Annotated in this window: 43 protein-coding genes (1 of these 43 cut by a window edge); 13 read left to right on the top strand and 30 right to left on the bottom strand. The window is 60.0% G+C overall.

What is annotated here, in order from left to right; all coding sequences use genetic code 11:
- Positions 1–202 precede the first annotated feature (202 nt).
- From ACI3K0_RS17725 to ACI3K0_RS17670, 12 genes are all read right to left on the bottom strand, one after another.
- Positions 203–1,726 (bottom strand): ABC transporter substrate-binding protein, encoded by a 1,524-nt coding sequence (locus ACI3K0_RS17725; protein WP_404945833.1) that lies wholly within the window; start codon positions 1,724–1,726, stop codon positions 203–205.
- Positions 1,727–1,850: 124 nt separating this feature from the next.
- Positions 1,851–2,603 (bottom strand): ABC transporter ATP-binding protein, encoded by a 753-nt coding sequence (locus ACI3K0_RS17720; protein WP_148143159.1) that lies wholly within the window; start codon positions 2,601–2,603, stop codon positions 1,851–1,853.
- Complete coding sequence (locus tag ACI3K0_RS17715) at positions 2,600–3,436, bottom strand: ABC transporter ATP-binding protein (RefSeq protein WP_404945832.1); 837 nt, start codon at positions 3,434–3,436, stop codon at positions 2,600–2,602. Before ACI3K0_RS17715 ends, ACI3K0_RS17720 begins: the two co-directional genes overlap by 4 nt.
- Positions 3,433–4,365 (bottom strand): ABC transporter permease, encoded by a 933-nt coding sequence (locus ACI3K0_RS17710; protein WP_404945831.1) that lies wholly within the window; start codon positions 4,363–4,365, stop codon positions 3,433–3,435. The genes ACI3K0_RS17715 and ACI3K0_RS17710 overlap by 4 nt, the downstream gene beginning before the upstream one ends.
- Positions 4,362–5,366 (bottom strand): ABC transporter permease, encoded by a 1,005-nt coding sequence (locus ACI3K0_RS17705; protein WP_394353635.1) that lies wholly within the window; start codon positions 5,364–5,366, stop codon positions 4,362–4,364. The genes ACI3K0_RS17710 and ACI3K0_RS17705 overlap by 4 nt, the downstream gene beginning before the upstream one ends.
- Positions 5,367–5,651: 285 nt before the next feature.
- A complete protein-coding gene (locus tag ACI3K0_RS17700; protein WP_404945846.1) occupies positions 5,652–7,292 on the bottom strand; it encodes an ABC transporter substrate-binding protein in 1,641 nt (546 codons plus the stop codon).
- A 49-nt stretch (positions 7,293–7,341) separates the two neighbouring features.
- Complete coding sequence (locus tag ACI3K0_RS17695) at positions 7,342–8,391, bottom strand: dipeptidase (RefSeq protein WP_404945830.1); 1,050 nt, start codon at positions 8,389–8,391, stop codon at positions 7,342–7,344.
- A gap of 86 nt (positions 8,392–8,477) precedes the next feature.
- A complete protein-coding gene (locus tag ACI3K0_RS17690; protein WP_404945829.1) occupies positions 8,478–9,155 on the bottom strand; it encodes a phosphoribosyltransferase in 678 nt (225 codons plus the stop codon).
- A gap of 19 nt (positions 9,156–9,174) precedes the next feature.
- Entirely contained in the window at positions 9,175–10,962 is a 1,788-nt protein-coding gene (locus ACI3K0_RS17685) for an adenine deaminase (RefSeq protein WP_404945828.1), read from the bottom strand.
- The gene (locus ACI3K0_RS17680) at positions 10,959–11,882 is read right to left on the bottom strand and encodes a nucleoside hydrolase (RefSeq protein ID WP_404945827.1); all 924 of its coding nucleotides are present in this window, start codon (positions 11,880–11,882) and stop codon (positions 10,959–10,961) included. Before ACI3K0_RS17680 ends, ACI3K0_RS17685 begins: the two co-directional genes overlap by 4 nt.
- Positions 11,883–11,966: 84 nt before the next feature.
- Positions 11,967–13,028: a LacI family DNA-binding transcriptional regulator gene (locus ACI3K0_RS17675; protein WP_404945826.1), complete on the bottom strand. Its 1,062-nt coding sequence runs from the start codon at positions 13,026–13,028 to the stop codon at positions 11,967–11,969.
- Between the two features lie 108 nt (positions 13,029–13,136).
- Complete coding sequence (locus ACI3K0_RS17670; RefSeq protein WP_404945825.1) at positions 13,137–14,054, bottom strand: LysR family transcriptional regulator; 918 nt, start codon at positions 14,052–14,054, stop codon at positions 13,137–13,139.
- Between the two features lie 131 nt (positions 14,055–14,185).
- Between ACI3K0_RS17670 and ACI3K0_RS17665 the strand changes: the two genes are divergently transcribed.
- Entirely contained in the window at positions 14,186–15,361 is a 1,176-nt protein-coding gene (locus ACI3K0_RS17665; protein WP_148143144.1) for an acyl-CoA dehydrogenase, read from the top strand.
- Between the two features lie 60 nt (positions 15,362–15,421).
- Here ACI3K0_RS17665 and ACI3K0_RS17660 read toward each other — a convergent pair whose 3' ends face one another.
- Positions 15,422–16,336, bottom strand: coding sequence for a GNAT family N-acetyltransferase (locus ACI3K0_RS17660; RefSeq protein WP_404945824.1), 915 nt, complete (start codon positions 16,334–16,336; stop codon positions 15,422–15,424).
- Positions 16,337–16,933: 597 nt separating this feature from the next.
- Between ACI3K0_RS17660 and ACI3K0_RS17655 the strand changes: the two genes are divergently transcribed.
- The 3 genes from ACI3K0_RS17655 to ACI3K0_RS17645 all read left to right on the top strand — a co-directional run bounded on the left by ACI3K0_RS17655 (position 16,934) and on the right by ACI3K0_RS17645 (position 20,366).
- Positions 16,934–17,530 carry a cupin domain-containing protein gene (locus tag ACI3K0_RS17655; protein ID WP_404945823.1) on the top strand — a complete coding sequence of 199 codons (597 nt, stop codon included), beginning with the start codon at positions 16,934–16,936 and terminating at the stop codon, positions 17,528–17,530.
- A 166-nt stretch (positions 17,531–17,696) separates the two neighbouring features.
- Positions 17,697–19,133 (top strand): NAD-dependent succinate-semialdehyde dehydrogenase, encoded by a 1,437-nt coding sequence (locus tag ACI3K0_RS17650; protein WP_404945822.1) that lies wholly within the window; start codon positions 17,697–17,699, stop codon positions 19,131–19,133.
- Between the two features lie 126 nt (positions 19,134–19,259).
- On the top strand, positions 19,260–20,366 hold the full coding sequence (locus ACI3K0_RS17645) for a DNA alkylation repair protein (RefSeq protein WP_404945821.1): 1,107 nt from the start codon (positions 19,260–19,262) through the stop codon (positions 20,364–20,366).
- Positions 20,367–20,594: 228 nt separating this feature from the next.
- Here ACI3K0_RS17645 and ACI3K0_RS17640 read toward each other — a convergent pair whose 3' ends face one another.
- From ACI3K0_RS17640 to cysP, 7 genes are all read right to left on the bottom strand, one after another.
- Positions 20,595–22,685, bottom strand: a complete 2,091-nt coding sequence (locus ACI3K0_RS17640) for a DEAD/DEAH box helicase (RefSeq protein WP_404945820.1) — start codon at positions 22,683–22,685, stop codon at positions 20,595–20,597.
- A 166-nt stretch (positions 22,686–22,851) separates the two neighbouring features.
- Positions 22,852–23,265 carry a DUF2442 domain-containing protein gene (locus ACI3K0_RS17635; RefSeq protein ID WP_404945819.1) on the bottom strand — a complete coding sequence of 138 codons (414 nt, stop codon included), beginning with the start codon at positions 23,263–23,265 and terminating at the stop codon, positions 22,852–22,854.
- Positions 23,258–23,458, bottom strand: coding sequence for a DUF4160 domain-containing protein (locus tag ACI3K0_RS17630; protein ID WP_404945818.1), 201 nt, complete (start codon positions 23,456–23,458; stop codon positions 23,258–23,260). The genes ACI3K0_RS17635 and ACI3K0_RS17630 overlap by 8 nt, the downstream gene beginning before the upstream one ends.
- A gap of 94 nt (positions 23,459–23,552) precedes the next feature.
- A complete protein-coding gene (locus tag ACI3K0_RS17625) occupies positions 23,553–24,575 on the bottom strand; it encodes a sulfate/molybdate ABC transporter ATP-binding protein (RefSeq protein ID WP_404945817.1) in 1,023 nt (340 codons plus the stop codon).
- Positions 24,572–25,450 carry a sulfate ABC transporter permease subunit CysW gene (gene cysW / locus ACI3K0_RS17620; protein WP_404945816.1) on the bottom strand — a complete coding sequence of 293 codons (879 nt, stop codon included), beginning with the start codon at positions 25,448–25,450 and terminating at the stop codon, positions 24,572–24,574. Before cysW ends, ACI3K0_RS17625 begins: the two co-directional genes overlap by 4 nt.
- A gap of 4 nt (positions 25,451–25,454) precedes the next feature.
- Complete coding sequence (gene cysT, locus ACI3K0_RS17615) at positions 25,455–26,279, bottom strand: sulfate ABC transporter permease subunit CysT (RefSeq protein ID WP_112458887.1); 825 nt, start codon at positions 26,277–26,279, stop codon at positions 25,455–25,457.
- Positions 26,280–26,478: 199 nt separating this feature from the next.
- Positions 26,479–27,462 (bottom strand): thiosulfate ABC transporter substrate-binding protein CysP, encoded by a 984-nt coding sequence (gene cysP / locus ACI3K0_RS17610; protein ID WP_404945815.1) that lies wholly within the window; start codon positions 27,460–27,462, stop codon positions 26,479–26,481.
- Between the two features lie 277 nt (positions 27,463–27,739).
- Between cysP and ACI3K0_RS17605 the strand changes: the two genes are divergently transcribed.
- The 3 genes from ACI3K0_RS17605 (at position 27,740) to ACI3K0_RS17595 (ending at position 31,389) form a co-directional block, all read left to right on the top strand.
- Positions 27,740–28,639 (top strand): DMT family transporter, encoded by a 900-nt coding sequence (locus tag ACI3K0_RS17605; protein ID WP_404945814.1) that lies wholly within the window; start codon positions 27,740–27,742, stop codon positions 28,637–28,639.
- A 77-nt stretch (positions 28,640–28,716) separates the two neighbouring features.
- Positions 28,717–29,733, top strand: a complete 1,017-nt coding sequence (locus ACI3K0_RS17600) for a glycosyltransferase family 2 protein (RefSeq protein ID WP_404945813.1) — start codon at positions 28,717–28,719, stop codon at positions 29,731–29,733.
- Between the two features lie 9 nt (positions 29,734–29,742).
- Positions 29,743–31,389 carry a hypothetical protein gene (locus tag ACI3K0_RS17595; RefSeq protein WP_404945812.1) on the top strand — a complete coding sequence of 549 codons (1,647 nt, stop codon included), beginning with the start codon at positions 29,743–29,745 and terminating at the stop codon, positions 31,387–31,389.
- 17 nt (positions 31,390–31,406) lie between these two features.
- Here the strand turns inward: ACI3K0_RS17595 and ACI3K0_RS17590 are convergent, their stop codons facing one another.
- The gene (locus ACI3K0_RS17590) at positions 31,407–33,470 is read right to left on the bottom strand and encodes an ATP-binding protein (RefSeq protein WP_404945845.1); all 2,064 of its coding nucleotides are present in this window, start codon (positions 33,468–33,470) and stop codon (positions 31,407–31,409) included.
- A 98-nt stretch (positions 33,471–33,568) separates the two neighbouring features.
- Positions 33,569–34,168, bottom strand: a complete 600-nt coding sequence (locus tag ACI3K0_RS17585; RefSeq protein ID WP_404945811.1) for a TetR/AcrR family transcriptional regulator — start codon at positions 34,166–34,168, stop codon at positions 33,569–33,571.
- A 159-nt stretch (positions 34,169–34,327) separates the two neighbouring features.
- On the opposite strand from ACI3K0_RS17585, the gene ACI3K0_RS17580 reads away from it, so the two are divergent.
- Positions 34,328–34,726: a RidA family protein gene (locus tag ACI3K0_RS17580; RefSeq protein WP_404945810.1), complete on the top strand. Its 399-nt coding sequence runs from the start codon at positions 34,328–34,330 to the stop codon at positions 34,724–34,726.
- Between the two features lie 417 nt (positions 34,727–35,143).
- Here ACI3K0_RS17580 and ACI3K0_RS17575 read toward each other — a convergent pair whose 3' ends face one another.
- The 6 genes from ACI3K0_RS17575 to ACI3K0_RS17550 all read right to left on the bottom strand — a co-directional run bounded on the left by ACI3K0_RS17575 (position 35,144) and on the right by ACI3K0_RS17550 (position 42,419).
- Entirely contained in the window at positions 35,144–36,223 is a 1,080-nt protein-coding gene (locus tag ACI3K0_RS17575) for an enoyl-CoA hydratase/isomerase family protein (protein ID WP_404945809.1), read from the bottom strand.
- Positions 36,224–36,366: 143 nt separating this feature from the next.
- Positions 36,367–39,534, bottom strand: coding sequence for an efflux RND transporter permease subunit (locus ACI3K0_RS17570; protein WP_404945808.1), 3,168 nt, complete (start codon positions 39,532–39,534; stop codon positions 36,367–36,369).
- A 28-nt stretch (positions 39,535–39,562) separates the two neighbouring features.
- Complete coding sequence (locus tag ACI3K0_RS17565) at positions 39,563–40,726, bottom strand: efflux RND transporter periplasmic adaptor subunit (RefSeq protein WP_404945807.1); 1,164 nt, start codon at positions 40,724–40,726, stop codon at positions 39,563–39,565.
- A gap of 59 nt (positions 40,727–40,785) precedes the next feature.
- Positions 40,786–41,388, bottom strand: coding sequence for a TetR family transcriptional regulator (locus ACI3K0_RS17560; protein WP_183685270.1), 603 nt, complete (start codon positions 41,386–41,388; stop codon positions 40,786–40,788).
- 162 nt (positions 41,389–41,550) lie between these two features.
- Positions 41,551–41,823 (bottom strand): DUF4242 domain-containing protein, encoded by a 273-nt coding sequence (locus tag ACI3K0_RS17555; protein WP_148143109.1) that lies wholly within the window; start codon positions 41,821–41,823, stop codon positions 41,551–41,553.
- 44 nt (positions 41,824–41,867) lie between these two features.
- Entirely contained in the window at positions 41,868–42,419 is a 552-nt protein-coding gene (locus ACI3K0_RS17550; protein WP_404945806.1) for a hypothetical protein, read from the bottom strand.
- Between the two features lie 181 nt (positions 42,420–42,600).
- Here ACI3K0_RS17550 and ACI3K0_RS17545 point away from each other — a divergent pair, with 181 nt between their 5' ends.
- The 5 genes from ACI3K0_RS17545 (at position 42,601) to ACI3K0_RS17525 (ending at position 48,096) form a co-directional block, all read left to right on the top strand.
- Positions 42,601–43,737 carry a helix-turn-helix transcriptional regulator gene (locus tag ACI3K0_RS17545; protein ID WP_404945805.1) on the top strand — a complete coding sequence of 379 codons (1,137 nt, stop codon included), beginning with the start codon at positions 42,601–42,603 and terminating at the stop codon, positions 43,735–43,737.
- Positions 43,738–43,905: 168 nt separating this feature from the next.
- Complete coding sequence (locus ACI3K0_RS17540) at positions 43,906–45,843, top strand: PAS domain S-box protein (protein ID WP_394353624.1); 1,938 nt, start codon at positions 43,906–43,908, stop codon at positions 45,841–45,843.
- A 66-nt stretch (positions 45,844–45,909) separates the two neighbouring features.
- Positions 45,910–46,203 (top strand): BON domain-containing protein, encoded by a 294-nt coding sequence (locus ACI3K0_RS17535; protein ID WP_404945804.1) that lies wholly within the window; start codon positions 45,910–45,912, stop codon positions 46,201–46,203.
- Between the two features lie 160 nt (positions 46,204–46,363).
- Positions 46,364–47,242 carry a sulfurtransferase gene (locus ACI3K0_RS17530; protein ID WP_404945803.1) on the top strand — a complete coding sequence of 293 codons (879 nt, stop codon included), beginning with the start codon at positions 46,364–46,366 and terminating at the stop codon, positions 47,240–47,242.
- Positions 47,243–47,274: 32 nt separating this feature from the next.
- Positions 47,275–48,096 (top strand): MetQ/NlpA family ABC transporter substrate-binding protein, encoded by an 822-nt coding sequence (locus tag ACI3K0_RS17525; RefSeq protein WP_404945802.1) that lies wholly within the window; start codon positions 47,275–47,277, stop codon positions 48,094–48,096.
- A 97-nt stretch (positions 48,097–48,193) separates the two neighbouring features.
- On the opposite strand, the gene ACI3K0_RS17520 is transcribed toward ACI3K0_RS17525, so the two are convergent.
- Positions 48,194–49,534, bottom strand: a complete 1,341-nt coding sequence (locus ACI3K0_RS17520) for an enoyl-acyl carrier protein reductase FabMG (RefSeq protein ID WP_183820936.1) — start codon at positions 49,532–49,534, stop codon at positions 48,194–48,196.
- Positions 49,535–49,725: 191 nt separating this feature from the next.
- Positions 49,726–51,136 carry the 3' portion of a glucose/quinate/shikimate family membrane-bound PQQ-dependent dehydrogenase gene (locus tag ACI3K0_RS17515; protein ID WP_404945801.1) on the bottom strand. It continues 932 nt past the right edge of the window, so the window shows 1,411 of its 2,343 coding nt (coding positions 933–2,343); the start codon falls outside the window, past its right edge — the gene reads right to left on this strand; its stop codon occupies positions 49,726–49,728.

The following is a 51,136-nucleotide window of genomic DNA, read 5'->3' as shown; positions in this document are numbered from 1 at the left end:
CCTCCCAACCCTCCCCACAAGGGAGAGGGCTTAACCCAGCCGCTTCGCCGAAATTTAGACGAGGCAAGCGTTTGCCGTGAGTCTTCTCCCCCCTTGTGGGGGAGATGGCCGGCAGGCCAGAGGGGGACTTGCTTCATATGAGATTGCCCTACCCACAAGGGGGGAGATCGGAATGCCGCCCCGTTATGCCACACCAAACCCCTCACTCTTCCCAATGCACCTCGGTCAGCACATTCGACGGGATCGGTTCATTCTCCCAAAGCCCCTTCAGCTTCTTGTCCCAGATCCCGAGCTTCGGCATCACGAACAGAAACAGTGCGGGCACATCATTGGCGAGAATGGTCTGCGCTTCGCCATAAAGCTTGTCCTGCTCCGAGGCATCAGTGCTTGCCTCGACCTTGGCGAGGATGGCGTTGAATTCCGGGTTCTTGTAATTGAAGTAATACGGGTCGCGCGCGTAGATATCGATATCCATCGGTTCCGCATGGGCAACGATGGTCATGTCGTAATCGGCGGCCTTCAGCACATCAGCCACCCATTTCGCCGGAAACTCGGTGGTTTCGATATTCATCGTCACGCCGATTTCGGCAAACAGCGCCTGAAGGATCTGCGACGAGCGCTGCGCGTAGGCCATCTGCGGTGCCTTCATGGTGAAGGAGAAACCGTTCGGGTAACCCGCTTCCGCCAGAAGCGCCTTGGCCTTTTCGACATCATAAGGATAGACGCCGGTAAGATCCTTGTAGCCACGGTCGTTCGGCGTGTAATGGCTGCCGATCGGCGTGCCGAGGCCCGACCATGCACCCTCCACCACCATCGCCCGGTCGACCGCCATCATCAGCGCCTGACGGACCTTTTTGTCGGAAAACGGCTTGCGGGAATTGTTCATGCCCGCCACGACCTTGAGCTCGGTATTACCGATCACCGTCGCCAGCTTGTCGCTGCCCTCGAAGGAGGAAACCAGTTCCGGCGCACCGAATTCAGGAAAAGCATCGACATCGCCTGCCGTCAACGCGGCCGACTGCGCCTGCGGGTCGTTTATGAAACGGAAGGAAGCCGTCTCCAGCTTCACCGAAACATCCTTGTTCCAGTAACCGGCATTCTTCTTCAGATCGACTTTCGTGCCCTTGGCCCAGCTGCTGAAAACAAAAGGCCCGGTTCCGACCGGATTGGTCTTGTTATCAGCAGCAGTCGATGGCTCCACCATCACGGCCGCCGGCCATCCGAACCAGTAGAGCAGGCTGCCGGTCGGCTGCTTGAGTTTCAGGACCAGCGTCGCGGCATCAGGCGTCTCGATCGTGTCGATCGAGGTGAAATAACGCTTCTGCGGATTGACGCTGTCGCCCCCGCGAGCGCGGTCCAGCGTGAACTTGGCGACAGAACTGTCAAAGGACACGCCATTGTGGAATTTCACGCCTTGCCTGAGCTTGAACGTATAGGTCTTGCCATCTGGCGAAACGTCCCAGCTCTCGGCAAGCTGCGGCTGCACCTTGCCCGCCTTGTCGATCGTCGTCAGGCCTTCGAAGATGTTCTGCCAGGTCACCTGGCCGATCATCACCTGCGCGCCGATCGTCGGATCGAGACCGCCCGGCTCCACCGTCATGCCGATCGTTGCGGCAGTCTTGGGTGCGGCCTGCGCATAGGGTGCCGCCAAGACGATGCCCGCGCCAAGCGCCAGCCCCATCACGCCACGCCGAGAGACCTGAGACCAGGAGAAAATCGTCTGCATCGTATAAGCTCCCCGTTATTCGCTGCCTGCAGCTTTGTTAAATGCAGTCTAAGGGCATTTCGCAACTGCACACAATGCTCATTCGCGACCTTCCAAGCACTTCCGACTTTGCTGAAACACGGGGTCAGACGCGGCGAAATCCTTCGCTGGCGGTCATGAGCTGCCGTGTATAGTCAGCAGAGAACGCACGGCTTTCCAGCGCATCGGCAGTAACCGTTTCAACAACCTTGCCCGACTTCATTACCGCCAGCCGCTCGCACATATGACTGATGACCCCAAGATCGTGGCTGACCATCACGAAGGTCAGTCCGCGATCTTTTCGCGCCTGCTCCAACAGGTTGAGGATTTCCGCCTGGATCGATGCGTCGAGCGCAGAGGTCGGCTCATCAAGCAGCAGAACCTTCGGCTCCAGGATCAGCGCGCGGGCGATTGCCACGCGTTGCCGCTGCCCGCCGGAAAGCTGGTGCGAATAGCGGAAGCGGAAACCCGACCCCAGACCCACCTCGTCCAGTGCCCGCATGATCCGCTGGTCGACATTGTCGAAACCATGGATCGCCAGTGGCTCCAACAACAGCCGGTCGACCGTCTGGCGAGGATGCAGCGAACCGTAGGGATCCTGAAATACCATCTGCACCGTGCGATAAAAATCCTTCGACCGGCTCCGGCCCGAATAGGACTGCCCGTTGATCGTAAGCGTCCCGGCGCTGAACGTGTTCAGCCCCGCCACCGCACGCAGCAGCGTCGATTTTCCAGACCCGCTTTCACCAACGATGCCGAAACTCTCGCCCTGAGCCACATCCACCGACACATGGTCGAGCGCGATAAACTCGTCGAACGTGACGACCATGTCTTTGACGGAAAGAACATTCGTCGTCATAGCGCCCACTCCTTCTTGCGGTCGAGCACCGGTAGCGGATGCCGGTCGGAGCCGATTGTCGGCAGGCAATTGAGCAGGCCTTGCGTATAGGGATGCTGAGCCTTGGAAAGATCCGCCGACGGCAGTTCCTCCACCACACGCCCCGCATACATGACAAGCACCCGGTCGCAGAAGGACGAGACGAGCCGCAAGTCGTGCGACACGAAGATCAGCCCCATGCCGCGCTCGGCCACCAGCTTGTCGAGAATGCCGAGCACTTCGAGCTGTACCGTCACGTCAAGCGCCGAGGTCGGCTCATCGGCGATCAGCAGTTCAGGCCCGCAAATCAGCATCATCGCGATCATCACACGTTGCCCCATGCCACCGGAAACCTCGTGCGGATAGAGCGAAAACACCCGCTCCGGATCACGGATTTGCACCGCTTCCAGCATCGCAAGCGTGCGCGCCTTCGCCTCCGCAGTCGAGATCTTTTCATGCGTCTTCAGCGTCTCGATGATCTGCCTTCCGATGGTCGAGACGGGGTTCAGCGAATATTTCGGATCTTGCAGCACCATGCCGATCCGTTTCCCCCGGATCTCCCGCCGCTCGCGGTCGGAAATCGTCAGCAGATCGCGCCCGGCAAAGTTCAGCGTCTTCGCGGTAATCTTGGCATGTTTCGGCGTCAGTCCCATGATCGCCCGGCCCGTCTGCGACTTGCCGGAACCGCTTTCGCCGACAATGCCCAGCCGTTCGCGCCCGAGCGTAAACGACACCCCACGCACGGCCTCGATCACGCCGGTGCGCGTCGGAAAACTTACCCGCAGGTCTTCGACCGTCAAAAGCGTGTCCGTCATTGGCCCGCCTCCTTCGGATCGAGCGCGTCGCGCAATCCATCGCCGAGCAGGTTGAAACCGAGCGAGACGATCAGGATCGCCGCACCCGGCATTGCCGCGACCCACCACTGGTCGAGAATGAAGCGACGCCCCGAAGCAATCATCGCCCCCCATTCGGGAAGCGGCGGCTGTGCGCCGAGACCGAGGAAGCCGAGACCGGCAGCGGTCAGGATGATGCCCGCCATATCGAGCGTCACACGCACGATCAGCGAGGAGAGGCAGAGCGGCATCACGTGCCGCAGGATGATGCGGAACGGCGAGGCTCCCATCAGCTTCACCGCCGAAATGAATTCCGAATTGCGAAACGTCATCGTCTCGGCGCGGGCGATACGCGCATAAGGCGGCCAAGAGGTGACAGCGATTGCCAGCACCGCATTTTCGATCCCCGGCCCGAGAGCAGCCACCAGCGCCAATGCCAGAACCAGCTTCGGAAAGGCGAGAAAGATGTCGGTAATCCGCATCAGCACCGCATCCACCCAGCCGCCGGCATAACCGGACACCGTGCCGATGATCAGGCCGACAGGAGCAGCGATAATCGCCACCAGCACGACAACAAACAGCGTCAGTCGCGAACCATGGATCAGCCGCGAGAGAATATCGCGCCCCTGGTCATCGGTGCCGAGCAGGTAACCCGCCGAACCCGGCGGCAAAAGCCGCGAATTGCGCAGGTCACCCTGCACCGGATTATGCGGCGCCAGCACGTCGGCAAAGATCGCAACCAGGATCAGGAGAAGAATGATGCCGAGACCGGCCAGCGCCAGCCGGTTGGCGGAAAACCGCCGCCAGATCACATAGGCGCGGCCAAGCCGTGCCTGATGCCGCGATGTCGGCTGTTCGGACAGGAGCCATTCGCGGCTATAGGGCTTTTCACTTACTTGGAGAACACTCATCGGCTTCTCGTCCTCGGATCGAGCGTCCGGTAGAGAAGGTCGGACAATATGTTGATGGCAATGAACACCGCACCGATGACGATCGTGCCGCCAAGCACGGCATTCATATCGGCATTCTGCAGCGAGTTGGTGATGTAGAGGCCAAGCCCCGGCCAGGAAAAGATCGTCTCGGTCAGAACCGAACCTTCCAGCAGACCCGCATAGGAAAGCGCGATCACCGTCACCAGCGGCACCGCGGCGTTTCTCAGCGCATGGAACCAGATGATCCGCGTCTCCGACAGCCCCTTGGCCCGTGCGGCGACTATATATTCCTGTTGCAGCTCGTTGAGCATGAATGAGCGCGTCATACGGCTGATATAGGCGAGCGAAAAATACCCGAGCAGCCCTCCGGGCAGGATGATATGGCGGAACAGATCCCAGGCCACATCCCACTGCCCCTGCCAGATCGCGTCGAACAGGAAAAAGCCCGTCTGCGGCGTGAACGTATATTCGTAGACGATGTCGATACGCCCCGGATAGGCGACCCATCCAAGCTTGGCGTAGAACAGGACCAGCGCCAAAAGCCCGAGCCAGAAGATCGGCACGGAATACCCGATCAACCCGATCACCCGCACGATCTGGTCGGCGATCGATCCGCGCTTGACGGCGGCCAGCACACCGAGCGGCACGCCGATCAGCGCCCCGATGATCGTCCCGATCGTCGCCAGCTCGATCGTTGCCGGAAACACCCGCGCGATGTCCGCCATCACGGGATTGGTGGTCAGCACCGAGGTGCCGAAATCGCCCGTCAGCGCCTGCTTTATATAGATCCAGAACTGCTGGTAGAGCGGCAGGTTGAGACCAAGCTCCTCCCGCACGCGCTCGACGACATGCGCCGGCGCGCGATCGCCGACGATCGCCAGCGCCGGATCGATCGGCACCACCCGGCCAATGAAGAAGGTGACAGCCAGAAGGCCGAGAAATGTCGTAACGACAGTGACCACGAAACGGACCACCGCCATGCCAAAGGAGGAAGCACGGCGCCGGTTGCGCCGCGTCACTGCCGTCGTATCGGTAAGCGTCAAGGAGTTCTCCTTTGAGCAACGCGAAGGATTTGGGGCGTTGCGGCACGCGACCTTCTCCCCGTGAAACGGGGAGAAGGTGCCGGCAGGCGGATGAGGGGCAAATGCCGCGAACTCAGCCCCGCGACTGCCCCTCATCCCCTCGCTAGCGCTCCGGACCTTCTCCCCGCAGGCGGGGAGAAGGAGGCAAGCCGCACCGTCCGAATTTCAAACCCGCCAAGCCTGCTACTTCGAAACCGGATAGACGAAGTTCGTATCGAAGCTCGGGCCGAGCTTGAAGTCTTTCAGCTTGGAAGAGTAACCGGCCACTTCCGTCTGCTGGAAGATGATCACGAACGGGCTCTGCGCCAGCGCCTTCTTCTGAAGGTCCTCGTAGACTGCCGCACGCTTGGCCGCATCCTTTTCAAGAAGCGCGCCTTGGGCGGCTTCTTCGATGTCCTTAGGCACATCCCAGGCATTACGCCATGCGAGCGTCTTGTTCTTGCCCTCGTCGGAATTGTCGTAGTTGATGACGAAGGTTTCGGCATTCGAGTTCGGGTCGAAATAGTCCGAACCCCACTGGCCGATATAGATGTCATGGGTGCGGGCGCGGAATTTCGTCAGCGTCTGCTTGCCATCGCCCGGAATGATTTCGAGCTTGATGCCGGCCTGCGCCAGCGTCTGCTGCACGCTTTCGGCAATGCCCGTAACCGGCTGCGTGTTGCGCACATCCATGGTCACGGTAAAGCCGTCCTTCAGGCCCGCCTTGGCAAGCAGTTCCTTGGCCTTGGCGACATCCAGCTTGTAAGGGTTGTCGTTCAGCGCACCGAGCTGGCCCTTCGGCAGGAAGGTCTGGTGGATTTCGCCGATGCCCTTGATCAGCGTCGCGCCGATCGCGTCATAGTCGACCAGATACTTGAACGCTTCCGCCACTTCGGGCTTTGCCAGCTTCTCGTTTTTCTGGTTGAGGCTGAAATAGTAGATCGTGCCCTTCGGCGCAGACGTGATCGACAGGCCTTCCTTCTTGGAAACGGCCTCCACATCGTTCGGCTCGAGGTTACGCGCGATATCGATATCGCCGTTTTGCAGCGCCAGACGCTGGCCGGAGCTTTCCTTCATGTGGCGATAGATGACGCGCTTCAGCTTCGGCTTCTCGCCGTAGTAATTCGGGTTGGCTTCCATGATGACGGCCTCATTGGCGCGCCATGCCAGCACCTTGTACGGGCCGGAACCGGCAAAACCGGTCTTCATCCATTCATTGCCGAAATCACTGTCGTATTTGTAATCGGCCGAAGGCGTCATCGCCTTGGCATGTTCCATCACCACCTTCTTGTCGACAACGGAAGCGACGGTGGCGGTCAAGACGTTAAGCACGAAGCTCGGCGCATAGGCCTTGTCGACCGTGAAGGTGAATGTGTCGGGCGCGGTCGCCTTGGCCTTCTCGGCAACATTGTCGCCGGTCAGCCCGAACTGGGTCAGAAGGAAGGCAGGAGACTTGTCGAGCTTGACGGCGCGTTCGAACGAGAAGGCAACGTCTTCTGCGGTCAGCGGGTTGCCTGAAGCAAATTTCAGGTCCGGCTTCAGCTTAAACGTATAGGTCATGCCGTCGTCGGAAACCGTCCAGCTGGCCGCCAGATCACCTATGACCTTGGAAGTGTCGGCCGGATCCAGCATGACCAGCTTGCTATAGGTATTGGCGGTCACTTCGGCAGTGGAAAGCTCGAAGGCTTCGCCCGGATCAATGGTGATAATGTCGTCGATCGCAAAGCCTTCGACCAGCGTATCGGCCGGCGTCGCGGCGAATGCCTGCGGTGCTGCGACCAACAGCAGCGACAACGCTGCGCTCGTGGAAAGCATTCGGACGGAAGTGCGGAAAGAGTGGAGCATGATCAGTTCCCCTGTTGTCATTTGCTCATGTCCGGCCCGCTTCGGGCCGTTATTCGTGCCAGGCTTTGCCGAGAACCCTCAACCAGTTCTCGCGGGCCAGCTTGGCCAAATCCTCGCCAGCGTATCCCGCTGTTTTTAAAGCTGCAACCAGATTTTGATTGCCCGCAGCATCACGAATTTCGACCGGTACGGTGCAGCCGTCGAAGTCCGATCCGATCGCTACATGGTCGATCCCCATCCGCTCAACCATGTAGTCCACATGGCGTATCATCTCGGAGATCGGCGTGGCCGCAATGTCCAGCCCGTCGTCGCGCAGCATGGTGACCGCATAGTTCAGGCCCACGAGCCCGCCGCTCTCCTTGATCGCGTCCATCTGCCTGTCGGTCAGGTTGCGCGCGACTGGCGTCAGAGCATGTGCATTTGAATGGCTTGCGATCAGCGGCTGGTCGGAAGTTTTTGCCACATCCCAGAACCCCTTCTCGGTAATATGCGACAAGTCGATCAGGATGCCGAGCCGGTTGCAGGCCTTGACCAGTTCGAAGCCGAGATCGGTCAGGCCCGGCCCGGTATCCGTCGTCATCGGAAAGGCGAATGGCACGCCATGGCCAAAAATGTTGTGGCGGCTCCAGACCGGCCCGAGCGAGCGAAGACCGGCCGCATGGAAGACTTCTAGATTGGCGAAGTCGGCATCGATCGGTTCGCAACCTTCCATGTGCAGCACGGCGGCAAATACGCCGTCCTTCATCGCCTGTCGGATATCGGCGGTGGACCGGCAGAGTTTCCAAGCCCCTGCCCGGTCCAGCCGCAGCGCGATCGCCGCCTTTTCCAGCCCTATATCCAGCGAAGGTGCGTATTCGAGCGGTGCGGCAAGCGGCGTCACATAACTCCCGTCCGGTTCGGGATCCTTGAGCACCAGATCGCCGGAGGGAATGTAGATCGCGCAAAGACCACCCGCGAGACCACCCGCTCGCGCCCGCGGCGCATCGATATGGCCTTCGGGGGTACCTTTGGAGAATTCCACAACGGGATCAGCTCCCGCCTTCATGTTCCGCCAGAGCCGCAACAACACATCGTTATGGCCATCGAACACCAGTTCCATCAAAGTCTTCCTGAAAATTTCGCTTGGGTCTTGAGGTAGGGTGTCGCGATCCTAGCCAGCAATCTCATGTCCGCAAGCCGAAAAAATCAGTGCGACCAAAGCTCTTCGCCGGCTTTGCTCAGTATCGGCGTGCGAAAACAGGAAACCACGCGCTCCTTCCACTGTGGCCCAAAATCGTCGAGCTTCTTTTCCCATCGATCCGATTGCAGCATGGCAGCGCCGATCACCACCGGCTCGATCCCGAGCGAAGCCATCAGCGTCAGGCCGGAAATGATCGAGGTGCCGGAGGAAATCACGTCATCGATGAGCGCCACGCGCTTGCCTTCGATGAGCGGCATCATCCGCGGGTCGACATAAAGCCGTTTCTGTTGTTCCGGCGTGGTGATCGAGGAAAGCGGCACCGAAAGCTCCTCGTCATACCAGAACTTCTTCGATGTCCCGAGCGGTACATAACGGGCAAAACCCAGCATCCGCGCCACCGCAGCGGCAAGCGTCAGGCCCAGTGTCGGCAGGCCGACAATCACTTCCGGCCGAAGTGCCGCGATCTTCGGCGCCAGATCGGCGGCGAGCGCATCCTGCACATCGAAACTCGCCTGATTGATGATCAGCGATACCAGAGCATGTTGTCCATCGGCAAGCGGCCGGATCGGCAGCCTGATCTGTTCGCCACTGTCGAGCCGTGCCGGAAAGAAACCGGAAAAAGGCCCGGCCTCATCAAAAGAACCGGGAGCATGCAGCTCCTGCCAGAATTCATGCGGCTGCATCGCTTTTCCCAACCCTATTCTATGCCAGAATTTCCAGTATCGGGCTCTCCATTAGCGTGCCGGTGGTCACGTCGGCAATGCCCCGGTCGGTCTGATGTGGCCCTGCATTGCAGGCCAGCGTCGCGCCGAAACAGGCCTTGAACACCAGATAGGGCGGCTCCCAATCGACGACCTTGTCCATCGCCGCACGGATAGCCCGGAACTGATCGGCAACCACCTCGACCGGCTCTTCGGACACGAGGCCCGCCAGCGGCAGCGGAAGCAAGCTCACCACCTTGCCGCCGATCGCAACCGCCATGCCGCCGCCCGACGCGATCACCGCATTGGCAGCAGCCGCCATATCGCGCGGATCGGAGCCGAAAACGGTGAGGTTATGGCTGTCATGCGCCACGGTCGTCGCGAAAGCGCCCTTCCACTTGCCCCATCCAGTGAGGAAACCCAACCTGGTGCGGCTGTCGACACGGCCATGGCGATGAGTCACGGCGATCAACACCGATTCCTGCGGGGGTACCACGAACCCGTTTTCGACAACCGCATCCGCCTGCCCCCAGCGTGTGAACCGCGGCCGATCAATGGTCGCGACCCTCACCCGGGTACCTTCAGAGCGAAGTTTGAAATCATCTTCCGAGAGAGCCTGCAGCTTTACCGAACGGCGCAGCGGATTGGGGTTCATCCGGCACACGTCGCCCGTCATCTTTCCATCGCGCGAGACGATGTGGCCGCTCGCCACGACCGCACGCGTACGAAAATCCTTGAGGTCCTCGAAGAGCACGATATCTGCCCGGCGGCCCGCCGCGATCAACCCGAGATCGGCGCGGCCGATCCTGACCGATCCGTTCAGCGTCGCCGCCTGCAGCGCCCATTCCGGCTTCATCCCGTAGCGCACCAGCCGGCGCACCACGTCGTCGAGACCGCCGCCATCGACGAGATCGTCGGGGAACACGTCGTCGGTGCAGATTGTCAGCGTCTGCGGCAGGTGCCCAAGCTTATTCAGCGCCTCGACGAATTCCGGCAGAAGGTGGTCATGTGAACCGCGCATCTCGATCGTCAGGCCGGCGCGCAGCTTCTGCATCAGGTCTTCGGCGGAGGTCAGCTCGTGGTCGGACGTGACGCCCGCCGTCATGAAAGCGGCAAGATCACCGCCAGCGAGGCCTCGGGCATGGCCGCTGACAAGCTTTTCCGAAACGAGCGCATTCTGCACGATATTGCTGATGCGCGGTTCGCGGTCGATCACGCCGCGCATGTTCATCACCTCAGCAAGGCCGGCAATCTTCGGCCACAGCAGCATTTCATCGATCACATCGGCATCGAAATCCGCGCCGGCAACCTCGTAGCCGGGGGCGGAAGGAACGCAGGACGGTGCCATGACGACGGCCCTTAACGGCAAAGAGCGGACAGCTTCCACCGACCATGCCACGCCATCGACACCGCAGACATTACCGAACTCATGCGGATCCCAGACCACCGTCGTCACGCCGCGCGGCACCACGGTCTCCGCATAGGTCGCCGGCGTCACCATCGAGCTTTCGATATGCATATGCGTGTCGATCAGACCCGGCGAAACGAACGCGCCGGTCGCATCGATCACCTGCGCCGCATCCGAGCGTGCACCACGCTCATGAACGCTGACGATCAGCGGCCCGACAATACCGATATCGGCGGGACGAAGCTCGCCGGTCACCACATCCACCAGCGTGCCGCCGGAAATCAAAATGTCGAAGGGCGCATCTCCGCGTGCGACCTTCACGGCATTGTCGCGAAAGCACGGTTCGGTAAATTCGCCAACGGTTGCGATAATGTCCTTCACCAGCTTGCCTCCGCCTTCAATGCGTCGAGAATGGATTGCTTGGCCTTTGCGGCATCGATATCCGCCGCGAACTGTGCGTTGAATTCGGCCCTGCCCGCTCGTGTCTCGACCACGGTGCGACCGCGCGTATGGCTGCCCGTCAATTCCATGTCGATCCGTGCATCCTGCCATGCCGCAAAATCCGGCTGCACGAAGGCCACCGCCGCAACAGCGTCATAAAGCGACATTGCCTTGCGCCCGCGGCTGGTGGCGATCGAAACGAAACCGGCCAGCAGATCGGCCAGCAGCGTCGCATTTCGGCCACCGGCAGAGCGCACCGGCTCGACATCTTCCGGCGCGCAAAGCACCTTGCGGCATAGATCGAGATCGACCATGCGGAACGGAATGCCGTGCGCAAGAACGATCGCCACCGCTTCCGGATCGGCAAAGGCGTTGAACTCGGCGGATGCCGTGTGATTGCCGGCAGTCAGTCCGCCGCCCATCCATGTCAGGTCGGTGATCTTGGCGGCGAGGTCCGGTCGCGCCAGCGCCACGGCGGCAATATTGGTGAGAGGCCCAAGCGCCAGAATGCGTCGCTCGCCTTCGCTGCGCTCCAACCATGAACAAAGCGCCTCGAACGCATCCTCGACGAATGTATCCGGACCGGCCGGCAGGGCTTCACCCGCAGTCGGCATGCCCGCGTCGCTCAGGATCGAAACCGCTGTCTCCAGCTTGCCGAGAACTGGCTTTGCCCGCCCGGCGTGAATGGGAAACGGCCAGACGAAGGCAGCGGCGGCACCGGCCGCATTGCGGCGCACCTGATCCAGCGGTGCATTGCCCAGGACAAGCGAAATCCCGTCGATGGCAAGCCCGCCATGGGCGACAACCATGATGGCGGCCAGATCATCGAATCCCATATCGGTATCGATCCAAACACCCATTTCAAGCACACTCCAAAAATACAACCGGACGATCCATTGGGACGTCCATATACACGAGAGATTGAGGAGAAAGGATAAGGGTTTTCACCTACCATCCTTCCGAGCATGCGCGGCAGCAGCCACAACCGAATGCATCGTCGGACCGGTCGATTGCCGGATCACCAGCTTCATCGGCACACCATCACAATCCGGCCTCGCGGCGATCATGCTGCCGGCTGCGGCCTCACCGTTTCCAATCGCGTGACCAAGAGCCTCGACCGCACATTCCGCAATCGTCGCAAGGTCCTGCCGCAAGGTCGTGATCGGCGGCATAACGACAGATGACCAGACAAGATCGTCGAAACCGCTGACACTGGCCTGAAGCGGAACGTCGATACCGTCACGCTGCAATTCGGTGAGGGCACGCAGGGCCAGAAGATCATAAACGGCGGCAAAGCCGGTAAACCCGTCGGCCACCCGGGCAGAGAGACCGAGCGCGCAACCCACTCCCTGCGAAGCCTCAAGATCTCCCACCCACAGGGTCTCGCAGCAAACATCCTTGCCGAGACCGGCCTTCAGGCCGCCGATCCGGTCATTCTGCACATTCGATTCCCGGCTATGGGCGATCAGCAGCACCTTCCGGTGCCCGAGAGACGCAAGATGACGCCCCATCTGCACGCCGCCGTCCCAATGGTCGGACGACACGGTGTTGCCGGGCGTCGAGGGGCTATCGATGATCGCCACGGGCGTGCCTATGTCCGCGATCCGCGATCCACGACGGGGAACGACGATCATCCCGTCGACACCGCGTTCGATCAGGCGGCCGATTGCCGCCGTCTGCTGGGCAATCTCTCCGCGACTGTCGGCAATCAACACGCCGAACCCGGCAGAAGCCGCCGCCTGCTCGATTGCCTGCGCGATCTGCGGAAACAGTGGATTGGAGATATCCGGCAGCACCAGCCCGATAACGCCTGTCCGCCCCGTTCTGAGCGCCCGCGCTGCATGGCTCGGCACATAACCAAGCTCCTCCGCCGCCTGCCGGATTTTCGCTGAAAGCTCGGCGGAGACCCGCCCCTTGCCGGAAAGCGCATTGGACACGGTTGCCGAGGACACACCAAGGGCGGCGGCAATTTCCGTCATCGTCGCTGGCGTCCGACTGACACTCATCGTCCTGCTGCGTTCCAAGATGATTAATCGTTTAACCAACTATACCCGCACACATGCCAAATGTCGAGCGCAACACAACCTTTCATATAGAGTAATGCACAGCCGTTGCTACCAGGCCACGATTTCCTGCCGATAGCGCGCCACTTCTTCCATCAGCCATGCCCGAAAGGCGACAACCGGCGGAAAACCGGCCTTTGCCTGCGGCGCGACCACGTAATAGGCGCTGGGACTGACCACCTGATGCGGAAATGCTTCCACCAGCTGCCCGCTCGCCAGTTCCGTATCGATCAGGAAAAGCGGCATCAGCCCGACACCCAGGCCGGCAATACAAGCCTGCGTCACGCTGCCGAATTGTTCGAAGCGCATGCCCTCGCTCATGCTGCCGGCAATCCGAAGGCTCTCGAACCAGTGCTTCCACCCGCCCGGTCGTGACGCCATATGCAGAAGCGGCAGCCGCAACAGATCTTGCGACTGCACAACCGGATGAGAGCTGAGAAAGGCGGGCGAGCAGACCGGCGCCACCATCTCGTCCATCAGGAAGATACATTCGGCACCCGGCCACTCGGGCTGACCGACATGGATCGCCATATCGATACCGTCCAGGTCGAAATCGAACACCCCGATACGGGTGGCGAAATTCAGCGTTATCTCCGGATGCCGCGCAACGAAACCCGGAATTCGTGGCATCAGCCAGCGCGTACCGAATGTCGGCAGGATCGCCAGGTTGAGCTGGTCGCTATGTCGTTTGGTCATGGCATGGAGCGATGCCGAGCGGATCTGCGAGAGGGCGCCTGCAATCGCTTTCGCAAATTCCGCACCCGCCGATGTCAACACGACGCCACGGCTGGTTCGGTCGAAAAGCAGCACGCCCAACTGCTCTTCCAGCCCGGAAACCTGCCGGCTTATCGCCCCTTGCGTCAGCGAAAGCTCGTCTGCCGCAAGCGAGAAACTGCCCAGCCGAGCAACGGAATCGAAGGCGGCAAGCGCCGAGGTGGAAGGCAGGAGTTTTCGCGAAAGTTCTTTCATGGCCTATTACTAACCCTCATGACACTGTGAGTAAACGGGCCTTGCGACAAACGACCACAGGACGATAATCTGCACGGGAAATTGCTTGGCGATTGAGACACCCGTCCCGTCCAAAAACATCGGAGACCCCCTTGGCCTTTATCTGGAACGACCCCTTCCTCATCGAAGATCAGCTGACCGAAGAGGAGCGTATGATCCGCGACGCGGCTGCCGCCTTTGCCAAGTCCGAACTCCTGCCACGGGTCGAGGAAGCCTATCTTGAGGAAAAGACCGATGTCGGCCTGTTCAAGCTGATGGGTCAGACCGGCCTCCTCGGCGTCACGCTTCCGGAAGAATATGGCGCAGCCAATGCCTCCTACGTCGCCTATGGCCTCGTCGCTCGCGAGATCGAACGGATCGATAGTGGCTACCGCTCGATGATGAGCGTCCAGTCCTCGCTGGTCATCTATCCGATCTTCGCCTACGGCTCCGACGAGCAGAAGAAGAAATACCTGCCCGGCCTCGTCTCGGGCGAACTGATCGGCTGTTTCGGCCTGACAGAGCCGGATGCCGGCTCCGATCCCGGCGGCATGAAGACCCGCGCCGAAAAGATCGAGGGCGGCTATCGCCTGCGCGGCTCGAAAATGTGGATTTCCAACGCACCGATCGCCGATGTCTTCGTCGTCTGGGCAAAATCGGAAGCTCACAACAACGAGATCCGCGGCTTCGTTCTGGAAAAGGGCATGAAGGGCCTCTCTGCCCCCAAGATCGGCGGAAAACTGTCGCTGCGCGCCTCGATCACCGGCGAAATCGTCATGGATAGCGTCGAAGTCGGCGAAGACGCGCTTCTTCCAAACGTATCAGGCCTCAAAGGTCCGTTCGGCTGCCTCAACCGCGCCCGCTACGGCATCTCCTGGGGCGTCATGGGCGCAGCCGAAGATTGCTGGTTCCGCGCCCGCCAGTATGGCCTTGATCGCAAGCAGTTCGGCAAGCCGCTCGCCGGCATGCAGCTCTACCAGAAGAAGCTTGCCGACATGCAGACCGAAATCACACTTGGCCTTCAGGCCAGCTTACGCGTCGGCCAGCTGATGGACCAGCATCGGATGGCGCCGGAAATGATCTCCATCGTCAAGCGCAACAATTGCGGCAAGGCGCTGGATATCGCTCGCCAAGCCCGCGACATGCATGGCGGCAACGGCATCCAGGTCGAATATCACGTCATGCGCCATTCGCAGAATCTGGAAACGGTCAACACCTACGAAGGCACCCACGACGTCCACGCCCTCATCCTGGGCCGCGCTCAAACGGGCATTCAGGCGTTTTTCTGATCGACGCCAACGACGCAAGTAATTTCACACTGAAGCCCGGCCGCCTTGCGAGCCGGGCTTTTACGCGTTCGGCTCGATCTGGCCCGTTGGCGGCCGGTTCCGGCCATTCAGCACGGGCCGCCATTTCATCATCCGCCGGATTGCCGCCCTCTGCTCCGCATTAGAAATTGCGTGAACCGTCCGGTAGAAGGAATAGACGAGATAGGCAGGCAGCAGAACCGCTGCACCCTTCAATGTCAGCGGCACCCGATATTGAATCCGGGTCGTCCACGCGTTCGACCACCGTTCCTTGTAGTCCATGCGCAGTATCCGCATGTCGAAATCCAGGCCATGCTCGAAACACCAGCGCACCGTATCCTCGATGATCAGCATGCCTGGTGAATAACGTGAATAATCGGGGTCAAAACTGGTGGTCAAAAGCTCGACGCGCGTGCGGTCGATCATGGTCAGGAACGCTGCTATCGGCTTGCCGTCCAGCGTAAGGCGAAAGAGTCCCACACGCCCCAGCTCGCCGCGCTTCATCGAAGCCGCCAGAAAAAACGCACGCGCCTCGCCCTTTCCAAGCCATGGGCATGACTTGTCCATGCGACGGAGCCAGCGTCGCTTCTCCTCGATCACCCAATCGATCGTCTCGACGGAACTGGCATAATCTTCCGGAAGTTCGAACCGCAGCTCACCAAGTTTTTGAAGTCTCTTGCGCCCCTGCTTCAGGTTGGTGCGGAATTTGGAAGAATAGGACGGGAGCAGATCATCGAGGTTTTCCACGCCGCGCCGTTCGATCATGTAACTATCCAACGGATTGGGAATTTGAAAGGCGCCCGTTCTTTCCAGCAGCTGCCGCACGGCGCCATCCTGTTCAACAAACGGCACCTCGATGATATCAGCCATCGGACGCAGGAGCGCCATCAACTCCCTGCAGATTTCGGCCGCATTCATATCGGGCGCTATCAGCGGATCACCATATTCCTCATGCATGCCGCACCCCAGCGGCTCGAGACGGGTCGCAGGGCCTAGCCTGTTTCGCTGGAACGGCCAGACCGCAACAAGCCGACTATCAGACCAGATAGTCGCGCATATCAACCGGTCACCTGCAGAAGCGTCCCTCGTCTCCCACCCGAGCTTTGCCCACTCAAAGGTCTGCGTGTAGTGGCACGTCACGACTGATCGCGCGAGGGCGTTCCACTCATCTTCAAGTTGAACGAAAGCCTCCACGCCGTCGACTAAAACAGAGCGCAACATCCGACCTCCCCTTCGGATTCACCGTGGGCCTAAATAAAAACCCATCTTGATTTAATCGATAACAAACAAACACCAAATAAACAAAGCATATTTAGGCGCATCACAAATACACTTTCGTGATTTACATTCATCAAACTGAAATAAAAGACAACTTACGAGCTGAGAGCGAGATTTCCTCAAATAATTGGAGAAGAAGACGACAACCGGTCTCAAGGCATGGAAACTCACAGTTCGCGCCGCTATTCGTCATTGGCCAAGGCGATGCGCCGGGTGTATCAACGCGATGCAGCTCAAAGAAAGCGATAAACACGCACAGGAAAGACCTCGCAAAGCATGCACGCAACGGATGAAGCGGGAAAAACCGTCTCTCAGAACGATACCGAGAACCAATTCGATGTCGGCGATCGCCTGCGCCTCGTGCGGCAGAGCTACGGTCTGTCGCAGCGGGCATTGGCGGTAAAGGCCGGCGTTACCCATTCGCTCGTATCACTGATCGAAAAGAACAAGGTCAGCCCTTCCGTCGCGTCGTTGAAGAAGATTCTTGAGGCGATCAACTATCCGCTGACGGATTTCTTTGCGCTTGCCCTGCCGCCCGTCGACCAGATTTTCTTTCGCGCCGACGAACTGACACCCTTGTCGAAAGGCCCGCTGACGCTGCTTCAGGTCGGCGATGCGAAATCCCATAGCGTCCAGATCTTTCACGAATTCTACGAGCCAGGCGCCGATACCGGCGAAACCATGCTAGCCCACGAGGCTGAGGAAGGCGGGGTTGTCGTCGCCGGCGAACTGGAAGTGACTGTCGGCAACCAGATCCGCATCCTGAAACGCGGTGATGCCTATTTGTTCAACAGCCGCCTGCCGCATCGTTACCGAAATATCGGCACGGAACGCTGCGAAGTCGTCAGCGCCGTTACGCCGCCCTATCTCTAATCGGCAGACCGCCAATCGTTAATCCAATTAGTATGACTTTTTTGACCGCACCGCCGGTTGATTGTCGGCAGTGATTGTCTTAACTCAGGCACCGGAACCCATCCGCCCCTTCTGCCCGCGGCACCCCGCCGCGCGACCTGACGTTTCAAAACGAAAGTGGACCCCCATGCAGACCTATCCCGACGTAAAGCTTTTCATCAACGGCGAATGGCGCGATGCCATCGGCGGCGAAACGATCGAAGTGACCGATCCGGCCACCGACGAAGTGATCGGCAAGATCGCCCATGCCCGCAAGGCGGACCTTGATCTCGCGCTTCAAGCCGCTGACAAGGGTTTCAAGATCTGGCGTGACACGGCTCCCTTCGACCGCTCGAAGCTGATGCGCAAGGCAGCCGACATCCTGCGCGAACGCGCTGATGCGATCGCCTGGCTGATGACCCGCGAACAGGGCAAGCCGCTGGCACAGTCCAAGATGGAAATCATGGGTGCAGCCGATACGATCGACTGGTTCGCCGAAGAGGCACGCCGCACCTATGGCCAGATCATCCCGGCCCGCTTCTCCGGCGTCGCCCAGATGACCATCAAGCAGCCGGTCGGCCCGGTCGCAGCCTTCACCCCGTGGAACTTCCCGATCAACCAGATCGTCCGCAAGCTTTCCGCAGCCGTTGCCACCGGCTGCTCGATCATCGTCAAGGCCCCGGAAGAAACTCCGGCATCGCCTGCCGAACTGATCCGCGCCTTTGCCGATGCCGGCATCCCGGCCGGCGTCATCGGCCTCGTCTACGGCATCCCGGCTGAAGTATCTGAATACCTGATCCCGCATCCGGTCATCCGCAAGATCTCGTTTACCGGCTCTACCCCGGTCGGAAAGCATCTGGCAGCGCTTGCCGGCAAGCACATGAAGCGCGCCACGATGGAACTCGGTGGTCACGCTCCGGTCATGGTCTTCAACGACGCCGACCTCGACAAGGCGATCGAAATCAGCGCCATGTCTAAGTTCCGCAATGCCGGTCAGGTCTGCGTATCCCCGACCCGCTTCCTGGTTCAGGATGGTATCGCCGACAAGTTCCTTGACGGTTTCGTCAAGGCTGCCGAAGCCATCAAGGTCGGCAACGGCCTGGAAGCGGATACCATCATGGGCCCGCTTGCCAATGAGCGCCGCATCCCGGCCATGGAAGCGCTGATCCAGGACGCAGTCTCGAACGGCGGCGAACTGAAGACCGGCGGAAAGCGCATCGGCAACAAGGGCAACTTCTTCGAACCGACGGTTCTTGCCAATGTCCCGACCACGGCCAAGATCATGAACGACGAGCCCTTTGGCCCGATCGCCATCATCAACCGCTTCTCCTCCTATGAGGACGCGATCACCGAGGCCAACCGCCTGCCCTTCGGCCTTGCATCCTACGCCTTCACCGGCTCGGTCAAGACCGCCCATGCACTCGGCCGCGAAGTCGAAGCAGGCATGCTGACGATCAACCACAACGGCCTCGCCCTGCCGGAAGTCCCCTTCGGCGGCATGAAGGATTCCGGCTACGGCACCGAAGGCGGCTCGGAAGCCGTCGCCGCCTATCTTGAAACCAAATACGTCACCCAGATGAACTGATCGATCCATCTGCGATCGCATCTAAAGAACCGGCTGGAGCCACCGCTCCGGCCGGTTTTCTTTTGGGCCTTGCCTGCATCAACGGAGTGGAATACGAAAACAAATAGTGAACATATGGATATAATGATGGCCGAGCCGGAAATGGAAACCGCCCCTCTCCTGAAGGAAATCTTCAACCGTGACCGGCTGAGCCATTTCGCCCGCGAGATCTCCACGATCCATCCGGCTTTCGATGGCGAGCGCTTTCTCCAATTTGCCTCCGAAGGACTGGACGATCTGAGTATCATGCAGCGTCTGCGGCAGGTCGCTGTATCCTTCCACGCGACATTACCCGGCCCCTACGAAAAGAACATCGAGATCCTCTGGGACCTCGCGCCACGCATCAACCACGGCTTCGCCTCGATCACCCTGCCGGAATATGTGGCGCTTTACGGTCAGGACCACTTTGACCTGTCGATGAAGGCGCTCGCCTTTTTCACCCGCTTCGGCTCATCCGAATTCGCCATCCGGCATTTCCTCTTGAAAGACATGCCGCGCACGCTCGCGATGATGCAGAACTGGTCGATGGACGAAAACGAGCATGTCCGCCGCCTCTCCTCGGAAGGCTGCCGCCCGCGCCTGCCCTGGTCTTTCCAGCTGAAACATCTGATCGCCGATCCCTCGCCGGTCACCCCGATCCTGGAAAATCTGAAAAGCGACCCGAGCCTTTATGTCCGCAAGTCCGTAGCCAACCACCTGAACGACATCACCAAGAATCATCCAGGCTGGGTTCTGACAAAGCTGTCGCACTGGGATCAGTCGGATGCTCGTACCGCATGGATCACCAAACAGGCGCTCCGCACCCTGATCAAGAAGGGCGACACGCGCGCGCTTCATGTCTTCGGCGCAGGCCACAAGGCGGAGATAAAGGTCGATACGTTCACGGTCACCCCGTCATCGCTCAGCCTCGGCGGCGCAGTTCATATCACGGCGAAACTCACTTCGACCGGCACCGCCCCACAGAAACTGGTGATCGACTACGCCGTCCATTACGTCAAGAAAACCGGCGGCACATCGAAAAAGGTGTTCAAGTGGAAGGAACTGACACTCGCACCCCATGCGGGCGCTGACCTCACCATCACCCGCCCCATCCGCAACTTCACCACCCGCATTCATTATCCGGGACGGCATGTGGTGGAACTTGTCGTGAATGGTGAGGTGCTGGGTGAGACCGCGTTTGAGCTAACGACTTAGGGATTTAGCGAATCCCGCTCACAGATGTGCGGAGCTTTACATATCAATGGCCCCCTCTGGCCTGCCGGCCATCTCCCCCACAAGGGGGGAGAACACCCGCCGCACGCGCCTGCCTCAAGCGAATATTGAGCGGCTGGGTTAAGCCCTCCCCCTTGTGGGGAGGGTTTGGGAGGGGCCTTTGCGGAGAAATGCCGCGCCATCGTTAAACTGACAGCCGGAAGCCGCCAGTTACTTCCGCTTCTCGAACCCGCCCTTACCGGCCGGCTTCTTCTTGAAAGGCTTGTCGCCATCGGCCTTGGCAAACGGCTTGTCACCAAAGGCCTTCTTCTTGAACGGCTTATCGCCAACCGGCTTGTCGCCGCTTTTCTTGGCAAAATCGCCCTTCGGCTTTTCGCCCCAGACGTCGTCGTCCATGCGGCGTTCGGCGCTGGCCTTTTCGCCCTTGGGCTTCCAGTCCTTACGCGGCGCATCGCCGAACGACTTGTCACCGTCCTTGAAAGGCTTCTTTTCGCGGAACGGCTTGTCACCAAAGGCTTTGTCGCCGCGCGGACCGTCCTTGGCGAACGGCTTGTCCTTGCGGAAACCATCCTTCTTCGGACCATCCTTCCAAGGCTTGTCCATCCGCGGACCTTCGCGCTTTGTAAAGCCCTCGTCGTCCGTGCCACGGGAGAACTTCGAAAAGTCGGGAGCGGCGTCCAGACGCGTCACGCGAATGCCGCGATCCATCATCTTGTCCTTGCCGAGCTTGGCCATGAACTTGTCGGCATGTGCCTCGGCAATCTCGACGAAGGTCTCGTCGGCCTGCATCTTGATCGCGCCGATCTCGTTCTTGCTCAAGTCACCACTCTTGCAGATCGTCGGGATCAGCCAGCGCGGTTCGGCGCGCTGCTTGCGGCCGACAGACAGCGAAAACCATACGGCCGGGCCGAAGTCGCCGCGCGGGGTGAGCGGCCGCGAGGCCGGATCGCCTTGGGCGCCGTCACGCGGCTTGCGCGCTTCGAGCGAAACCACGCTGACATCCTCCGGCGCGGAATTCTTGCCGCGATAAAGCGAGACGAAAGCGGTCGCGAGCTTTTCGGCGTCGAAACGCTCGATGAGCTTGGCGATCAGAGCCTGCTCGTCTTCATTGGTCGTCACTTCGGTGAAGATCGGATCAGCAAACAGACGCTCCTCGTCACGAACGGTCACTTCGTCGGCCGAAGGCGGGTTCGCCCATGTCGGCTCGACCTTTGCGCCGAACAGCAGGCGTTCTGCCTTGCGGCGCTGGGTGACCGGCACGATCAGCGCACTGACGCCCTTGCGGCCCGCGCGGCCGGTACGGCCAGAGCGGTGCAGCAGTGTTTCGGAATTGGTCGGAAGATCCGCATGGATGACGAGTTCGAGACCCGGCAGGTCGATGCCGCGGGCAGCAACGTCGGTCGCAATGCAGACGCGGGCGCGGCCATCGCGCATAGCCTGCAGCGCATGGGTGCGCTCGTTCTGGGTCAGTTCACCCGAAAGCGCGACGACGGAGAAATTGCGGTTGGAAAGCCGCGCATGCAGATGATTGACGGCCGCACGCGTGGAGCAGAACACGATCGCATTCGGCGCTTCGTAATAACGCAGCACGTTGACGATGGCGTTTTCACGGTCGGACGGCGTGACCAGCAGGGCACGATACTCGATATCGACATGCTGCTTCTGTTCGGCAGCCGTCGCGATGCGAACGGCATCGCGCTGGTAGCTCTTGGCAAGCTTGGCGATCGCGGCGGGAACCGTGGCCGAAAACATCAGCGTGCGACGTTCGTCAGGAGCGGATTCAAGGATGAATTCCAGATCTTCGCGGAAGCCGAGATCGAGCATCTCGTCGGCTTCGTCGAGTACGGCAACCCGAACCTCGGACATGTCGAGCGCGTTGCGGCGGATATGGTCGCAGATACGGCCCGGCGTGCCGACGACGATATGCGCGCCGCGTTCCAGCGCCCGGCGCTCGTTGCGGATATCCATGCCGCCGACGCATGAGGTGATCACGGCACCGGCTTCGGCGTAAAGCCAATCCAGTTCGCGCTTCACCTGCATGGCAAGCTCGCGGGTCGGTGCAATGACGAGTGCGAGCGGGGCGGCAGCGCGGCCGAAGCTGTCACGATCTTCGAGCAGGGTCGGCGCCATGGCAATTCCGAAGGCGACCGTCTTGCCGGACCCCGTCTGGGCGGAAACAAGCGCGTCGGACGTGGCAAGCGCCGGGTCCAGCATTGCCAGCTGCACGGGGGTCAGCGTCTCGTAACCACGCTTCTGCAAAGCCTTCGCGATCGCCGGAACGGCGCCGTTGATATCGGTCATCAATCTTGTCTTTCGGAATGTACCGCGCCTGCTGGCGCCTTGGCTGCAACGATCGCAGCCGAACGTTTGCGCCGTCCCTATAGGGTAAGCTGCAAAAAGTCAAAGCATGGGTGGTTTGCGCGGGAGAGGATGCAAGCCGCCGATCAGACGATACCGATCACAACCGTTACATTCCGGTGCTCGATTTCCTCGGCCGCCCACCTTTCGCGCCATTCGCCCGGCTTGCAGCAACCTTCACCTCAGAACGGGACTGGCCGCCGCGACTGCGCGCATCCATGAAGGACTTGCTGCCGAATATTCCGCTCATCAGACCTGCGATCGAATAGTCAAGATCGAGTGCCTCCCAATGCAAGCCGGTCTCGCCGAGCAAGACGACATCGGACAATTCCTCCGCGGTCGCCTTTTCCAGCCCCTCGATCGAGCGAGCCGGAAAGATGAAGGAAGCGCCATTGAGAAAATCGACGACAATCCGCTCGGAAGCTACATCGAAACGAACGGATGACGGCGACGGGCGTGCCTGACGCTCCGCCTGCCAGTTCAGTTTTGCCTGCGCGAGTTCTTCGTCACTAATCTCAGCCATGATACTTTCTCCATGTGTCGAGAAACAGTTGCCGGTTAGCCTCGATGACATCCACCGCCCGCCTGACATCCCTGTCGGACATTCCTCCCTGGGTGATTACAGACAGATTGACGATATCGATCCGTGCTTCGCCATCGCCGAAGACATGCGCATGCGCCGGCTCGTGGTCAGCCGTGTAGATGACAAATCGCATTCCGTACTGTTTCAGGACGGTGACCATCGCCGAGAATAACCCAACTACTTGGGAAACACAAAGGGGGCTCGCTGGAGCAGAGTTGTAACGCCTGTCAGCCCGCAGCAAACGCCTTCGCCCGCCGCAGCGTCACAAACCCCGCATCCCCAGCCTTCACCATCCGCTCCGGCTCCACATCGAATTCCAACGCCTCGCCAGCGGCAGTTATCGCCAGCACGCGCCTGCCATCCGCGCGGTCGAGCACGCGGGTGATCTCCGCCGCAATCCCCGGCCCTTGCTCGGACCAGTCGATATCACTCGGACGCGCGTAAAGCTCGCCCCTGCCATCCGCCACATCCGCAGCCTCGACGGAAAGCCCGCAAACATAAGCCCGGCCATCCTTCACCTCGGCAGCAATCACATTCGCATCGCCCAGAAATTTCATCACAAATGCGGATTTCGGATCGCGGCACACCTCCTGCGGCGTGCCCTGCTGCACGATCTGCCCATCCTTCAGGATCACGACCCGATCGGCCAGATCGAGCGCCTCTTCCTGATCGTGGGTGACGAACAGCGTGGTGATCCCGAGTTCCGAATGGATCTCGCGCAGCCAGCGGCGGAGATCCCGCCGCACATTGGCATCAAGCGCCCCGAACGGCTCGTCGAGCAGCAGCACCTTGGGATCGACCGAAAGCGCGCGGGCAAGCGCCACGCGCTGCCGCTGGCCGCCGGAAATCTGTGCCGGGAACCGGTCGCCAAGCCCCTCCAGCCGCACCAGACGAAGAAGATCAGCCACACGGCTGTCGATCGCCGCCCGGTCGCGCTTCACCTTCGACACCTTCATGCCGAAAGCGATATTGTCGGCCACCGTCATATGCGGAAACAGCGCATAATGCTGGAAGACGAAACCGACGCCTCGATCGCGCACCGGAATGTCGGTCGCATCCTGATCACCGAAATGGATCGCGCCGCCATCGGCATATTCCAACCCCGCCACCATGCGCAGGATCGTGGTCTTGCCCGAACCGGATGGCCCCAAGAGCGCAACCAGCTCGCCGCTTTCGATATCGAGCGACACGCCCTTGACGGCCTGAAAGCCCTCGAAGGTTTTGACGACGTTTTCGAGGTGGATCTTCATGATGTTTTCTCTGCCGGATTTGTCTGTTTGCGGACACGGCCCGCACCCTGGCGCTCAAGCGCCACCTTGGCGATGATGGTGAAGACGGCGATCAACGCCAGGATCGAAGCGGCGGCAAAGGCGCCGGTCGCGTTATAATCGTGATAGAGCAGTTCGATATGCAACGGCAGCGTATTGGTCTGGCCGCGGATATTGCCGGACACGACCGAAACCGCACCGAACTCACCCATCACACGGGCATTGCAGAGAATGACGCCGTAAAGCAGCGCCCACTTCACGTTCGGCAGCGTCACAGAAAAGAAAGTGCGCCAACCCGAAGCGCCAAGCGAGGTCGACGCCTCTTCCAGATCGCGTCCCTGCGCCTGCATCAGCGGGATCAGCTCGCGCGCCACGAAGGGAGCGGTGACGAACATCGAGGCGATGATGATACCAGGCACGGCAAACAGGATTTTTATGTCATGCGCATCCAGCCACGGCCCGAACAGGCCCTGCAGGCCGTAGACGAACAGATAGGCGACACCGGCGACGATGGGCGATACGGAGAACGGGATCTCGATCACCACGAGCAGGAACCGCTTGCCCCAGAAATCGAATTTGGTGATCGCCCAAGCGGCGGAAATGCCGAAGACGGTGTTGACCGGCACGGCGATCAGCGCCGCAAGCACGGTTAGCATCACCGCATGCAGCGTATCGGGATGGATGACCGTATCGCGGTAAAGCTGCCAGCCCTTCGAAAACGCCTCGACGCCGATAATGACCAGCGGCGCAATGATGACGAAGGCGACGAGCACGAAAACGATGCCGATCAGCGAGCGGCGAAACAGCGGGGCATCACCGACGCGCGGCGGCTTGCGGCGGGTGGAAACTGTGCTCATGGCCTCACCCCTTCACCGTATAACGCAACGCCCGCGCCTGTAGCCAGTTGGTGACGGCAAGCATGAAGAAGGCGGCAAGCAGAAGCACCGAGGCGATCGCAGCAGCAGCCTGGTAATCATATTCTTCCAGCCGGATGAAGATCAGCAATGCGGTAATCTCCGTCGACATCGGCTGGTTGCCGGCGATGAAGATGATCGCGCCGAATTCACCAAGGCAGCGGGCAAAGGACAAGGAGACGCCGGCAAGAAGCGCAGGCGCAAGCAGCGGCAGGATGACCTTGCGAAAGATCGTCCAGTCCGAACCGCCAAGCGATTGCGCCGCTTCCTCCAGTGCCGGATCGAGATCCTCCAGCACCGGCTGCACCGTGCGCACGATAAACGGCAGCGAAGTGAAGCACATGGCGATCATGATGCCGATCGGCGTATAGGCGACTTTGATGCCGAAACCTTCGAGCACCGAGCCGAACCAGCCGCTATTGGCAAATAGCGCCGTCAAAGCAATGCCGGCAACGGCGGTCGGCAGCGCAAACGGCAGGTCCACCACGGCATCGACGATACGCCTGCCGGGAAACCGGTACCGTGTGATCACCCAGGCAAGCGCCAGACCGAAAAACAGGTTGAAGGTAGTAGCGCCAAGCGCCGAAAGCACCGTGACACGATAGCTCGCCATCGAGCGCGACGACGAAACGATCCGCCAGTAATCTTCGAACCCCAGGCTCGCGGCCTTGAAAGCAAGCGCCGCCAGCGGCAGCACGACGATCAGGCCGACATAAAACAGGGTCACACCCAGCGATAGCGGCAGGCCGGGCAGGACATTGCGTCGTCTCACGCGGTCGGTTCCTTAATTAGCAAAAGCCGGCGGAGGGGGTGTCCGCCGGTTAGAATAATGACAGGCCCGCCCCTTACTCGTCGTCATCCTCGGCCTTGTGCCGAGGATCTGCTGAGCCCAAAATTTGGCGAAGGCAGATGCTCGGGACAAGCCCGAGCATGACGGAAGAATTTGTGGCAAAACCTCTTGGTGAGGAAAACTATCGGCTGCCGTAAAGCTTGTCGAGCGTGCCGCCCGAAGCAAAATGCTCGGACTGGATCTTGCTCCAGCCGCCGAACACGTCGTCGACCTTGACCAGGCGGACTTCGGGGAACTGGCTCTTGAACTCGCCGGCGACTTTCTCGTTATGGACGCGATGGCCGAATTCGGCAGCGATCTTCTGGCCTTCTTCCGTATAGAGGAAGTCGAGATAGGTCTTTGCCAGCGCTTCGGTGCCGTGCTTCTTGGCAACCTTGTCGACAACGGCGACCGGGAATTCCGCAAGCAGGCTGACGGACGGAATGACGCTCTCGACCTTGTCCTTGCCGAACTGCTTTTCGATGCCGCGGGTTTCGGCTTCGAACGTGATCAGCACGTCGCCCTGGCCGCGCTCGACGAAGGTCGTCGTTGCCGCACGACCGCCGGTATCGAAGACAGGAACGTTATCAAAAATCTTGGTGATGTAGGCCTCGACTTTTTCCTGATCGTCCTTGTACTCTTCCTTCGCCCATGCGGTGGCGGCGAGATAGGTGTAGCGCGCATTGCCCGATGTCTTCGGGTTCGGGAAGACGGCATGCACGTCGTCACGCGCCAGATCGGCCCAGCCCTTGATGTTCTTCGGGTTTCCGGCGCGCACCAGGAAGGCCGGGAAGGAATAGAAGGGCGAAGCGTTGTTCGGGAATGCCTTAGTCCACTCGGTCGAAACGAAGCCCTGCTTGGCAAGGAAATCGATATCGGTCGACTGGTTGAAGGTCACCACGTCGGCCTCAAGACCTTCGACGATCGACCGCGCCTGCTTCGACGTGCCGGCATGCGACTGGTCGATGGTCACGCCCGGATGGCCCTTCACGAAGGCTTCGTTGACGGCAACGAACAGTTCGCGCGCAACGTCGTAGGATGCGTTGAGCAGCTTCTGCTCCTGCGCGAAAGCCGGCTGGACGAAAAGGGCTGCAATCGCAGTGCCGAGAATGAGGAGGCGTTTCATCAGGTGTCTCCGAAAAAGGGCCGAGAATGAGGGTGTGGGGAAACTATCGGCAGGCATGGGCAAGCGCGAGAAATCGCCCTCCTCTGCCCGCGCCCGTCTTAGAAATTCCGTCCATTTTTCGCCACATTCGGCAACGGTTGTGCCTGCGCTCGATATTTTCTTGCCCGCGACAAGAAATCGGTTCCGGCTGGACAGGCCGGTCTGGCGAAGCGATGCACAACCGTATAGGACCGGGATGCAGCCCTCCTGCCCTTTTCGACAGCCCGGCTTGCTTCCCTTGTCCGCATTCCTTGCCGAAGTCGTCACCCACATGAAGAACAAGAGCATTGGCTATTTCTACGTCCTGCTGGCCATAACCATTTTCGCCATTCAGGACGGATGCTCCAAATACCTTGCCGACAAATATCCGGTCATCGGCTTCACGATGATCCGCTTCTGGGCTTTTGCGGCCTTTGTCATCGTCTTCGCTGCGTTCTCCCCCGGCGGGTTACGCAAGGCGTTCGTCAGCCGCAGACCTTTCCTGCAGATGCTGCGTGGGCCGCTGCTGGTGCTCGAAATCTTTATCGTCGTTTATGCCTATACCGGGGCAGGCTTGGCCATGACCCAGGCAATCCTTCAGGCGACGCCACTTATCATTACCATCCTCTCTGTGCCGCTCCTGGGGGAAAAAGTCGGCTGGCGGCGTGGCACCGCGATCGTGGTCGGCCTTTTCGGCGTGCTGATCATCCTCAATCCGGTCGGCGTCCGGTTCGATCTCCAGCTGCTCTGGCCACTGGCAGGCGCACTGGCCTTCGGTCTCTACGGCATCTCCACCCGCGCTGTCGGCCGCGAGGATTCAGCCGTCACCAGCGTGCTTTATACCGGCGTCTTCGGCGCGATCGTCGCGACTGCGATCGGCCCGTTCTACTGGGTTCCTATCGCGCCGGAACACTGGCCGGCCCTGTTTGCGCTCTGCGTCTGCGGGGCGACCAGCCACTTCTTCCTGATCAAGGCCTATTCGACGCTGACTGCCGTCGAAGTCCAGCCACTCACCTATCTGCAGATCGTGCTCAGCGTCGCTGTCGCAACCATCTTCTTCGGCGAAACGATCACGATCAATATGATCGTCGGCGCCATTATCGTCGTTGCGGCCGGTTTGTTCACCGTCTTTCGGGAGCACAGGCTCGGGATCAAATAACATCGACAGCATATGTCGGTGGCAACCGGACATAGCAAAGTAATTCTATCTTAAGCGGCAAAAACTATTCTGGTTGCATGACCAGAGCCGAGCTGTCCGTCGTCGTCCCCTGCTTCAACGAAGAGGCTGTACTGGAAGAGTTTTCCGGCAGAATGTCGCGGGCCTGTGCCGCGGTCACCCGGGACTATGAGATCGTCTTTGTCGATGACGGATCGTCCGACCGCACATGGCCGATGATAGAAACGCTTTCTCAAAATGATCCCCGCATCGTCGGCGTCCAGCTTTTCCGCAATCACGGACACCAGCTGGCAGCCACAGCCGGACTTTCCATTGCGGCGGGAAATCGCGTTCTCCTGATCGACGCCGACCTTCAGGACCCTCCCGAATTGCTGCCTTTAATGGCAAAGCTTATGGATGAAGGTTACGATGTCGTTTATGGGAAACGCATTGCCCGCGCCGGAGAGACCACATTCAAGCGACTGACAGCAACTGTCTTTTATCGTTTGCTGAACAGGCTCTCGTCGGTTGCCATTCCGGAAGATACGGGCGATTTCAGGCTGATGTCCCGCCCGGTCGTCGATATCCTAAACAATATGCCCGAAAGGCACCGCTTCATTCGCGGCATGGTCAGCTGGATCGGCGGGCGACAGGCCGCCTTTCCCTATGCACGGGATGCGCGTTTTGCCGGTGAAACCAAATATCCGCTGCGCAAGATGATCTCGCTTGCCATCGACGCCCTGACCAGCTTCTCCACCAAGCCGCTGCGCGCCGCCGTCTGGCTTGGCCTTATGTCGTCGCTGTTCGCCTTCGCCATCCTGTTCTACGCCGTGTTCCAGTGGTCGGTCGGCAATGTCGTACCGGGCTGGGCCAGCTCCGTCGTCGCGATTTCCTCCTTTTCCGGCACGCAGCTCTTCGTCATGGGCGTGTTCGGCGAATATCTCGGCCGTGTCGTTCAAGAGGTTAAGGGCCGCCCCCTGTTCACCATCGGCAAGATCTGCCGCAAGGACGCGATGGCGGAAACCCCAGGTGACATCCAGAGCCTCAGGAACGCCGTGGCCGAATATCCGCGATCGGAAAACCGCATTTCTCGCTAGGGAGCAAGTATGACGATGACACCGGAAACGGATGACATCGCGACAACGACGGCTGGCGAAAGGAAAGCCGCCCGCGTTTCCGATCGACGGATCGTGGCTCTCATCATTCTCGTCGCGCTCATTTCACTGATCCCGGTCCTTTCGGTACGCTTTCCGCCGATGACCGATTATGCCAACCACTATGTACGGCTCTGGCTTCTCGCCGGCGGCATCGAGCGTCCGATGATGTCGCAATTCTACCAGATCGACTGGGACGTTGCCTGGACCAATATTGCCATCGACCTTCTGGCCTTCGTACTCGGCAAGATCGCAACGATGGATTTCATCGCCCCCTTCGTCCTCGGGCTGGCCCTTCTCCTGCCGCCGATCGGCGTCACGCTGCTCAATCGCAAGCTCTTCGGCGGCTTTCACTGGTGGCAGTTGCTCTGCTTCGCACTGGCCTGGAATGCCGTCCTTCTCTTCGGCTTTCTGAGCTTTTCGATCAGCCTTGGGCTTGCTTTGGTCTTTGCCTATCTCGATGAATGCTTAAAGCATCGCGGTCTTGCCATCGTCCTTGCGCTGCGAGCAATCTGCGCAGCGATCCTTCTGACCGCACATCCATTCGGCCTTCTGTTCTACACCGCGCTGCTGGCAGCACTGGCTTTCGGGCCATCGGCCGCCCCTCTGCGGCAAGCCCAAACGTTTGCTGCCGCCACGGGCCGGATGATGCTCGCGATCATCCCCGTTTTCCTGCCGCTGGTCATCTTTCTTCTGTTCGGCCCTTCATTGCCAGGTCAGGCAGATACATCTCTGCTCGACAGCATGCACTGGGACAATCCGTCAGCCATACGCTCGCTGCAGGTTCTGCTCATCTATTTCAGAACCTATGATGCGCGCATCGATATGATCTACCTGGCGCTTTTTATCGTGCTTGTCAGGGAAACCATCCGGTACAGGACCATGACCGTGCATTGGGGTCTCGTACTGGTTGCGATCGTCACCGGCATTCTGTCGATGTTCATGCCGACGAGTGTCTTGTCGACCGGAGGCATGGACGTCCGCCTGCCATGCATGATGACCCTTGCTGTAGCAGCAGGATTAAGGCCGCAGGTGAAGGGACGATTGTCATCCCTGACATTGCCGCTAGTCCTTATTCTTGTCGTATCCCGTACGGTTTACATCGAATATGTATGGCTGCAGCGAAACGCGGATATCGCCGCGGTGGAACGGGCACTGCAACATGTCGAGCCCGGCAGTGCAGTTCTGCCTGCGCATGCCCAGACAGCCCCCGAAGATCTGATGAACATGCCGGTTGGGCGCATCGTCGGCAACATGTTTCCGAGCTATATCCATTACCCCGCGCTGGTAAGCTTCGAGCGGGATGCCTTCATGCCATATCTGTTCACCGCGGCCGGCAAACAGCCCCTGCGCGTCAGAGAACCCTGGCAGGAGATTGCCGTGCCGGAAGGCATCCCAATCCCCACCGATATGCTCAACGAACCGGCACCGGACTATGCACCCTATATGGCTGACTGGAAGAGCCGCTTCGACTATGTGCTGGTGCTGAATGCGGATATGGCCAGCCCGAACCATCCGATGCCGGTAATCGACAACGTTCATCCGGTCGCCGACGAAGGTTTTGCAAGCCTCTACCGCATCGAGCATCCGAGCCCGTAACGGCAATGACCGCCGGCCTATTCCGACAGCAGATCCTTTACCCGCCGCGCAAAAGCATCGCTGAGGAACGGCTTGGTCATCACATGCATGCCATGCTCCAGGTGGCCGTGGTTCAGCACAGCGTTTTCGGCATAACCGGTGACGAACAGCACCTTGAAGTCGGGCCGCTCCGCACGCACCGCATCCGCCAGCTGCCTCCCGTTCATGCCGCCAGGCAGACCGACATCGGTTACCAGGAGATCGATCGGCTGGCCTGAATTGATGATCTTCAGCGCCGTCGGCGCATCACCGGCCTCAAGTACGTGATAGCCAAGCTCTTCGAGTATCTCGACGGCCACCATGCGCACCAGCGGCTCGTCATCGACCACCAGGATAGTTTCGTGCTCGGCGGAGTGCGGTGTTGCGGTCACATCGACCACATCCTCCTCACCCACGTCATCGGCAAGATGGCGCGGCAGGTATATGCAGATCATCGTTCCCTTGCCAGGTTCCGAATAAATCCGCGCCGTACCACCGGATTGACCGGCAAAACCATGCACCATGGAAAGGCCAAGACCCGTACCCTGCCCGATCGGCTTGGTCGTGTAGAACGGATCGAAGGCGCGCTCGACGATTTCCGGCGACATGCCCGTCCCGGTGTCGCTGACGCAGAGCGACACATATTGTCCGGGCGGAAGACCGCGCTGGCGGCCAGCCCGCTCGTCGAACCAGCGATTGGATGTCTCGATCGTCAGCTTGCCACCGTCGGGCATCGCATCGCGTGCATTGATACACAGGTTGAGCAAAGCATTTTCGAGCTGCCCAACATCCACGAATGTGGTCCAGAGCCCACCGGCAAATGCAGTCTCCACATGGATTGTCGGCCCGACGCTGCGGGTAATCAGGTCCTGCATGCCAGAAACAAGGCGGTTGAGAAGCACCGGCTTCGGATCGAGCGTCTGCCGGCGTGAAAAGGCGAGCAGCCGCTGCGTCAGGCCAGCGGCGCGTTTGGCAGCCCCCTGCGCACCAGTAAGATAACGATCAAGGTCACTGATCCGACCCTGCGCCAGTCGCGTCTGCATCAACTCAAGCGAGCCGGAAATCCCGGCCAGCAGGTTGTTGAAATCATGCGCCAGCCCGCCGGTCAGCTGGCCAACCGCCTCCATCTTCTGGGAGTGGCGCAACTGTTCTTCGGCACGCATCAGCTCGGCTGTACGCTCGGCCACGCGCTGCTCCAGCGTCTCGTTCAGCGCCTTGAGGTCAGAAGTCGCCTTGTCGCGCTCTGCCTCGACCGAACGTCGCTGTTCTATGTCGATCAGCACGCCGGGAAAATTCAGGGCTTTCCCGTCCGGTCCCAGTTCTACTCGACCATTTGCTTCGAGCCAGTAATAGTTCCCGTCGTGTCGCCTCGTGCGATATTGATGGATATACGAGCCACCGCGCTTCAAGGCATCGGCAATTGCCTCCAACAGCCCCGCCCTGTCGTCGGGATGGACCGTTTCTGTAACCTGGTCGAGCGTTAGATTGCTGTGGCCGAGTCCCGGATCCAGTCCGAAGGCGGTCGCCAGAGCGTCGTCTCCGGTGAAGCGGTCGGCCTGCACATCCCAGAACCAGGTGCCGATGATAGCACCTGCGGCGAGTGCGAGCTGTACCCGCTGAACGTTTCGACGAGCCACCGCCTCGCTGGCACGCAATGCTTCCTCGGCCTGTTTGCGAGCGGTGATGTCGCGGAACATGACCGAGACCTGCCTTAGGCTCGCAGGCTCCACCCGTGAACTCGACACCTCTATGTGCCGGCCGATCGCCTCGAATTTCTGCTCGAAGCGAACCGTCTTGCCGGTCTTCAGCACATCGCCGTAAAGAGTAATCCACTTGTCCGCTGCATCGGGCTCGATCTCCCGCAGCCTTTTCCCGACGATATCGGCAATCCCCGTCTGCCGTTCATAACCGGTATTGGCTTCGATATGAACATAGTCGCTTAGCGGCCCATGCGGACCGTCGATAAACTCGATGATGCAGAAACCTTCGTCGATCGCCTCGAAAAGCGCGCGATATCGCGCTTCGCTCCGGAAAAGGGCATCGTCATCCGGAAAATGAAGCATTTCGTCAGAACTCAAGGACAGATCCTCTTAACGGCGATGGACGTGAATACCATAACGCCGAAACAAGGAAATCGGTTGCCAGCCAACAAATATCGCGACTACGCCTTCAATCCGCCCGCCATCATCGCAAAAGCTTCCACCGCCTTGGGCAGCACCTCCGCCGGGTTGTCGCTTGCTGCGACCCAGAGCGCGGCGTTGAGCGCCGCACCGTTTAGCAACCGCGACGCGGCCTCGATATCGACGGGCTTCATCACCCCGCTTTCGACCAGAGACCGCACCCCCTTGCGCGTCTCGGCAAGGCAGCTGTTCTGGCTCGGCCACTGCGACGGATCGCCAAGCACCGCCGGCCCGTCGAGCAGCACGATCCGCTGGATTTCCGGGTCGAGCGCCATCTCGATATAGGCCGCTCCTTCGGCGAGCAGCGCCTGCCAGATATCTCCCTCGTCGCCGCCTGCCTTCTTCGCTGCAATCTCTCGGGCACGGGCCGCCATCTCCCCGTCGAGCCGATCTACAACCGCCGCCAGCAGACCACGCTTGTCGCCGAAATTATGATAGAGCGCCCCGCGCGTCAGCCCGGCCTCCGCCGTCAGATCGTCCATCGAGGCATGCGCGTAACCCCTTTCCGCAAAGGCCTTACGCGCTGCAGCGATCAGTTTCGCGCGGTTCTCTTCCATCTTTTCCAGACGTTTTCCAGCCATGACGGACTCCGGATTTCAGATACGATGCGTATATGAACTTGACATACGATGCGTATGCGACCACCTTACATACGAGCCGTATATCAAATTCGCCCCCGGCTTGTGAAGTCGCATTCCATCGGATGCGCGATTCCAGAAATTGCAAGGAAAGGTCAAATCATGACAAAGCGCGAAACCATTTTCCCACCGAACCGCCACGCCCTTTATGAGCAGCACGGTTATTCCGCCGCCATCCGCTCCGGCGATCTCCTGTTCATCTCGGGCCAGGTCGGCAGCCGTGAGGACGGCACCCCGGAACCGGATTTCAAGGCCCAGGTCGAACTCGCCTTCGACAATCTCAAATCCGTCCTGAAGGCCGCCGGCGCCGGGCTGGACGACATCATCGACGTCACCACCTTCCACACCGACCCGGACAACCAGTTCAGCACGATCATGGAGGTGAAGAGCCGCATTTTCCCAGCAGCCCCCTATCCCAACTGGACCGCCATCGGCACCACCTGGCTCTCCGGCTTCGATTTCGAAATCAAGGTCATCGCCCGCATTCCGCAATCGGCCTGACACGCCGCCGACATTCAGGCCGGCATGATATCAGCCAAACAATGAGCGGGGATGATATGACCGGACCTGGAAATTATTCGCCTTGTCCCGAAAGGACTTGGCCCGAATGCAGGATCAATTTCATCCTCGCGCCGGGCAATAGCGCGACAATCTCCCCGTCATCGGATGGGAACCGGCCTCGCGAACCGGCCCTCGTTCAACGGGTCGCAGACCGGTTTCCGATGATGGTCGAGGAATGCGGTCGAACGGGAACTGACAAGTCTCGGGAAAACCGGATGAACCGGCCGGGGCAGGCAGACCAAGATCTACCTCATACCCCAATACCCACTGCCTGCCCCCATTCCCGCTTCAACCACGTTGGCTTTGCCTGCGTGGGTGTAGGTGCTTGCGGCCATAGCCCCTCGCTCTGAGCCAGAGCTACAACCGGTGATCCGCAAACAACGGCGCATGCCCGCCGACGAAATACCGATCCAGCTCCGCCTCCGTCACCTCGGAAAGCGTCGCAGGCTGCCATTGCGGATTGCGATCCTTGTCGATCACCGCAGCACGCACGCCCTCATAGAAATCGCGGTTGCGTAGAAGCTCCGAAGCGACGGTGAATTCCCGCTCCAGGCATTCCACCAGGCTTGAGCTTTTCCGCCCGGCACGCAGCAATCTCAGCGTCAGTTTGAGGCTTGTCGGCGAACGCTTGGCGATCACGCCCCGCGTGAACTCGGCGAAATCGCCTTCTTCCCTGTCCAATGCCGCAAGGATCTCTTCGATAGTATCGAAGGAAAACACCCGGTCGATCAGCGCCCGCTGCGCTTCAAGCCTGCTCTCTCCCGGCGCAGTCGAAAACCTGCCGATCACCGCAGCCACATCCGCGTCCGACGCCCCGGCACGGAGTGCGCTCAGCGCTTCTGTCATCGCACCGAGCTGTTCCGAAGGCACATGGTAATCCGCGAAACCTGCATAGATCGCGTCCGCGGCACCGACGACCTCGCCGGTCAGACCCATCCACGTCCCTGCCTCACCCGGCGCACGCGGCAAAAGCCAAGTCGCACCGACATCGGGCACGTAACCGATCCCGGTTTCCGGCATCGCAAGCTTCGTCCGTTCGGTAACGATCCGGTGCTTTCCATGCGACGAGACGCCGACGCCGCCACCCATGACGATGCCGTCCATCACTGCCACATAGGGTTTGGGATAACGCGCGATCGTGTAGTTGATCGGAAATTCCTCGCGCCAGAACCGGGTAACTTCCGGATCATGCGCCTTGCCGAGCTGATAGATGGCCCGGATATCACCGCCGGCGCAAAGCCCACGCTCGCCCTCGCCCATCAAGATAACGCAGGAAATCTCAGGGCTCCCGGCGAAGCGCTCCATCGCCGGCTTCATCGCATGCACCATGGCAAGGTTGAGGCTGTTCAGCGCCTTCGGCCTGTTGAGCCTGATGATCGCCGCCGACCCGATGCGGTCGAAAAGGATTTCGTCGGTCTGAACTGCGCTGTCGCTCATGCCTGCCTCAGGATGTAATTGACGGTTCCCGATCATAACGGGCGGCAAAGCGGTGAGGCCAGACAAAATATCGGACCGGATTGCCGCATCGGCGAGATAGACGGAGCGAAGGCGCCTGCCTGAACAGGCCGGCGCCCAAGCTCTTATTCCGCAGCCATCGGTAGATCCCGACGACCTTCGAACAGATCACCCTGATTGGCAGGCGGCTTCTCGTTTTCGCCCGCCTTCACCTTCGGCTCGCGGCCGAAGAACAGGGCGTAACCCGCAGGCAGGACCAGGATGGTCAGCACGGTGGCGACCATGATACCGCCCATCATCGCATAGGCGAGCGGTCCCCAGAACAGACCCCAGGAAATCGGGATCAGCGCCAGCACCGCCGTCATTGCGGTCAGCATGATCGGCCGAAAACGGCGCACGGCAGCGCCGATGATCGCCTCCTGACGATGCATGCCCGCCGCAATATCCTGGTCGATCTGGTCGATCAGGATGATCGAGTTGCGGATGATGATGCCGAGCAACGCGATGACACCGAGGATCGCCACGAAGCCGAAAGGCGCGCCGGTGATCAACAGCGCCATTGCAGCGCCGATGATGCCGAGCGGACCGGTGGCCAGCACCAGCATCGCCTTGCCGAAATGCCTCAGCTGCATCATCAGGAGCAACATGATGACGAGCAGCATGATCGGCGCCTTGGCGGCAATCGATGCCTGACTTTCGGCAGCATCCTCCGCGCCACCCTGGATCTCGATCTTGTAACCGGCCGGAAGTGCAGATCTCAGGTCGGCGATGGAATTGTAGAAGTTGATCGATGCCTGGGTCGACTCGATACCATCAGGCAGCGTTGCCTTGACGGTGATCGTCGGCAGGCGGTCGCGCCGCCATTCGATCCCCTGCTCCATGACGGGCACGACTTCAGCGATCTGCGACACCGGCACGAAGCCACCAAAATCGGTCGGCACATAGACCGACTGCACGGCAGAGAGCAGGTCGCGGGTCGCATCCGGTTCGCGCAGGACGATCGAGACTGTTTCCTCGCCATCGCGGAAATCGGCAAGTGGAGCACCGGCGGTTGCAGCCTGCAGCATTTGCCGCACGCGCTGAGACGAGACGCCGAGCGCACGGGCGCGGTCCTGATCGATGACCAGCTTCATGCCCGGCACCGGCTCCATCCAGTCGTCGTGGATCGAACCGAAAAGCGGGTTCTGGTGGTAACGCTCCTTCACCTGATCGGCGATACGGCGCACTTCAGCCTTGTCGGGACCGATGACGCGCATCTGCACAGGCCAGCCGGTCGGCGGGCCGAGGAACAGGCGGTCGACCTTGCTGCGCACGGTCGGGAAATCGTCGGCCAGTATCTGCCGCAACTTGACGATCATCCGCTCGCGCTCTTCCAGCCCCTTGGACATGATCAACAGCTGGGCATAGTTCGGGTTGCGAAGCTGCTGGTCGAGCGGCAGGAAGAAGCGCGGTGCGCCTTCACCGATAAAGGTGGCGATGAAGGTCTTGTCCTGATCGGGCATGATCTTGTCTTCGAGCGCCTTGGCCTGACGTTCCACTTCCTCGATCGCGGTCCCTTCCGGCAGCCACATGTCGACCAGGATTTCCGGCCGCGACGATTGCGGGAAGAAGCTCTGCGGAATGAACTGGAACGACCACAGGCTGCCGGCAAAGATGCCGAGCGTGGAGAGAAGGATAATCGCCTTGTGGCGGACGGCCCAGGTCACCGCATGCCGCACGCCGCGATACATCCGCGTATCATAGGCGTCGTGATGATGGCCTGTCCCCGCATGGGCGCGCTGCTTCAACAGCATGTAGCCGAGCCAAGGCGTGAAATAGACCGCTACGAACCACGACACGACCAGCGCGATGCCGACCACATAGAACAGCGAACGCACATATTCACCGGCGGTCGAATCCGCGAAGCCTACCGGAATGAAGCCGGCGGTGGTGATCAGCGTGCCGGTCAGCATCGGGAAGGCGGTGGAGGAATAGGCGAAGGTCGCAGCCTCGAGCCGCGGAAGCCCCTCTTCCAGCTTCCGCTCCATCATCTCGACCACGATCATCGCGTCGTCGACCAGCAAGCCGAGAGCAATGATCAGCGCGCCGAGCGAGATACGCTGCAGCTCGATGCCGAGATAATACATGATGGCGAGCGTTGCTGCGAGTACCAGCGGAATGGCGATCGCGATCACGATGCCCGAGCGCCAGCCGATCGAGATCAGCGAGACGACGAGCACGATTGCCAGCGCCTCCATCAGTGCCTGGGTAAATTCGCCGACAGCTTCGGTCACGACTTCCGGCTGGTTGGAAATCTGGTGCACTTCGGCACCGATCGGCAGCGTTTCGGCAAACCGCTCGTACATTGCCTCGACGTTGTGGCCGACATCCGTCACCTTGAAGCCGTTCGCCATGACGATGCCCAGCTGCACGCTGTCATGTCCATTGAAACGGAACTTGCGCTCATAGGGATCGACCAGCCCGTCCTTGACGGTGGCGATATCGCCGAGCCGGATGACCTGGTTGCCGGTCTTGATCCTCAGTTCGCGAATATCCTCCGGCGTCGTCACGCCGCCCTCGACAGAGATGCGCACCGAACGGTCGGCAGTCTGGACGCTGCCGGATGCATCGATATCGTTCTGGCCGGCGAGTGCCGTCTGGATGTCGGTGACGGTCAGGCCACGCTCGGCAAGCGCCTTGGAGGAAACGTCGATGAAGATCTTCTGCGGCTGGTCGCCGAGAATGGTCGCCTTTTCGACACCCGGCACGGTGAGCAGCATGTCACGCGCCTGGATGGCGAACTTCTTCAGCTCCGGATAACCGTAACCGTCGCCGGTAATTGCATGCAGGGTGATATAGGTGTCACCGAATTCGTCGTTGAAATAGGGGCCGCGCAGCCCGGTCGGCAGGTCCTGCTTGATGTCGCTGATCTTCTTGCGCACCTGGTAGAAGGCGTCGGCGACTTCCTGAGCATTCGTATCGCCCTTGACCTGGATGGTCGAGATCGAGAAACCCGCGCGCGTGTCGGACTTGATCCAGTCAAGATGCGGGGTTTCCTGCAGCTTGCGCTCGATCTTGTTGACCACCTGGTTCTGCATCTCGTCGACCGAGGCGCCCGGCCAGGCGCTCTGCACAACCATGACGCGGAAGGTGAAGTCGGGATCTTCCTTCTGCCCCATGTTCATGATGCCGAGCGCACCCATAACGATGATGAGGCCGAACAGGAAGCGCGCGATGCTCGGATGGCCGATCGCCCAGCGCGACAGGTTGAAACCGCCCTTTTGCTGCGGATGTGCCTGATTGGAGGAACTCATTGGCGTTGTCCTTTTCAGCGCAGGGCGATTAAGGCTGTATCGAAGCAGTGGACTGGGTCGAAACGCTGCCGAAGCGTGACGCAACCGTCTCGGGCAGTTTGACCTTCAACCCGTCCCGCATGAACTGGGTACCGGCAGAGACCACGAGGTCACCCTTGGCAAGCCCTTCCGAGATGCGGGCGACACTGTCGCCATAACCGGCGACCTTGACGGCGCGGGAACTGACCTCGCCCTTGTCGCGCTCAACGATCCAGACAACCGGCTTGCCGTCCTTCTGGGCAAGCGCTGCGAGCGGCACGCCGAAGGTCGGCACCACATTGTCCTCGACCGCATCGATCGTTGCCGTCATGCCGATCAGCACACGGTCGTCGGCTGGAAGGCTGACGCGGACGGCAAAGGTACGGGACTGCGCATCGGCGCTGCCGGCAACTTCGCGAACCTTGCCCTCAAGCACCAGATCCCTTGTCGACCAGAAGCTGGCCTTGACCGCCTTGCCCGGCTTGAAATGCACGATATCCGTTTCCGGCACCGCAATCTGCACTTCCTTCTCGCCATCGACGGCAACGGCAACCACCGTCGTTCCGGCGCTGACAACCTGGCCGACATCAGCGCTGACAGTCGTCACGATGCCGTTCTGCGTTGCCTTCAGCTCGGTATAGGCAACCTGGTTCTGCGCTTCTTCGAGCGCCGATTCAGCCGATTGCAGCTGTGATTGCGCCTGATCGGCGGCAAGTTGCGCCTGTTCGAGCTGCGATTGCGAGGTCACGCTCTTTTCCGCCAGCGTTTCGGCGCGCTTGCGGGCAAGCCCGGTAATCTCAACCTGCTTCTGCGCCGAGGTAAGATCGGCATCTGCGCGACGGACCGAAAGCTGGTAATCGACCGCATCAAGCCTTGCGAGAATGGTGCCGGGCTCAACCCGGTCACCCACATCGACAAGGCGCTCGGTGATCTTGCCGGCAACGCGGAAGCCGAGGTTCATCTCGGTTCTGGCGCGCACCGAGCCCGAATAGACGAGGCTGCGGCCGATCTCCGGTCCACCGATCTCGACGACCTTAACCGGTCGGACGGGATCAGGTGCCTCAACCTTTTTCTCTTCCGAGCAGGCCGTAAGGGCGCTGAGAGCGACTGCGACAAGCAGCCCTTTTGCGAAAACGCAAGAACGTCGAATTTGGATCACGGACATGGCCCCCACTCCCGGTGGCGATTGAAGAAGGTGCCCTCAAGACACCGGCTATTGATTTCGAGGTGTTTCTATTTCAGCGCCCTGATGGCGAAATCGACCAGATCGGCCGGCGTCGTGCGACGGTTCTCGATCAGGCATTCGGCGATGATTTGCGGGTGACAGAGGGTCACCGTACTATCACAAAGACATTCCGCGGCAGCGTCTGCATCTTGAGCGCGAAACTCACCGGCGACAATACCCTCGCGGATGATGCCGGCAACGATCGCGCGCATCTGCATGATGTGGTCCTCGATCACCGACCACTGCTCCTGAATGGCGACGATTACCATCTCGTGCACCTTGTTCTCATGCAGCAGGGTCTCCACCGTGATGGCGTGCTGCTGCAGGAAATGGTCGCGTATTCGCTCTGCGGCACTCACAGGCCGCGCGGCATTTTCAAGCGCGACCGCACGGCCGGAATTCAACAGCCTGTCAGCCAGCGCCCGGTGAATTTCAGACTTGGACGAGAAGAACCGATAGATGTTTGCCGGCGACATCCCCAGATCCTTGGCGATGTCGGCAACATTCGTCTTCGAATAACCGTAGTGCTTGAACAGCCGCTCGGCCGCATCGAGAATCCGGGTGATGTTTTCCTGACGCACGGCTTCGGCCTGCATGTCGGCACTATCCATAAGCCCTCACAAATTACGACTGACGAATTTTATTTTTCGTCAGTCGTAATTCATAAAAGGAAAACTGTCAACATTGGCGCAGGCGGCAAAACCTCTGGCTGCAGGAGAAAGTCGGGTTGAACAAGTGGAGGGCGGCCCCTCGCCGGCCGCCCTCCACCGCGCTCACCGGCCCGAATGCGGTCCGATGAGGCCGGTGATCTCCGTCACGCGGTCCGCAGGGAACCCGCCCTCTCTGGCGTGACGATAGATCGCCTCGGCGCTTTCGGCCTCGTGGACGCAATACATCTTGTCGCCCGTCACATAGCTGGTGATCCAGGTATAGGGCTCACCCAGCCCATCGACGACCGCGTTCGACTTGGCCGAAATTTCCTTCAGTGTCTGCTGGTCCATGTCTCCAAGACCAGGAATGTTTCGCTCGATAACGAACTGAGGCATAGGAATTCTCCTTGATGGAATAATGAGACGCCTGTCTGGCGCAATTACTGGACGTGACCGGCAGCGGTCGACAGCAGTGCCTGCCTTTTTGCCGGCCCGGGCGTCTCTGCCTGGGCATGAGCGTGCTCGCAGCTGACATTCGGATTGAAGTCGGCAAACGTGCCCTTGGGGTTTTTGCGCCAGGCCCAGACATGCAGCTCGTAGAAAGCCGGCAGTCCGTATCGATTGGGCGCTCCGGTCAGGCTGAACAACTGCCCCTCCAGATTGGCCGGACCTTTGGTCGTGATATATTCCACCGCCACCAATTCCATACGGCCATGCGTGTCCGGCTCGTACATCACGGCCTCTGGCCTGGAGAGATCGATAGCCTCGTCCTTGATCAGGTCGGCATTGACATAATGAATGCCCATCGCCCCGCCATCCACGCCACTCGTGCAGGGAATGGGCGAATAGCCTTCCTTCACCGCCTGTTTCACATCCTTGAACCGGGCATTTGCCTCCCGCACCTTGTCGGGCAGGCCGCCGCCCGCAACAGCCACCGCCGGCAAGGCGGCAGATACGAGAAGCATTGCCAACAACGTTTTTATTCGCGTCATGCGTGTCATCTCCAAAAAATGTGCTTGATGCCGGAACTCCCGTCCGGCCGGCGCAATTTCTAGGAAAGACGGCGCTCCGCGCATCTCCCGTGCGGGGGATGAACAATATTTTCCGAAACATTATCACAATTGCAGATTGTCAAGATTGACCGCCATGGCACGGCAGGCGCAGGATCATCGCATGGACCATAAACTGTCTGAAATCATCGGCGCGATTTACGACTGCGTCGCCAGCGAGGCGTCGTGGCCCAATGCCATGCGTCTGATCAACGAAAGGATTGACGGCTTTCTGACGACCATTGCGGTCTTCGATACGCAGACCCGATCCGCAAGCCTTGCGCAAATCGCCTGCGATGACGAGGAAGCCATACGCACCCTCATTCGATATGCGAAGGATGTGCCCTTCTTCCATCTGCTGCACCGGATGGAACTCGACGAACCGGATACGCTGGAGCGGATGTTCGCACTTTACGGCCCGGACGGCGAAGACATCTGGCAGCGCGGCGATCTCTATCGCAATTTCCATTCCCGCTACGGCGTTTTGAACTCGATCGACATGGCGATCCTGAAACGCCCGCAACGCGTCGGTACGATCAACATTTCGGTCAAATATCAACCGAAGGATCCGGCGATCTTCAATCTCCTTGGCCTGCTCGGCCCGCATATAAGGCGGGCGGTGACCATTCACGACATGCTAGAGATCGAGCGGGATCAGAGCGCGGTTCTTCGTCAGGTGATCAATGCACTCGACCATGCGGTCTTCATCGTCGCAGACGACATGTCGATCCTCTTTGCCAACGAGACTGCTGAAGCAAGACTGCGCGAACAACATGTCCTGCGTGCCCATGCCGGCAAATTGACCTGCCTGAATGAGTATGCCTGCAACGCATTATCGACCGCTGTCTTGCTTGGTGCGCGCGATGAAATCAGGCTCGGCGCCGCCGGCATCGACGTTCCGCTTGGCTCGAGCGAAAGGCCGGCAGTTGCGCATGTCCTGCCTCTCCAGCGCCGACGAGAGGGCGGTGGATACGAGCGCAATGCCGCCGCCGCAATTTTCGTAGCTGCCGCAGGAACCGTGACACAGACAGCACTGGAAGCCGTCGCGGCACTTTTTGCACTAACCCCGGCCGAACGTCGTGTCGTGGGCTATGTCGCCGAAGGCCTGACACGCAACCAGATTGCCGAAGCGCAGGGCGTCTCCGATGGAACGGTCAAATCCCAGTTGGGCGCGGTCTACGATAAGACAGGCGCTTCAGATCAGCGCAGCCTTCAGCAACTGATACGGGAATTGACGCCGCCAGTACAAAGAAACGTTTAGTAATGAGTTGTTCAAGTTAATGGCCGTTTTTCTGGCAGGCTATCGGATAAAGTGGTATCAGCAAGATACAGCGTAAATTGAGAAAATCCGCGGGAACGAAATTTCGGTTTGTGCGTTGGATAGCGCCCAGCCGCGAGAGAGTGCGGCTTCGGGGGGAACATGCATGCAATGATGGAAAGTCACGACGTTTCACTGCTCGACCAGGAGCGCTATCGGCTGCTGGTGGATGCAATCTCGGACTATGCCATCTACATGCTCGATCCATCCGGCCATGTCGTAAGCTGGAATGCCGGCGCACAGCGTTTCAAGGGTTATGAGGCGGCCGAAATCCTCGGCCACCATTTCTCTCGTTTCTACACCAATGAGGACCGCCTCGACCGTCTGCCGGAGCAGGCCATCGAAGCCGCGGTAGCCCACGGTCATTACGAAAGCGAAGGCTGGCGCATCCGCAAGGACGGCACCCGTTTCTGGGCTCATGCCATCATCGATCCGATCTGGGACCGTAACGGCCACCTGCTCGGTTTCGCCAAGGTGACGCGTGACCTGACGGAGCGAAAGAAAGCGGAAGCGGAGCTGCGGCTCAGCGAGGAAAAATTCCAGCTGCTCGTCAACGGCGTCAGCGACTATGCACTTTACATGCTCGATCCCGATGGCTTCGTCACCAACTGGAATGCCGGCGCCGCGCGCATCAAGGGATATACCGCTGACGAAGCGATCGGCAGGCATTTTTCCCACTTCTATACCGACGAGGACCAGGGGAAGGGTGAGCCCGAGCGCAATCTCGATATCGCCCGCCGTGTCGGCAGGGTCGAGCGGGAGGGGCTGCGCCAACGCAATGACGGTACCACTTTCTGGGCCCATGTCGTCATTGATGCCATCCGTGATGAAAGCGGAAATCTGATCGGCTTTGCCAAGATCACCCGCGACGTGACGGAAAAGGTCGAGGCGCAAAAGGCGCTGACCAAGACCCGTGAAGACCTGTTCCAGGCGCAGAAGATGGAGGCGATCGGCCAGCTGACCGGCGGTATCGCCCACGATTTCAACAACCTGCTGATGGCGATCATGGGCAGTCTCGAAATCCTGCGCAAGCGCATGCCCGACGACCCGACCCTTCGCCCGCTGATAGACAATGCGCTTCAGGGTGCGGAACGCGGCGCGGCCCTGACGCAGCGCATGCTCGCCTTTTCCCGCCGGCAGGAACTGAACATGCGGCCCGTCGACGTACAGTCGCTGGTCGCCGGCATGATGGATTTTCTCGAACGCTCGCTGCGTTCATCGATGCGTATCGAAACCCGCTTCCCACCGAACCTGCCACATGTCCTCACCGACGGCGTGCAGCTCGAAACCGCCCTGCTCAATCTTGTGGTCAATGCCCGCGATGCGATGGGCGAAGGCGGAACGGTGACGATCAGCGCAGAACGTCACCAAATTGGCGAAGAGGGTGGAAAACTCCGCAGCGGTGACTATCTGCGTATATGCGTCCGCGATACCGGCGAGGGCATGGATCCCGAGACGGTCGCGCGCGCGACGACCCCCTTCTTCACCACAAAGGGTGTCGGCAAGGGAACAGGATTGGGATTGTCGATGGTTCAGGGACTGACGGAACAATCGGGCGGCATGCTCTCGATCGAAAGCGTCAGGCATGAAGGCACCGCCGTGTCGCTCTTCCTGCCGACCATCGATGAAGAGGATTGCCCCAAGGAAAAGGCGCAAGCCCCGGGCAACGGCGAAAAGCTCGGCGATCGCCCGCTTATCGTGCTTGCCGTCGACGACGATGCGCTCGTGCTGATGAACACGACCCTGATGCTGGAAGATCTCGGCCACCAGGTGATCGAGGCCTATAGCGGCCCGGAGGCGCTGTCGGCATTGAGGCAGGAAGACAATCGCATCGATCTCGTCATTACCGACCATTCCATGCCGAAAATGACTGGCGCGCAACTCGCCGCCGAGATCGCCACAGAATGGCCGGGCCTGCCCGTCGTGCTTGCCACCGGTTATGCCGAACTGCCCGACGGCAGTGGCAGCCACCTGCCCCGACTGCCCAAACCTTTCTCGCAACAGCAGTTGAGCGAGATGATCGGCACGGTGACCGGAACCGGTGCCTGACAGGCAGGCGCTGAACCATTCTCCACGCCATGCGTTGTCCCCCGTTCCAACACGGGAGGCATCGACATGGTCTTCAAGCACCAGAAATTTTACGAAACACCACCGGAAATCGAGGTCGAGTTTCCGGGTCGGGCAGTGCTGGAAGCAGCCGTTTCCGACGCGCTCGCCTCGTCCGGCGGCATCGATGCAAGCGATGTCACGGTAACGGCAAGCGGCACGACCGTCACGCTTTCAGGCTCCGTTCTCAGACAGGAAGAGCTTGTCCGCGCGGACGAAATCGCTCGTAGTATCGAGGGTGTCACCAAGGTCAGGAATGACATCGCAGTGACCGGCCTCGATCAGGTTCAGCGCGGCATTTGATATCGCCAACAGGCCCTCTCGACACTCCGCATCAATCTGATCGAGAGGGACTGTAACGCTTTTTCTAAGATCGCCCGGATTTTTGGAACACGCATTGCCGCCAGCCGCGTAACGGCTGTGTAAGACTCATGACGATTTCAGCAAAAACCTAAGAATTGTCATGACTTATCAAAACCCAAGAAACCTCGCTTCGGTCGAGGAAATCAGCACGCAACTGGATGATCCGAACGTTGTCATCCTTGATTGCACCTCAACAGTCATCCCGACGGATGGAGGTAGCGGCTTTGCGGTCGCCGATGGCCGCGGGGCATTCGAAGCGGGCCATATCCCCGGCGCACAATTCGTCGATCTTGAGCGCGACCTTTCCACGCCGTCCGACCACCTGCTTTTCACCCTCCCCTCGGCCGAACAATTCGGCAATGCCTTGAACAGGCTCGGGGTTGGAGCAGAAAGCCGCGTCATCCTCTATTCCACCGGCCAGCCCGGCTGGGCGGCACGCGTCTGGCTCCTGCTCCGCGCCTTCGGTTTCGAAAACGCCGCCGTGCTGAATGGTGGCTGGAAGGCATGGACCAATGCCGGCTTGGCGGTTGAAACCGGCGCCGCAAAGGCCCGGCCTGCAGCCTCGAAACCCTTCGGCTGGACCTATCGATCCGGCTTCTTCGTCGCAAGCGACGAGGTGGTCGCCCGCACGGAAGACGAGGCTCTGGTCAACGCCCTTGGCGCCGACGCCTTCCGCGGCGAGGCACCTATTGCCTATGGTCGACCGGGGCGCATTCCCGGCAGCGTCAATGTCCCGACATCTTCTCTCGTCGACCCCGACACCGGCCTCTACCTCTCTCAACAACAGATCGAAAAGATATTTGTCGATGCAGGTGTGAAACCAGACGCGCCGCTGATCGCCTATTGCGGCGCGGGCGTCGCAGCCAGCAACGTCGTTTTTGCCCGCACGCTGAGCGGCGCAGGCGCGCGCTCCGTTGTCTACGACGGCTCGCTGCTGGACTGGTCCTCGGACCCTGATCGTCCGCTCGTCACCGGCTGAACGACATTTCAAAAACAGGAAAGAATTTGATCATGAAACTCCCTTTCGGACGCCGCAGCGCGATCCTGTCCGTGCTTGGCCTCACCCTGCTGGCCGGCATTTCTTCCCCCACATTTGCCCAGGCTGAAGAATTTGCCCCGATCAGGATCGGCATAAATGCCGGGCTTTCGGCAGATGCCGTCAATCAGGCAGCCAAGGAAGCTGCCGAAAAAGGATTGAAGGTTGAGGTCATCGAGTTCACCGATTGGGTCGTTCCCAACGAGGCGCTGAAATCGAAGGAGATCGACGTCAACTATTTCCAGCACCAGCCGTTTCTCGACCAGAACGCCAAGAAGGCCGGTTACGATTTCGTCTCGGTGGGCGTTGGCACACTGACCAAGCTCGGCCTCTATTCAAAGAAATATAAGTCGATCGAAGAACTGCCGGAAGGCGCGAAAGTGGCGATCTCCGACGATCCGGTCAACGGCGGCCGGGCACTCGAACTGCTGCAGTCGATCGGCCTGATCAAGCTCAAGGATGGCCTGACATCGGCAGCCATTCCGGCCGATATCGTCGAGAACCCGAAGAAGCTGGACATTATCGAACTGCCGAACCAGCAGATCCCGCGTGCGCTCGATGATGTCGATCTCGGCCAGGGATATCCGTCCGGCATGGGACTGTTCGGCGTCGATCCGAATTCGGCTCTCGTCTTCGACGGCGTGCAGACCCGCTACGCCCTGCGTTTCTTCGTTCGAAAGGAAGATGAGGCCAACAAAAGCGTTCAGGAATTCGTCAGGACATACCAGAACTCGCCGGAGGTCCGCGCCATCCTCAAGAAGCATTTTGGCGATCTGACCGTCCCTGCCTGGGACTGATAAAAGCCCAACAAAAAAGGGTGCGACGAAAACCGCCGCACCCTTGATCCAATATCGAAATCCAACAGCCCTGCTTTCAGGCAGGGCTGAAAATGCCTCAGGCAGCAACTTCCGCGGCAGCCTCGGCATGCGACGCATTCAGGCGGCGGGCGACGATGTCGTGGTTGAGCCACTGGACCGGGCCGGTCGGCTCGGAGGATTCGGCAAAGATGAGCTTGCCGGTGGCTTCCACCACGAAGACGCTCAGCAGATCGCTGATCAGAGCCTTGCCGTCGCGGTGCATCTGGGAAATCTCGTTCGACGTCGAGATGGTGAGGTCAGCCTGTTCTTGGCTGTTGGCCATCGGCCATGCCGAGAAATCGTAGAACGGACGCATCACGGCGCTGCCCTGCATGTCGGTGATCTTCTGCAGCACATCCTTCATCGAGAACTCGTCCTTCAGAAGCTTCTCGCAGGCCTGCCACTGGCTTTCAGCCCAGGCACCGCCATTTTCCTTCTTCAGCGCCAGAAGCAGCGGGATCAGCGGAAGCTCGATACCGGTAAAGACGTCGGAAGAATTGGTGCGGATTTCGGGGCAATTGTAGACGCTGGCCTTGATGCCTGCACCCCAGGCCTTTTCCGCGATGCCTTCGAGACGCATCTTGGCATAGCCCTGGGTGTAGTTCGTGTAGGTCTGCCAGCGATAATCGCCGTCGATCAGCACTGCAGTGCCATGGTAACCATAGGCAGTGTAACGAACCTGGTTGCCGGCAGCCTCGACGCGCGCACGGATCGCGGCGCTGGCATCGATCAGATGCTGGAAGGTGATGGCGGAAACTTCGTCAAAATTCTGCAAGATGAGCTTGCCCAGATCGCTTTCGATCAGCGCCTGCGAAGACATGTGACGAGCAGCTGTGCCCTTGTAGATGCGGTTGGCGATGACGAGGAAAACCTTCGCCTTCGGAATGCCGCCGGCCATCGTGTGGGCGAAGAAGACGTTGCGGCCTTCGCCGATCATGCCGTCGAGAACGGTCATGACTTCGGAAACAGCATTCTTGAACCGTGCGGTACCTGCGTCCCGGCACTTCTGGATATAATCCCAGTCGAGCTTTTCTGTCTGCCAGTTTTCCAGCGTCAGCTTGGTCAGCAGCTCGGTCGGCGTCGGGCCGCCCTCGGGCGCATCGAGGTCAAAGCCTGCCATGACCGGGATGTTGATGATCTTGCCGCCCAGACGCGCTTCGGCTTCGCTAAGTTCTTCGGCGTTGAGCGGGCGAAGCGCGTTGTTCTCGTCGCGCCGTCCGACCGTCACACCGACGATCGTCATGCCGGCCCGCTTTGCTTCGTCGAGAAGGCCGGTTGCATATCCGCGACCGAACAATTCGCCGAAGAGAACGAAAACGTCGCCCTTACGAAAGACGGTGTTCTCTGCGAGGCGATTTACTGCGACTGGGTTCTTCATGCTGTCAGCTCTTTAGTCAAATTGGTCTTCGAGTCGTCACTCGGAAAGGGTGTCGACAGTCTCATGACCGGAATGGCACGGAATAGGAAGTCATATTAAGTGACTGTACATTTCAAAGCGTGAACAACGCCTAAGTTAGCGTGCGTGAAAAGGGCGATGGCTGCGACAAATCTCGCCCCAGCCACATTGGCTTATCTCGGCAGTGCATAGGCGATCACGTAATCGCCCGGTGTCGTCCCGACCGACCCGTGACCACCGGCAACGATGACGACGAACTGGCGACCGTCCTCCACCGCATAGGTCATCGGCGTCGCCTGCCCGCCCGCCGGCAACCGGGCTTCCCAAAGCTTCCGGCCATTGGTCAGGTTATAGGCCCGCAGGTAATCATCCACAGCTGCACCGAGGAAAGCGACGCCGCCCTTGGTGATCATCGGCCCACCGATCCCCGGCACACCCACCTTGAACGGCAGAGGCAGGGGCGTCATGTCCATGACGGTGCCGTTGCGATGCTTGTAGGCGATCTCTCCGTTGCGCAGGTCGGCACCGGCAACATAACCCCATGGCGGCGCCTGGCAGGGGATTTTCAGCGGTCCGAGGAAGGGCCCCATGAACACACCATAGGGTGCGCCGTCATTGCGGTTCAGCCCCTGTTCCGATCCCTTTTCGTCCTGCCCCTTCGGCGGAATGTCGGCACGCGGCACCAGTTTCGAAGTAAACGCGAGATAGGTCGGCATGCCGAACATCACCATCCGCTCGGGATCGACCGCGACCGAACCCCAGTTGAACGTTCCGAAATTACCGGGATAGACGATCGTGCCGTTGAGCGACGGCGGAGTGTACTGTCCCTCATAGTTCATCTGCTCCAGCCGGATGCGGCACACCATCTGGTCGAACATGGTGACGCCCCACATGTCCCGGCCTTCCAGCGTGCGCGGCCGGAAATTCAGTGCCGAGATCGGCTGTGTCGGCGAAGCGTGATCCTCGGGGATCGTGCCGCCCGGCGCCGGCTGCTCGGTGACGGGAATGATCGGCTCGCCGCTGCGACGGTCGAGCACATAAATATCACCCTGCTTGGTGGGGCCGACCAGCGCCGGAACGACGGTATTGTCCGGCTTGGTGATATTGATCAGCACTGGCTGGGCCGGCACGTCCATGTCCCACAAATCGTGATGCACCGTCTGGTGCACCCACTTGTCTGCACCGGTATTAATGTCCAGCGCCACGATCGACGACGAGTATTTCTCGACGTTTTCCGAACGGCCCATGCCGAGCTGGTCCGGCACCTGGTTGCCGAGCGGTATGTAGACGAGACCGAGTTCCTCATCGACAGAGAAGACCGACCAGCTGTTCGGCGAGTTGGTCGTATAGGTCTGGCCTTCCGGCAGCGGCTGGATCTGGCCCGGATTTCCCGAATCCCAGTTCCATATCAGCTGCCCGGAATTGACGTCGAAGGCACGGATGACACCCGACTGTTCCTCAGTCGAATAGTTGTCGTTGACCGCCCCGCCGATGATGATCTTGTTGCCGACGATCGCCGGCGGCGATGTGGAATAATAGTAGCCGGCGGGATTGTACTTCATGCCCTTTTCGAGATGCAACGTG

Source organism: Rhizobium sp. ZW T2_16, assembly GCF_044987325.1.
Taxonomy (GTDB): domain Bacteria; phylum Pseudomonadota; class Alphaproteobacteria; order Rhizobiales; family Rhizobiaceae; genus Neorhizobium; species Neorhizobium cellulosilyticum.
The sequence above is the reverse complement of the archived record's forward strand: the minus strand, read 5'-3'. Positions and strand labels throughout refer to the sequence as shown.

Bases quoted from the DNA above. Each gene is read 5' to 3' on its own strand.
- ACI3K0_RS17560 (WP_183685270.1), bottom strand. From the start codon at position 41,388: ATGGATAGTGCCGACATGCAGGCCGAAGCCGTGCGTCAGGAAAACATC.
- ACI3K0_RS17625 (WP_404945817.1), bottom strand. From the start codon at position 24,575: ATGAAGATCCACCTCGAAAACGTCGTCAAAACCTTCGAGGGCTTTCAG.
- ACI3K0_RS17535 (WP_404945804.1), top strand. From the start codon at position 45,910: ATGGTCTTCAAGCACCAGAAATTTTACGAAACACCACCGGAAATCGAG.
- ACI3K0_RS17675 (WP_404945826.1), bottom strand. From the start codon at position 13,028: ATGAGTGTCAGTCGGACGCCAGCGACGATGACGGAAATTGCCGCCGCC.
- ACI3K0_RS17670 (WP_404945825.1), bottom strand. From the start codon at position 14,054: ATGAAAGAACTTTCGCGAAAACTCCTGCCTTCCACCTCGGCGCTTGCC.
- ACI3K0_RS17635 (WP_404945819.1), bottom strand. From the start codon at position 23,265: ATGGCTGAGATTAGTGACGAAGAACTCGCGCAGGCAAAACTGAACTGG.
- ACI3K0_RS17645 (WP_404945821.1), top strand. From the start codon at position 19,260: ATGGCCGAGCCGGAAATGGAAACCGCCCCTCTCCTGAAGGAAATCTTC.
- ACI3K0_RS17680 (WP_404945827.1), bottom strand. From the start codon at position 11,882: ATGGGTGTTTGGATCGATACCGATATGGGATTCGATGATCTGGCCGCC.
- ACI3K0_RS17575 (WP_404945809.1), bottom strand. From the start codon at position 36,223: ATGAGCGACAGCGCAGTTCAGACCGACGAAATCCTTTTCGACCGCATC.
- ACI3K0_RS17600 (WP_404945813.1), top strand. From the start codon at position 28,717: ATGACCAGAGCCGAGCTGTCCGTCGTCGTCCCCTGCTTCAACGAAGAG.
- ACI3K0_RS17520 (WP_183820936.1), bottom strand. From the start codon at position 49,534: ATGAAGAACCCAGTCGCAGTAAATCGCCTCGCAGAGAACACCGTCTTT.
- ACI3K0_RS17580 (WP_404945810.1), top strand. From the start codon at position 34,328: ATGACAAAGCGCGAAACCATTTTCCCACCGAACCGCCACGCCCTTTAT.
- ACI3K0_RS17595 (WP_404945812.1), top strand. From the start codon at position 29,743: ATGACGATGACACCGGAAACGGATGACATCGCGACAACGACGGCTGGC.
- ACI3K0_RS17690 (WP_404945829.1), bottom strand. From the start codon at position 9,155: ATGCAGCCGCATGAATTCTGGCAGGAGCTGCATGCTCCCGGTTCTTTT.
- ACI3K0_RS17570 (WP_404945808.1), bottom strand. From the start codon at position 39,534: ATGAGTTCCTCCAATCAGGCACATCCGCAGCAAAAGGGCGGTTTCAAC.
- ACI3K0_RS17705 (WP_394353635.1), bottom strand. From the start codon at position 5,366: ATGGCGGTGGTCCGTTTCGTGGTCACTGTCGTTACGACATTTCTCGGC.
- ACI3K0_RS17695 (WP_404945830.1), bottom strand. From the start codon at position 8,391: ATGGAACTGGTGTTCGATGGCCATAACGATGTGTTGTTGCGGCTCTGG.
- ACI3K0_RS17700 (WP_404945846.1), bottom strand. From the start codon at position 7,292: ATGCTCCACTCTTTCCGCACTTCCGTCCGAATGCTTTCCACGAGCGCA.
- ACI3K0_RS17590 (WP_404945845.1), bottom strand. From the start codon at position 33,470: ATGCTTCATTTTCCGGATGACGATGCCCTTTTCCGGAGCGAAGCGCGA.
- cysW (WP_404945816.1), bottom strand. From the start codon at position 25,450: ATGAGCACAGTTTCCACCCGCCGCAAGCCGCCGCGCGTCGGTGATGCC.
- ACI3K0_RS17715 (WP_404945832.1), bottom strand. From the start codon at position 3,436: ATGACGGACACGCTTTTGACGGTCGAAGACCTGCGGGTAAGTTTTCCG.
- ACI3K0_RS17640 (WP_404945820.1), bottom strand. From the start codon at position 22,685: ATGACCGATATCAACGGCGCCGTTCCGGCGATCGCGAAGGCTTTGCAG.
- ACI3K0_RS17545 (WP_404945805.1), top strand. From the start codon at position 42,601: ATGGACCATAAACTGTCTGAAATCATCGGCGCGATTTACGACTGCGTC.
- ACI3K0_RS17630 (WP_404945818.1), bottom strand. From the start codon at position 23,458: ATGCGATTTGTCATCTACACGGCTGACCACGAGCCGGCGCATGCGCAT.
- ACI3K0_RS17650 (WP_404945822.1), top strand. From the start codon at position 17,697: ATGCAGACCTATCCCGACGTAAAGCTTTTCATCAACGGCGAATGGCGC.
- ACI3K0_RS17525 (WP_404945802.1), top strand. From the start codon at position 47,275: ATGAAACTCCCTTTCGGACGCCGCAGCGCGATCCTGTCCGTGCTTGGC.
- ACI3K0_RS17725 (WP_404945833.1), bottom strand. From the start codon at position 1,726: ATGCAGACGATTTTCTCCTGGTCTCAGGTCTCTCGGCGTGGCGTGATG.
- ACI3K0_RS17660 (WP_404945824.1), bottom strand. From the start codon at position 16,336: ATGCATGAGGAATATGGTGATCCGCTGATAGCGCCCGATATGAATGCG.
- ACI3K0_RS17540 (WP_394353624.1), top strand. From the start codon at position 43,906: ATGATGGAAAGTCACGACGTTTCACTGCTCGACCAGGAGCGCTATCGG.
- cysP (WP_404945815.1), bottom strand. From the start codon at position 27,462: ATGAAACGCCTCCTCATTCTCGGCACTGCGATTGCAGCCCTTTTCGTC.
- ACI3K0_RS17710 (WP_404945831.1), bottom strand. From the start codon at position 4,365: ATGAGTGTTCTCCAAGTAAGTGAAAAGCCCTATAGCCGCGAATGGCTC.
- ACI3K0_RS17655 (WP_404945823.1), top strand. From the start codon at position 16,934: ATGCACGCAACGGATGAAGCGGGAAAAACCGTCTCTCAGAACGATACC.
- ACI3K0_RS17585 (WP_404945811.1), bottom strand. From the start codon at position 34,168: ATGGCTGGAAAACGTCTGGAAAAGATGGAAGAGAACCGCGCGAAACTG.
- ACI3K0_RS17720 (WP_148143159.1), bottom strand. From the start codon at position 2,603: ATGACGACGAATGTTCTTTCCGTCAAAGACATGGTCGTCACGTTCGAC.
- ACI3K0_RS17530 (WP_404945803.1), top strand. From the start codon at position 46,364: ATGACTTATCAAAACCCAAGAAACCTCGCTTCGGTCGAGGAAATCAGC.
- ACI3K0_RS17550 (WP_404945806.1), bottom strand. From the start codon at position 42,419: ATGACGCGAATAAAAACGTTGTTGGCAATGCTTCTCGTATCTGCCGCC.
- ACI3K0_RS17555 (WP_148143109.1), bottom strand. From the start codon at position 41,823: ATGCCTCAGTTCGTTATCGAGCGAAACATTCCTGGTCTTGGAGACATG.